This is a genomic window from Mycoplasmopsis anatis (assembly GCF_900660655.1).
GTDB lineage: Bacteria > Bacillota_I > Bacilli_A > Mycoplasmatales > Metamycoplasmataceae > Mycoplasmopsis > Mycoplasmopsis anatis.
Map to the genome: position 1 here is coordinate 1 of NZ_LR215035.1, position 57,671 is coordinate 57,671.

At 26.0% G+C, this 57,671-nt stretch carries 54 protein-coding genes, 1 rRNA gene and 4 pseudogenes (1 of these 59 running past the window's edge); 36 read left to right on the plus strand and 23 right to left on the minus strand.

Going from position 1 to position 57,671, the window contains the following annotated elements:
* Nucleotides 1–547 precede the first annotated feature (547 nt).
* From EXC66_RS00010 to EXC66_RS00020, 3 genes are all read right to left on the minus strand, one after another.
* Nucleotides 548–769 (minus strand): DnaA ATPase domain-containing protein, encoded by a 222-nt coding sequence (locus tag EXC66_RS00010; protein ID WP_165166771.1) that lies wholly within the window; start codon nt 767–769, stop codon nt 548–550.
* Between the two features lie 168 nt (nt 770–937).
* On the minus strand, nt 938–1,210 hold the full coding sequence (locus EXC66_RS00015; RefSeq protein WP_129622415.1) for a DnaA ATPase domain-containing protein: 273 nt from the start codon (nt 1,208–1,210) through the stop codon (nt 938–940).
* A 16-nt stretch (nt 1,211–1,226) separates the two neighbouring features.
* Nucleotides 1,227–1,502, minus strand: coding sequence for a hypothetical protein (locus EXC66_RS00020; RefSeq protein ID WP_129622274.1), 276 nt, complete (start codon nt 1,500–1,502; stop codon nt 1,227–1,229).
* A gap of 316 nt (nt 1,503–1,818) precedes the next feature.
* Between EXC66_RS00020 and EXC66_RS04380 the strand changes: the two genes are divergently transcribed.
* The 8 genes from EXC66_RS04380 (at nt 1,819) to EXC66_RS00040 (ending at nt 4,435) form a co-directional block, all read left to right on the plus strand.
* The gene (locus EXC66_RS04380) at nt 1,819–2,454 is read left to right on the plus strand and encodes a P-loop NTPase family protein (protein ID WP_223213195.1); all 636 of its coding nucleotides are present in this window, start codon (nt 1,819–1,821) and stop codon (nt 2,452–2,454) included.
* A gap of 127 nt (nt 2,455–2,581) precedes the next feature.
* A complete protein-coding gene (locus EXC66_RS04385; protein ID WP_235666077.1) occupies nt 2,582–2,740 on the plus strand; it encodes a GTPase in 159 nt (52 codons plus the stop codon).
* Between the two features lie 135 nt (nt 2,741–2,875).
* Nucleotides 2,876–3,022: a hypothetical protein gene (locus EXC66_RS04390; protein WP_223213196.1), complete on the plus strand. Its 147-nt coding sequence runs from the start codon at nt 2,876–2,878 to the stop codon at nt 3,020–3,022.
* Between the two features lie 53 nt (nt 3,023–3,075).
* Nucleotides 3,076–3,201, plus strand: a complete 126-nt coding sequence (locus EXC66_RS04455; RefSeq protein WP_268812168.1) for a hypothetical protein — start codon at nt 3,076–3,078, stop codon at nt 3,199–3,201.
* A gap of 210 nt (nt 3,202–3,411) precedes the next feature.
* Nucleotides 3,412–3,639: a hypothetical protein gene (locus tag EXC66_RS00030; protein WP_129622276.1), complete on the plus strand. Its 228-nt coding sequence runs from the start codon at nt 3,412–3,414 to the stop codon at nt 3,637–3,639.
* A gap of 47 nt (nt 3,640–3,686) precedes the next feature.
* Nucleotides 3,687–3,836, plus strand: a complete 150-nt coding sequence (locus EXC66_RS04275) for a hypothetical protein (RefSeq protein ID WP_165166773.1) — start codon at nt 3,687–3,689, stop codon at nt 3,834–3,836.
* A gap of 76 nt (nt 3,837–3,912) precedes the next feature.
* Entirely contained in the window at nt 3,913–4,224 is a 312-nt protein-coding gene (locus tag EXC66_RS00035; RefSeq protein ID WP_129622278.1) for a methyltransferase domain-containing protein, read from the plus strand.
* Nucleotides 4,225–4,231: 7 nt separating this feature from the next.
* Nucleotides 4,232–4,435: a hypothetical protein gene (locus tag EXC66_RS00040; protein ID WP_129622280.1), complete on the plus strand. Its 204-nt coding sequence runs from the start codon at nt 4,232–4,234 to the stop codon at nt 4,433–4,435.
* A gap of 15 nt (nt 4,436–4,450) precedes the next feature.
* Here the strand turns inward: EXC66_RS00040 and EXC66_RS04395 are convergent, their stop codons facing one another.
* The 5 genes and pseudogenes from EXC66_RS04395 to EXC66_RS04520 form a co-directional block, all read right to left on the minus strand.
* A complete protein-coding gene (locus EXC66_RS04395) occupies nt 4,451–4,630 on the minus strand; it encodes a hypothetical protein (RefSeq protein ID WP_223213197.1) in 180 nt (59 codons plus the stop codon).
* A complete protein-coding gene (locus EXC66_RS04400; protein WP_223213198.1) occupies nt 4,611–4,775 on the minus strand; it encodes a hypothetical protein in 165 nt (54 codons plus the stop codon). Before EXC66_RS04400 ends, EXC66_RS04395 begins: the two co-directional genes overlap by 20 nt.
* Nucleotides 4,769–5,663 (minus strand): annotated as a pseudogene (locus EXC66_RS00050) (UTP--glucose-1-phosphate uridylyltransferase). The gene EXC66_RS04400 and the pseudogene EXC66_RS00050 overlap by 7 nt, the downstream one beginning before the upstream one ends.
* A gap of 409 nt (nt 5,664–6,072) precedes the next feature.
* On the minus strand, nt 6,073–6,756 hold the full coding sequence (locus tag EXC66_RS00055) for a Fic family protein (protein WP_197722259.1): 684 nt from the start codon (nt 6,754–6,756) through the stop codon (nt 6,073–6,075).
* Nucleotides 6,757–6,855: 99 nt separating this feature from the next.
* Nucleotides 6,856–6,930, minus strand: a pseudogene (locus tag EXC66_RS04520) (hypothetical protein); the annotation flags it as partial.
* A gap of 301 nt (nt 6,931–7,231) precedes the next feature.
* Here EXC66_RS04520 and serS point away from each other — a divergent pair.
* From serS to yidC, 4 genes and pseudogenes are all read left to right on the plus strand, one after another.
* Nucleotides 7,232–8,499: pseudogene (gene serS, locus EXC66_RS00060) on the plus strand (serine--tRNA ligase).
* 175 nt (nt 8,500–8,674) lie between these two features.
* Nucleotides 8,675–8,821, plus strand: coding sequence for a 50S ribosomal protein L34 (gene rpmH, locus EXC66_RS00065; RefSeq protein WP_006886182.1), 147 nt, complete (start codon nt 8,675–8,677; stop codon nt 8,819–8,821).
* A 10-nt stretch (nt 8,822–8,831) separates the two neighbouring features.
* Nucleotides 8,832–9,164, plus strand: coding sequence for a ribonuclease P protein component (gene rnpA / locus EXC66_RS00070; RefSeq protein ID WP_006886183.1), 333 nt, complete (start codon nt 8,832–8,834; stop codon nt 9,162–9,164).
* The gene (yidC, locus tag EXC66_RS00075; protein WP_006886184.1) at nt 9,151–11,136 is read left to right on the plus strand and encodes a membrane protein insertase YidC; all 1,986 of its coding nucleotides are present in this window, start codon (nt 9,151–9,153) and stop codon (nt 11,134–11,136) included. The genes rnpA and yidC overlap by 14 nt, the downstream gene beginning before the upstream one ends.
* 76 nt (nt 11,137–11,212) lie before the next feature.
* Here the strand turns inward: yidC and rrf are convergent.
* Together rrf and EXC66_RS00085 are read right to left on the minus strand one after the other, a co-directional pair.
* A 5S ribosomal RNA gene (rrf, locus tag EXC66_RS00080) occupies nt 11,213–11,318 on the minus strand.
* A 40-nt stretch (nt 11,319–11,358) separates the two neighbouring features.
* Nucleotides 11,359–11,910: a hypothetical protein gene (locus EXC66_RS00085; RefSeq protein WP_112579204.1), complete on the minus strand. Its 552-nt coding sequence runs from the start codon at nt 11,908–11,910 to the stop codon at nt 11,359–11,361.
* Nucleotides 11,911–12,097: 187 nt separating this feature from the next.
* Here EXC66_RS00085 and EXC66_RS00090 point away from each other — a divergent pair, with 187 nt between their 5' ends.
* The 7 genes from EXC66_RS00090 (at nt 12,098) to EXC66_RS00120 (ending at nt 17,957) form a co-directional block, all read left to right on the plus strand.
* Nucleotides 12,098–14,281, plus strand: a complete 2,184-nt coding sequence (locus EXC66_RS00090; RefSeq protein WP_006886186.1) for a HinT-interacting membrane complex protein P80 — start codon at nt 12,098–12,100, stop codon at nt 14,279–14,281.
* Nucleotides 14,281–15,528 (plus strand): HinT-interacting membrane complex lipoprotein P60, encoded by a 1,248-nt coding sequence (locus EXC66_RS00095; RefSeq protein WP_006886187.1) that lies wholly within the window; start codon nt 14,281–14,283, stop codon nt 15,526–15,528. The genes EXC66_RS00090 and EXC66_RS00095 overlap by 1 nt, the downstream gene beginning before the upstream one ends.
* A 5-nt stretch (nt 15,529–15,533) precedes the next feature.
* Complete coding sequence (gene hinT / locus EXC66_RS00100) at nt 15,534–15,848, plus strand: histidine triad protein HinT (protein ID WP_006886188.1); 315 nt, start codon at nt 15,534–15,536, stop codon at nt 15,846–15,848.
* A gap of 128 nt (nt 15,849–15,976) precedes the next feature.
* A complete protein-coding gene (locus EXC66_RS00105; RefSeq protein WP_006886189.1) occupies nt 15,977–16,279 on the plus strand; it encodes a thioredoxin family protein in 303 nt (100 codons plus the stop codon).
* Nucleotides 16,280–16,630: 351 nt separating this feature from the next.
* Nucleotides 16,631–17,104 (plus strand): hypothetical protein, encoded by a 474-nt coding sequence (locus EXC66_RS00110; protein WP_006886190.1) that lies wholly within the window; start codon nt 16,631–16,633, stop codon nt 17,102–17,104.
* Nucleotides 17,104–17,586 (plus strand): DUF4231 domain-containing protein, encoded by a 483-nt coding sequence (locus tag EXC66_RS00115; RefSeq protein WP_006886191.1) that lies wholly within the window; start codon nt 17,104–17,106, stop codon nt 17,584–17,586. Before EXC66_RS00110 ends, EXC66_RS00115 begins: the two co-directional genes overlap by 1 nt.
* The gene (locus EXC66_RS00120) at nt 17,568–17,957 is read left to right on the plus strand and encodes a hypothetical protein (RefSeq protein WP_112579202.1); all 390 of its coding nucleotides are present in this window, start codon (nt 17,568–17,570) and stop codon (nt 17,955–17,957) included. Before EXC66_RS00115 ends, EXC66_RS00120 begins: the two co-directional genes overlap by 19 nt.
* A 54-nt stretch (nt 17,958–18,011) precedes the next feature.
* On the opposite strand, the gene EXC66_RS00125 is transcribed toward EXC66_RS00120, so the two are convergent.
* The 4 genes from EXC66_RS00125 to EXC66_RS00140 all read right to left on the minus strand — a co-directional run bounded on the left by EXC66_RS00125 (nt 18,012) and on the right by EXC66_RS00140 (nt 24,721).
* A complete protein-coding gene (locus tag EXC66_RS00125) occupies nt 18,012–21,650 on the minus strand; it encodes an MIP family Ig-specific serine endopeptidase (RefSeq protein WP_006886193.1) in 3,639 nt (1,212 codons plus the stop codon).
* A gap of 66 nt (nt 21,651–21,716) precedes the next feature.
* Nucleotides 21,717–23,033 (minus strand): C1 family peptidase, encoded by a 1,317-nt coding sequence (locus EXC66_RS00130; RefSeq protein ID WP_006886195.1) that lies wholly within the window; start codon nt 23,031–23,033, stop codon nt 21,717–21,719.
* Between the two features lie 16 nt (nt 23,034–23,049).
* Nucleotides 23,050–24,390 (minus strand): signal recognition particle protein, encoded by a 1,341-nt coding sequence (gene ffh / locus EXC66_RS00135; RefSeq protein ID WP_040544212.1) that lies wholly within the window; start codon nt 24,388–24,390, stop codon nt 23,050–23,052.
* A 97-nt stretch (nt 24,391–24,487) separates the two neighbouring features.
* On the minus strand, nt 24,488–24,721 hold the full coding sequence (locus EXC66_RS00140; protein ID WP_006886197.1) for a YdbC family protein: 234 nt from the start codon (nt 24,719–24,721) through the stop codon (nt 24,488–24,490).
* 266 nt (nt 24,722–24,987) lie between these two features.
* On the opposite strand from EXC66_RS00140, the gene EXC66_RS00145 reads away from it, so the two are divergent.
* Nucleotides 24,988–25,956, plus strand: coding sequence for a YwaF family protein (locus EXC66_RS00145; RefSeq protein WP_006886199.1), 969 nt, complete (start codon nt 24,988–24,990; stop codon nt 25,954–25,956).
* Between the two features lie 45 nt (nt 25,957–26,001).
* Here EXC66_RS00145 and EXC66_RS00150 read toward each other — a convergent pair whose 3' ends face one another.
* Complete coding sequence (locus tag EXC66_RS00150) at nt 26,002–27,216, minus strand: IS3 family transposase (protein ID WP_112579108.1); 1,215 nt, start codon at nt 27,214–27,216, stop codon at nt 26,002–26,004.
* Nucleotides 27,217–27,397: 181 nt separating this feature from the next.
* On the opposite strand from EXC66_RS00150, the gene dnaX reads away from it, so the two are divergent.
* The 6 genes from dnaX to rsmI are packed head-to-tail and all read left to right on the plus strand — an operon-like array spanning nt 27,398 to nt 32,785.
* Nucleotides 27,398–29,605: a DNA polymerase III subunit gamma/tau gene (gene dnaX, locus EXC66_RS00155; protein ID WP_006886330.1), complete on the plus strand. Its 2,208-nt coding sequence runs from the start codon at nt 27,398–27,400 to the stop codon at nt 29,603–29,605.
* 3 nt (nt 29,606–29,608) lie between these two features.
* On the plus strand, nt 29,609–29,896 hold the full coding sequence (locus tag EXC66_RS00160) for a YbaB/EbfC family nucleoid-associated protein (RefSeq protein ID WP_006886329.1): 288 nt from the start codon (nt 29,609–29,611) through the stop codon (nt 29,894–29,896).
* Nucleotides 29,897–29,905: 9 nt separating this feature from the next.
* Nucleotides 29,906–30,493 carry a toprim domain-containing protein gene (locus EXC66_RS00165; protein WP_006886328.1) on the plus strand — a complete coding sequence of 196 codons (588 nt, stop codon included), beginning with the start codon at nt 29,906–29,908 and terminating at the stop codon, nt 30,491–30,493.
* A gap of 16 nt (nt 30,494–30,509) precedes the next feature.
* Nucleotides 30,510–31,157, plus strand: coding sequence for a dTMP kinase (gene tmk, locus EXC66_RS00170; RefSeq protein ID WP_006886327.1), 648 nt, complete (start codon nt 30,510–30,512; stop codon nt 31,155–31,157).
* A complete protein-coding gene (locus EXC66_RS00175; protein ID WP_006886326.1) occupies nt 31,147–32,082 on the plus strand; it encodes a DNA polymerase III subunit delta' in 936 nt (311 codons plus the stop codon). Before tmk ends, EXC66_RS00175 begins: the two co-directional genes overlap by 11 nt.
* Complete coding sequence (gene rsmI, locus EXC66_RS00180; RefSeq protein WP_112579200.1) at nt 32,072–32,785, plus strand: 16S rRNA (cytidine(1402)-2'-O)-methyltransferase; 714 nt, start codon at nt 32,072–32,074, stop codon at nt 32,783–32,785. The genes EXC66_RS00175 and rsmI overlap by 11 nt, the downstream gene beginning before the upstream one ends.
* 35 nt (nt 32,786–32,820) lie before the next feature.
* Here the strand turns inward: rsmI and adhP are convergent.
* A pseudogene (gene adhP, locus EXC66_RS00185) lies at nt 32,821–33,860 on the minus strand (alcohol dehydrogenase AdhP).
* A 268-nt stretch (nt 33,861–34,128) separates the two neighbouring features.
* Here adhP and EXC66_RS00190 point away from each other — a divergent pair.
* A complete protein-coding gene (locus EXC66_RS00190; RefSeq protein WP_112579108.1) occupies nt 34,129–35,343 on the plus strand; it encodes an IS3 family transposase in 1,215 nt (404 codons plus the stop codon).
* Nucleotides 35,344–35,397: 54 nt separating this feature from the next.
* Here EXC66_RS00190 and EXC66_RS00195 read toward each other — a convergent pair whose 3' ends face one another.
* The 5 genes from EXC66_RS00195 to tapR form a co-directional block, all read right to left on the minus strand.
* A complete protein-coding gene (locus EXC66_RS00195; protein ID WP_006886691.1) occupies nt 35,398–36,003 on the minus strand; it encodes an NAD(P)H-dependent oxidoreductase in 606 nt (201 codons plus the stop codon).
* A 164-nt stretch (nt 36,004–36,167) separates the two neighbouring features.
* A complete protein-coding gene (locus EXC66_RS00200; RefSeq protein WP_006886692.1) occupies nt 36,168–36,725 on the minus strand; it encodes a DJ-1/PfpI family protein in 558 nt (185 codons plus the stop codon).
* Between the two features lie 4 nt (nt 36,726–36,729).
* Complete coding sequence (locus EXC66_RS00205) at nt 36,730–37,641, minus strand: MSC_0882 family membrane protein (protein WP_006886693.1); 912 nt, start codon at nt 37,639–37,641, stop codon at nt 36,730–36,732.
* Between the two features lie 21 nt (nt 37,642–37,662).
* Nucleotides 37,663–38,892 (minus strand): tyrosine--tRNA ligase, encoded by a 1,230-nt coding sequence (tyrS, locus tag EXC66_RS00210; protein WP_006886694.1) that lies wholly within the window; start codon nt 38,890–38,892, stop codon nt 37,663–37,665.
* 1 nt (nt 38,893) lies between these two features.
* On the minus strand, nt 38,894–39,487 hold the full coding sequence (gene tapR / locus EXC66_RS00215; RefSeq protein ID WP_006886695.1) for a TyrS-associated PheT N-terminal domain-related protein TapR: 594 nt from the start codon (nt 39,485–39,487) through the stop codon (nt 38,894–38,896).
* Nucleotides 39,488–39,532: 45 nt separating this feature from the next.
* On the opposite strand from tapR, the gene EXC66_RS00220 reads away from it, so the two are divergent.
* On the plus strand, nt 39,533–40,390 hold the full coding sequence (locus tag EXC66_RS00220) for a DegV family protein (RefSeq protein ID WP_006886696.1): 858 nt from the start codon (nt 39,533–39,535) through the stop codon (nt 40,388–40,390).
* A gap of 236 nt (nt 40,391–40,626) precedes the next feature.
* Here EXC66_RS00220 and pip read toward each other — a convergent pair whose 3' ends face one another.
* Nucleotides 40,627–41,556 carry a prolyl aminopeptidase gene (gene pip, locus EXC66_RS00225; RefSeq protein WP_006886697.1) on the minus strand — a complete coding sequence of 310 codons (930 nt, stop codon included), beginning with the start codon at nt 41,554–41,556 and terminating at the stop codon, nt 40,627–40,629.
* 1 nt (nt 41,557) lies between these two features.
* Entirely contained in the window at nt 41,558–44,722 is a 3,165-nt protein-coding gene (locus EXC66_RS00230) for an MnuA family membrane nuclease (protein ID WP_040544467.1), read from the minus strand.
* Nucleotides 44,723–44,930: 208 nt separating this feature from the next.
* Between EXC66_RS00230 and EXC66_RS00235 the strand changes: the two genes are divergently transcribed.
* The 8 genes from EXC66_RS00235 to EXC66_RS00270 form a co-directional block, all read left to right on the plus strand.
* Nucleotides 44,931–46,547, plus strand: a complete 1,617-nt coding sequence (locus EXC66_RS00235; RefSeq protein ID WP_006886699.1) for an ABC-F family ATP-binding cassette domain-containing protein — start codon at nt 44,931–44,933, stop codon at nt 46,545–46,547.
* A gap of 82 nt (nt 46,548–46,629) precedes the next feature.
* Entirely contained in the window at nt 46,630–47,844 is a 1,215-nt protein-coding gene (locus EXC66_RS00240) for an IS3 family transposase (protein WP_112579108.1), read from the plus strand.
* Nucleotides 47,845–49,202: 1,358 nt separating this feature from the next.
* Entirely contained in the window at nt 49,203–50,852 is a 1,650-nt protein-coding gene (locus EXC66_RS00245; RefSeq protein ID WP_006886348.1) for an MBL fold metallo-hydrolase RNA specificity domain-containing protein, read from the plus strand.
* Between the two features lie 71 nt (nt 50,853–50,923).
* Nucleotides 50,924–52,387: an oligosaccharide repeat unit polymerase gene (locus EXC66_RS00250; protein WP_006886347.1), complete on the plus strand. Its 1,464-nt coding sequence runs from the start codon at nt 50,924–50,926 to the stop codon at nt 52,385–52,387.
* A 2-nt stretch (nt 52,388–52,389) separates the two neighbouring features.
* Entirely contained in the window at nt 52,390–52,740 is a 351-nt protein-coding gene (locus tag EXC66_RS00255) for a thioredoxin family protein (RefSeq protein WP_006886346.1), read from the plus strand.
* A 212-nt stretch (nt 52,741–52,952) separates the two neighbouring features.
* On the plus strand, nt 52,953–55,241 hold the full coding sequence (locus tag EXC66_RS00260; protein ID WP_112579198.1) for a P68 family surface lipoprotein: 2,289 nt from the start codon (nt 52,953–52,955) through the stop codon (nt 55,239–55,241).
* 64 nt (nt 55,242–55,305) lie between these two features.
* On the plus strand, nt 55,306–56,682 hold the full coding sequence (locus EXC66_RS00265; protein WP_006886344.1) for a thermonuclease family protein: 1,377 nt from the start codon (nt 55,306–55,308) through the stop codon (nt 56,680–56,682).
* Nucleotides 56,683–56,684: 2 nt separating this feature from the next.
* Nucleotides 56,685–57,671, plus strand: the start of a protein-coding gene (locus EXC66_RS00270) for an ATP-binding cassette domain-containing protein (protein WP_006886343.1). The gene runs 1,098 nt beyond the window's last position; 987 of the gene's 2,085 nt are visible here — the first part of the coding sequence; it begins with the start codon at nt 56,685–56,687; its stop codon lies beyond the right edge, outside the window.

The window sequence follows — 57,671 nt, forward strand, 5'->3', positions numbered from 1 at the left end:
AAAAACATTAATAGGATCAACGTACTTACTTATGAATTCTATGTTTGGTCAAGTATATTTTTTTAATTGTAATTTCATTCCATTCTCCTAAATAATATTAATATTGCATATCAATCTGTGATAACTTTTAAAAATCATTTTTTATATAATAAATCAGCTAAAAATTATTTTTTATAATAAAAATGATGTTGATAAAGTTGTTATTTTTTTGTAAAGTTCGTTATTTAATAGTTGTATGCCATTTTAAAATGTTTGAATTTTCTTCGTCTTTTTCTTTAAGGCATTAGTTACTGTGAATGATCCCTACTAAAATATGATCCAATTCTTCTAAAGAATTTTTAAATTATCTCTTATCAAACACATAGCAATATGTCTGGCGGTTACAATATTTTTATTTCTTCTTTTACCTATTATTCTTTTTGATATTTATAGTATTTACATACTTCTTCTATAATTAACTCAGGATTATATTTTCCTTATTTTTTATAACTTCTTTAAATATTGATGCAACAACAGGATAAATATAATTCGAATTTAATATATCGCTTTATAAAATTTTGATTCTATTAACAGCACCCTCTAAAGACCTTATAGAAGCTTGAAAGTTTTTTATTATAAAATTTCTAGTTTTATCATCAAATTTAGTTTTATCGAATTCATTTTTTTCAAGTAAAGCATCCAATAAAGTATTTAAATCATTATCTGTTGGAATTTTGATTTGACTCTGAAAACCCGATGCTAATCTTGTTATTATTCTGTTATCAAACAATCCCTTTAATTTTCTAATGGATATTCACTAGCAATTATTGTCGGTTTTTCATATTGTATTCTGTAATCAATTATTTGGAAATAAAATTAATTGTAGCTTTTTTGTTTCCCTCTCCAAAAATTTGAAAATCATCAAATAAAATTAAGTCACATTCAGAATAAAAACTGATTAATTTTGAAATTTTCAATTGATTATTTTCAGCCAAATAGGTTGAAATATTTCTTGTAAATTCCACTGGATTGACATATATTGTTTTTTCTTTTCTTTTTCAAATTCTAATTGAACACCTTTTAATAAATGTGTTTTTCCTAAACCTGATAAGGAAGAAATATAAATTGGATTAAATTCGCTGCTACCGTTAATAGCAAACATGCAAGCTTTAATTGCTTCTTTATTAAAATCGCTCTCAATGTAATTAGATAAAGAATATTTTTCGTTTATAGTATCATTTTTAAATCTACTTTAATATTTTTAATAAATTCATCTTCTTTATCTTTTTTATTTTTTCCACCCTAGGAGTACTTTTTTTATCTTTTTTGTTATTTTTATATTCTTCATTTGTGATTAGCTTAAAAACACAACCATATCCAAATAACTCAGAAACTATTTCAGTTATTTCATTACTATAGTGTTCATTAAAAATTTTCAACATCTCAGAATCAATGAATAAAACAATACCTAAAACAGAATTGTTCAATTCAACTAAATCTAAATTATCCAGAAAAGTTTTCAAATCATTCTGTCATTAATTTTTTCTTTAGCTAAATTTATAAATTTTTTCTTGTTTACTTCTATATTTAAACTTAATTTATTTTCCATTATTATTTAATTTTAAAATAAATAATTAAAATTCATAAAATATTGTTAATAAATGTTTTATTAAACTAATTTTACCAAACTTATTCACAGACTTTAAATCTATAAAATAAGTTAAAAGTAAGTTATCAACAGTATAATTCAATTTATTATATTTTTGTTATAAGTATGTTGTTAAAACCTGGAAAAAATAAAAATTTAATATAATTATATTTATAAAACCAAGGAGTAATATGTTTGATACAATAGCTGCTATAAGTTCAGGAAATAAAGTTAATCAACCCATTTCAATTATTAGAATTAGCGGTCCAAATACTCTAGAAATAATGAATAGAATTTTTAAAGGAAAAGTTGGAAAGGATCATGAAATAACCTATGGTCATATTATTGATGAGAACAAAAGCATAATAGATGAAGTTTTAGTAATGTGATTTGTTGGAAAAATGAACAATGATAATACTATGGTATTCAATAATTATGTAGGTGATATTTTAGTAGAAATAAATTGTCACGGTGGTATTTTGGTTACTAATCTAATCTTGGAATTAATTTTGAGTAATGGTGCTAGGCTAGCCTTACCAGGTGAATTTACTCGAAGAGCATTTTTAAATGGGAAAATGGATTTAGTTAAAGCTGAAGCTATACATGATTTAATTATGGCTAAAACAAAAAAACAAGCTAGTGCCGCAATAAAAAAATTCGATGGTAAAACATCAAATTTAATTAACGCTTTAATTAAAGAAATTGAGTATTTGATTGGTTTATGTGAAGTGAATATTGACTACCCAGAATACGACGACATTGAAAAAATCAACGATGAAATAATGAAAGAGAAGTTAACTATACTTATAAAAAAATTAATGAAATAGTAAAGCTAAGTCAAAGTTCTAGGTTGATATTTGAAGGTGTGAAAGTTGCAATTTTAGGTAAACCAAATGTAGGAAAAGTAGTTTATTAAACGCTTTACTTAATGAAGAAAAAGCGATCGTAACTGATATAGCCGGTACTACTAGAGATATAATTGAAGAAAATATTCAACTTGATGGAATTTTGTTTAAATTAATTGACACAGCTGGATTGCGTCAAACAGAAGAAAAAATTGAAAGTATTGGAATTAAAAATCTCTTGAACAAATTGAACGTGCTGACCTATTAATTCATGTTTTAGATCCTAAACAAAAAATGATCGTTTTGATTTTTTAATAAAAGAAAAGCAAATGAATTAAATAAAATTTACATTCCTGTAGCCAATAAAAAAGATATATGTAGTGATGAAGAAATAAAAAGAAGTTTGTTTGATTTAAAAATAGATAAGATTAGTTTTATTTCAGCATTAAATGGTGATATTGATGAATTAAAGACTGAAATGATTAGATTATTTAAAGACATAGATATTGAAAATGATATAATTGTGACAAACACAAGGCAGCTTTCTTAGTTCAAATAGCATTTAAAAGCCTAGTTGATGCACTTAACAGTTTAAATAATGATATGACATTTGATGTAATTATTATCGATATAACTAAAGCGTGAGAATCTCTAAAAGAGATAACCGGTGTTGCTGATAAAGAAGATTTATTGGATGCTATGTTTTCAAACTTCTGTCTTGGTAAATAAAGGAGAAAATATGAAAAATTTAAAAGTTTTAGAAGCTAGTTTTGCTACTTTAGCTTTAAAAGTGAAAAATTTACATTGGAATGTTAGCGAAGAGTTTTTACATTACACAAACAATTAGACAAATTATATGATGACGTAAATGAATTTACAGATAAATACGCAGAAAAATTAGTTATTTTAGATCATCTTGCATTAGGCTCATTTGAAGAAATGAAGGAATTCAGTTTAATCAAAGAAGTTAAATCTAAATGATTTAATGCTAAGGAAGTTAAAGAATCAGTTGTTAATGATTTAACATTAATTATTGATTATGTTCTAGCTCACAGGGATGAAGAAGAAACATGTTTAATTGATCCGTTGTATGATGAAACTTTAGAAAATTATTATTTTGACGTTGAAATTTCAAAAAAGCTTAATAGTAAATTACCTACATGTTAGGTTTTTTATTTCAATTTTTAACATTGTTAGTCTGATAAAATTAGTTTATGTCAAAAGATTTAAATAAAATATTTAATAAAGTTTACGATACTGAAGAAGCTATTGAAATTTACGCAAATTCCTTACCTAGAGTTGGTTTGTGAAATTCTGAAAGGATTTTAATTAATAAATATAAAGAAGGTAAAAAGTCTTTTTAGATCTGGGCACGGGTATTGGTAGAATTCCTTTCAATTTAGAGAATTTTGGATTTGAAAAAATCTATGCAAATGATTTATGTGAGAAATTTATTTTTATAGCCGAGTTAATAAACAGACAAGAAAAAAGGGATGATATAACCTTTTACATTTAGATTCAGCAAAGCTAACTACTGAAATTAAAGAAGGATCAGTTGATTTTGCTTTTTATAGTTTTAACGGGATAATGTGCGTCCCAACAGAAGAAAAAAGAATTAAAATATTAAGAGAAATTTATAAGGTTTTAAGTCCGAATGGTATCGCAATCATAACAGCAGCAAACAGGGATAGTAGTGAAAAATTAAAAATTCTTTATTGAAGAGCAAGCGAAATGAAACAACAATCAAAATAATAGAACTTTGGAAAAATTCGGTGATACAACATATAAATTTGATAATGTAGACGGTTTTATTAGATATACATCAATTAGTGAAATGAAACAATTTATTAGTAACACGGATTTTAAAATAATTGAATATATTTCAAGAGATGAACTTGCTGATGAAGATGAAGTTGTGAAGGAATTCGGAAATAACACAACTTTTTGGGTTTTAAAAAAATAAAATCACCAAAGGTGATTAATCAATAATATAAACATCAAAACTTGTTACTTTTTCTTTAAAAAAAGCACCAAGTTTTTTTATTTCATCTTCTGTTAATTTTAAATTTTTACAATTGTGTAAATTTATAACTCCAATATCTCATCTTAATTGATATTTATTTGATAATAAAAATCTATTAAATCTTCCATAAATCATTCACAATATTTTCATTAAATTGTAAATTTCTAAAAATTCCACCGATATTAATTTCAAAAATTCTGTCATTAAACTTTAAAATATTAAAATCAAATGATAGATCTAAGTCTTTTGCTGTTTTATAAATTTTTATTTCATCTAACATTGTTTATCCTCCAAAACTTTATTGATATGATTATAAATTTCATCAGAAATTTCTTTATTTTTAATGCATAATCTATATTGGCTTTAATAAAACCAGAAATACTTCCTAAATCATAACGAGTACCCTTAAATTCGAAAGCATAAATTTTTTCATACTTCATAACTCTTTTGAAAGCATCAACAACTTGTATTTCTCCATTTACACTGGGTTTTGTATTTTTTAAATAATCTAAAATTCTAGGGTTAAATACATAACGTCCTAAAATAGCTTTATTTGATGGTGCTTCGTGAAGATGAGGTTTTTCTACCGCATCTTTTATTTCAAAATAATTATTATCTCTTTCACTATTATTTTTAGGTACGACAATTCCATATTTATTAACATCTTTATCTGGAACTGATTGAACTCCTAAAATATTTGCTCCATTAGTTTCATAATAAAAATCGATTAATTGTTTAATTGCAGGTTTTTCTGAATAGATTAAATCATCTCCGAGTATTACGGCAAAAGGTTCATCATCAATGTAATCATAAGCACATGCCAAAGCATGTCCTAAACCAAGTTGTTCTTCTTGTATAACAACCGAAATTACAGCTTCCTTATTTGTTTCTTTAACTACCTTTAACAATTCTTTTTTGCATTTGACTCTTAATTCATTTTGTAAGTCTTGATCTACAGAAAAATATTTAACTATATCTTTTTTCTGAAACTTGTAATCAAAATAATTTCTTCAATATCAGACTGAATAGCCTCGTCAACAAGATAATCAAGTGCGGGTTTATTTAAGATAGGAAGCAATTCTTTAGGAGTACTTTTTGTATAGGGTAAAAATCTTGTTCCTCAACCAGCACAAGGAATAATGACTTTTTTAATTTTTTTAATTTCCATAAAATTATTATACTAATTTAGTTATTTTTAAATAATGAGAAAATTTTATACAACTTAATTATTTAATTATTAATTTGTATATTTTAATAAGCAATCGCATATAAAATCAATTATTTATATTCTTATTTTTAATTAAATTTCATTTTAACGCTCAATATAGCAAGAAGAATAAGTAATGTCATCGTGTGCTTTATAATAATTTAATTACTTTATCTAAAAAGGTTCTAATATTTTTTATTTCAAAGATTGTGTTTTTTCATAAAATTGTGAAAAACAATATTATTTTCAAATACATCAAACTCAGTAAAAAATTATCCATTTTGTATTTTTGATATCACATCTTCTTACATTTTAAATTTATCATATATAAATTAATATATTAAGAATGTGAATTTAAATGAATTTAACATTAATATTTAATATTAAAATATTTTAATCACTCCTTGATTGTGTCTTGACCATCATGACAAGTTTCGATTAAATAAGTTTTATGATTTTCGTATTCCTGTAGTCCACGGTAATAAAAGTATTTTTTTGTGCCTTCAATAATAAAAGGAACAATATTATTTTTTAAACATTCCTTAAATGCAATTAATCTACCTACTCTACCATTGCCATCTTGAAAAGGGTGAATTATTTCAAATTTATAATGAAAATCAACAATATCTTCTAATGTTATAGTTTTAATACTGTTATATTTTTTTAAAAGATTTTTGATATCTTTTTGGACATTTTGTGGATCAGAAGTTTCTATGTCGCCTATTATGTTAGGTCTAGTTTTATAATCTCCTATTTTAATTCAAGGTATATTTTCTGCTTTAGTAGCTCTTTTGATCAAGTAATGCAATGTTTTTATAAATTCTTCAGTTAAATCATTTTCAGCATTTTGAATGCAAAAATCTATCGCTTTAAAATGATTTGTTGTTTCGATAATATCATCAATATTTCATGAATTTTCACTAGTCAGTGTTCTTGTTTCGTATATTAGTTTTGTTTGCTCTTCATTTAATGTACTACCTTCAATATGATTAGAGTTATAGGTCAGTAAAATTTGCAATTTATGATACAATCCACCCTTGATTTTAGATTTCATTTCCTCATTTAAAATGTTTAATATTTTATTGGTTGATATAACTCTACAAATTTCATTTTCATTGCAACAAAAATAATCGCATAATTTTTTAATAACAGATTTAGCAATTTTTTCATTTTTTGAAATTTTAGCGATTGTTTTAGATGAAATATTTAGTGTTTTACTAAATCTGATTTATTTATATTTTTATTTGATATTAATTTTAATAATCCGAAATAATCATATATCTTGTTCATTTCTTTACTTATTTTATTAAATTTTCCCCAAAAGTAAAGATTTATTGATTTAATCGCATAATTTAGTAAAGATCTGAATAAAATTTATTAATTAACATCAAGATTTTATGACACAAACTTAGTTTTTATACTCAAATAATCTATCTAAATAGAAATAAAATAACCAGTTTTACAAAACTCATTTTTTTATTAAAAAAATTCTTAATAGTATAATTAATACTAATTAAGGTAGGAGTAATATGTTAAACATTAAATTCATTCTTGAAAACGAAGAAAAAGTTAGAAGTGGTTTATTAAAAAGAGGGTTTGAAATTGAGATTTTTGACGAAGCAATTTCTTTAGCTAAAGATCGTGGTCAAACAATGTTTGCTAGTCAACAAAAGAAAGCTGAATTAAGTAAATTTTCACAACAATTTTCCGAATTTAAATCTGATAAAGAAAAATTAAACAATTGCAAGAAGAAGTTAAGAAAATTAAAGAAGAACAACTTAATCTTGAAGAAAAAACAAAAAATCTTAACGAAAGATTAAATGAATTATTATTAAAAATTCCTAATCTTCCTCTAGATGAAGTGCCTGAAGGTGTTGATGAAACAACAAATGTTGTCTTAAGAACAAGAGATAAAATAGGACGTGGTTTGGTTTCTGGTGTATTACCACATTATGAAATAGCCGAAAAATTAAAATTATTTGATTTAGAAAGAGGCGCTAAATTAAGCGGTTCAAGATTTGTTTTATATACAAATTATGGTGCAAAATTATGTCGTGCTTTAATGAACTTTATGTTAGATTTACATGAAACTAAAGGTTATACTGAAATTTTACCACCGGTATTAGTTAAATCAGAAATGTTGTATGGTACAGGACAGTTACCAAAATTTAAAGAAGACTTATTTAGTATTAATGATTGAAACTTATACTTAATTCCAACTGCTGAAGTTCCTCTAACAAATATCCACAATAACGAAATTATCGACTTAACAACACCAATTAGAGTTACTGGTTTTACTGAATGTTTTAGAAGTGAGTCAGGAAGTTCAGGTAAAGATACGAAAGGAATTATTAGACAACACCAATTCAAAAAAGTTGAATTAGTTAAAATAACTTCTGAAAAAGATGGTATTAAAGAGTTTGAAATGATGCTTGAAGATGCAAAAGATGTTCTTGAAAAACTAGAAATACCATATAGAGAGTTATTATTATGTACAGGTGATTTAGGGTTCTCATCAAGAAAAACAATAGATTTAGAATTGTGACTACCTAGTGAAATGAGATTTAGAGAAGTTTCAAGTGTAAGTTACATGGGTGATTTTCAAGCAAGAAGAGCCATGATTAGATATAGAGATGAAAATAATGAAACTCAATATGCGCACACAATGAATGGTTCAGGTTTAGCAATTGATAGAATTTTAGCTGCTATTTTAGAAAATTATCAAAATCCTGATGGAAGCCTAACAATTCCAAAAGTATTGGTTCCATATATGAATGGGTTAGAAATTATTAAATAGTATGAAATGCACTAAGGTGCGTTTTTTATTACCTTTAACTACTTTCTATAGTATAATAATTTTAAATATTTAAAAGATTTTTTGATGTCTTTTTTATATTTAATATTTAATTTAATAAAATTTATTTTGTTTTATAATTTATAAGCTTATTTTAGAAATTTTTAAGGAGATAAACATGAGTAAAAGAACTTATCAACCTAACAAACGTAAACACGCAAAAGTTCACGGTTTTAGAGCTAGAATGAAAACTTCAAATGGTAGAAAAGTTTTAGCAGCAAGAAGAGCTAAAGGTAGAAAATACTTAACTGTTTCTGACAAATAGTTAGTTTAAAATGAAGAGAAAATATCGGCTAAAGAAGAATTGAGAATTTGAAAGTGTAATACTTTCTAAATTACAAATTTCTAATAAAATGGCTGTTATTCACTACGTTCAACATTCAAATGTTAAAATTGGGATTACAGTTCCAAAAAAATTTGAGAAAGCAGTTGGACGAAATTTTTATAAAAGACAAATGCGTGCCATTTTACAAAGCTTTAATATAAATGATTTGAAATATAAAATTGTAATAATTGTGAGAAAAAATTTTATAACTGAAGAAAATTTTGAATTAAAGCAAAAAATGGTGCATAAATTATTGGAACAATTGTTAAATGAGCAAAATTAAAAGTCATTTAAGATCAGAAAAGTTTAATTATTTTACCGAAGGTCAAGACCCAAAAGAAAAACGTAAATCAAAATTAAAGAAAATATGACGTTGAACAAAGATTCTATTGTATGTTCTTATTTTTGGTATTACTTTAACAGGGTGTGTGCAATCCTTTGTTATACCTTCAAGTACAACTACAGGTAACGCAATTGAAATTTATCTAGATAAAGATAAAGTTGCCCCCCATGTTACAACATTAAAAGTTGATAAAGAAAATGTCTCTTCAACAACTGGTGAAGGCGAAAATAAAACTACTACTAATTTAAGTTTTGAAGTTATTAAAATTGATGACTTGATTAACAGACACATAACAGACAAAGAAGTAATAAGTGAATTAAGAGATAAAACAAATAAAGAAAAAGGTGAATATGGAAAATATGATACATATTCATCAGCTATAAGTATTTACACAAATAGCGATAAACAATATTTAGGTGAAAAACCTGAAAGTTATTTATATTCTAAAAATGGAAATTACTTATTTATGAGTGAAACATCTAAAGAATATAATCCAATCAATACTTTCACAAATATTTATCTTGTAGCTCAAGCTGGTGTTATTGACGAAAAAACTAAACAATTAAAACCAGCAGGTGCATCAAATATTCTTTTAGAATTTGGTGATCATGGAAGAGTTATTGGTTTTACAGGGCTAGCACAAGTTTCAAACGATTTTATTGGTGCTAAAGATAAATTCGCAAGAGATGTTTTACAAACATTCTATAATGAAACTATTGCAAAATGAAATTTTGGTGAATATTTAAATGGTTTAACACCATCCGAGTTTATTAAAATTGAAATTTATGACAAAATTGCTAATGGTGAAATTCCAGAATTATCAAAAATTCAATATGATATTCTAAATAAATATAATTCAGTTATTAGTTCATACTTATCTGCTGCCAATATCGGTTATAACAATGAACAATTAATAACATTTAGTTCATTTGTAGTTAAAAAAGATAATGATAAGGACAAAGATAAAGAATCCTCAACAACATCTGCACCTTCAATTGAAAACAAAACATTAGAATTATCAATAAATAGAACTGAATGAGAAAATAATAATAAATTTAAAGTTTATGACGCTATAAAATCTTCAGCTCTAACTTACTCAGGTGATAGACCTCAAAAAGTTCTTACAACATGATCAGATTCTTGAGCTTTAGGTCCTTTTTATGGATTATTTGTTTATCCATTAGCAGCTTTAATGCAAAGTATGTCGATAATAACCCCTGTCTGAGCAGGTTGAGGAACAATTTGAATTATTGTTTTTGCTGTTGTTGTCACAAAATCAATTGCATTAGCTATTTCATTCAAATCTAGATTTTCACAATCTATCCAAGATGATTTAAGAATTAAAAAAGCAGCTATCGAAGCTAAATATAAAGGTTTTGAAAATAATAAACAAATGAAAATACGTAAGAGCCAAGAACTTAGCGCGTTATATAGCAAAAATAATATTAACCCTATGGATTCTATGGCTAACATGATAATTACGATGCCAATATTTTTAGCTATTTGAAGAGCTTTACAAATTACACCAGAAATTAAATCTACCATTTGATTAACAATTAACTTCGCTTCTACCTCGTGACAAAAATTGTTTGAAGGTTACTGACCTTACTTAATTCTTATTGTTACAGCGGTTGCTGTTCAAGTAATATCTCAAGTTTTACCTAGAATTCTTAATAGAAAGAAAGAAAACCAAAGATTGACAGCAGATCAAAAAGAAGCAATTAAAAAATCAGAAAAAACTCAAAGAATCACAATGATAGTCTTCTTATTCTTTACAGTAGCGTTCACGGCTGGAGTTCAAATATACTGAATCGCTTCAGGAATTTGAACAATCCTTGAAACAATAGCTATTCACTGATTGAAAAAGACGAAGTGATACAGATTGTCATATTCTAAGAAATTTAAAAAATAACAGCAAGTTTATACTTGCTGTTTTTTTATCATTAAAAATCAAGAATTTAATTATTACCATTTTTTAAAAATAAAAAAAACAGCGGCGCCCTATTTTCACCTTTCGGCTATCGTCGGCACTAAGAGGCTTAACTACTGAGTTCGGAATGGTATCAGGTGATCCCTCTTGCTATAACCACTGATAATATGATAACATGTTTTATAATTTTTCCAAGTATTTTTTTTATTTTTTTAGAATATTTTTTGAATAAGGAATTTTTACACCCTCAAAGTCGAAAAACTCAATATTTTCTTTATTAAAAGCTTCAATTACTTTCAATTCAGGTTCTTCATCATCTATTAAAATTCATATAGAGCCATTCTCTTTGTATATTTCATCTACCAAAAAACCAATTTCGTTAAAATTATCAAAATGCTTATTTTCAAATCTTGTCTTAAAAAGTTGTTTCACAAAACTTCTTTTAATTTTTTTAACAATCTCTCTTTCACTTTTAACTAATAATTGTATATATATTTTATCATTTCCAATCTTAAAAAATGGTAGTATGCTATCTGATATAACATCACGTCTTAAAGAGATTTCTCCTTTATTTTCATTTAATAAAGAGATAAAGTCTATCCAATTCATCGATAATTTTAATGGATATAGGTTTTCTAACTCTTGATTAAAAAACTTTTTCTCTAAGAGAACACCAGAAATAGAATATAGCACATTTCTCTCATTTAAATATTGTGCAATAGCTTTAATGCTTTGTACAGGATTCTTTTGATTCATATTAAAATTTTAATCTATTATTTTATGATTGTAAATTAAATATTATTATTAGTTTAATAATAATTAACCTTTTTTACAAAATAATTAACTTAAATGTAAAATCAACCATTATTTTTTTAATTTTGTAGATAAAATTAATACTATATAATTTTAAAAATATATTTTAAATATTAGATTTGAGGTGAAAATGGCAAAAAAACAAAAATCATTTTTTGAGAAATTAGCTGAAAAAAATGATAAACATTTAGAAAGAACTAAACCAAAAATTATTAAAAAAAGAAATACTAAAGCATATGTAATATTAGGTCTTTTAGGTGTTGTTGTAGCTACTTCTATTGCAGTCCCAGTGACTGTTAATACAGTAAAGGTAAATTACACACCAGCATTAAAAGATACAGATAAGGTTCTTGAATTTATTAAACCTGATAATTCAAAAACACCAATTAACGTTAAAGACATTATTGGCAAATTAGAAGCGAATAAAAATATAAATAGTGAGAATACAGAAAAAATATATAAAGAAGCAATTTTTTATCTATATGAACAAGAAGTTAAAGCATCTAAAGAATTTCAACGTTTATGAAACGAATCCCTTTATCCTGGGGACACCGAGAGAACTGATATTGCACTAAAGACCCTAGATGAAGTTAGAAAAGAACAAGAAAATAAAATTAAAGATCTAAAAAGACAAATTCAAGCAGGATATGGTTTTGATAATTGAGAAAAACAATTTAATTCAGTTATAACAAGTGAACAATATGGTAATTCTTCAACTGAACAAGAAGCGGTTGATTATTTGATTATTAAAAGCATTGAAAAAGACGCCTTAAGAAAATTTACTATTGAATCTTCAAATAATTCACTATTTAAAAGCCAAAAAGACGTTAATAGAGTTGCGATGCGTGATATTTATTATGTTGATCAAAACAATAATAATGTTGTTGATGAAACTACTGGAAAACCTAAAGTTATGTTCCATAAAGGTGACAAAGTATTTACTCAATTTGTTGAAGGCAAGAATTATTTTGTTGACCAGAATTCAAATAAAATTACATTATTAAAGTCAAGTAGCTTTGTTTTTGAAAATTGAAATACAATTTTAGATTATTTCAAAGAATTTAATAAATTAAACAAGAATTTTGTTGTAAGTACATTTACAATTCCTGGTGTTTTAGAAAATTCTGTTACAGGCTCATTCAAAGTTGATAAAAATCAATATCTTCAATTTTTAATTAATTCTTTAATAGAGGATGAATTAGTACCTAATTACACATTAATTCAAAAGTTTGAAAAATTAGAATATTATTTATTGGAAAATGATCTAATTTCTAACAAAGCCAAAAGTAATTATGAAAATTATCTAAAACTTCTTTCTATTGATAGTTCTGAAGTGAAAGAAAATTTAGGTTCATTAGGTATTCAAAATTATTTAACTTTGGCTAAAAATAAAGATATGGCATATGCATTGAGTACAATGACAAATATTTTTGAAAACAAAGAACATAAACTGCCAAGTATAGAATTAAATAAATTATTTAACTTTAAGTTTGCTGAAAAAACAGAAATTAGAATTCAATCTCTTAAAGATGAAATTCAATCACTAAAAGAATCTGATTCATATAAAAATGGTTCTAGAGAAGAAAAAATCGCTGTTAAAAATAAAATTATCGATAAAGCTTCTGAAATAATCAGCATCATGGAAGGTGAAATAACTTCGATGACTGATTTGGAATTTAGTCAAAAAATATCTGAAATTTATAACAATGCATTATCATTGAATGTAAATGGAAAAAACTTCTATTCTATAGTTTATTCAATAGAAGGAATGAATAATGCAAAATTAATACCAACCTCCACAGGTTTAACAATATTTAAGTTTGATGAAGTGACAGATTATGAAAAATTAATGAAATTGGTTAAATACGATTTAAATGCTGTCGCTAATGATAAAACACCATACTTCAATTCACTTGATGTTATCAACGATGAATTAAAAAACAAAAATATTATTTTAGAAAAAATGTTGAAAGACAAAGATTTTAATGAATACCTTAAATCAAATAATAAGTTATCTTCAACCAAAAATTCATTCACTGACGAAGATATTCAAAATACAATTATTTCAAATGAAGTATTAATTAATGGAAACAAACAAACTGAAGTTATAAATATATATTCAAAAGCAAATGACTGAATTAAAGAGCTGGTAAATAAAGGGTCAATTTACAATATTTCTCTTATAAATGGTAAAGTATATATTGATTATGATAAAAAATCAGAAACAACTAACTTATCAGAAAAAGAGTTTGGTGAAATTTTATATCACCAATTAAATGAGTATTTAAATGTAGATAAAGGAGAAGAAAAATAATGAATAAGGCGAAATATTTATTATCATCTGTTCTTTTAACCCTACCTGCCTTAGCAGTTGTTTCTTGTGGTAGAGTAGAAAATTCAATTGAAAAAACAAAACAAGACGAGCAATTCAAAAGTAATGAGATTAAAACTATTGCCGAAAATTTATGAACTGAAAGAGTATTATTAGATTTATATAAAGATGAGAATAATGATGTTAAATCATTGTCTGAATATTTAAATAATAAATCTTCAAAATTCTATAAAGATGCTCTCTTAGCCTTTAATATATATGCTTCATCTAATTTATCAAAAGATCCAAATTTCTTTGTTAAGTTGTATGCAGAATGAAATAAAAAAGGATGATTAACCAAAGAAGAACAAAAAGTTATATCACCTTATAACATTCCCACAGTAAAACCTGGTGAACAAGTATTTGAGTTGATTTATAAAAATGGTAAAACAGAGGTTAATAAAACCATCAACAATTCTCTTTTAATATTAAAATACTTTTCAATAAATAACGAAGATATGCTTAAAAAACTCGATTCTAATTATGAATCTAATAAAAATAAGTATGATTTAAATTATTTCAATTTAATTAGTTACATTTTAGATAGTAAACCATACCAAGTTTGAGAATATGAAGAAACAAACAAAACAAACATTTATGTAGCTAGACAAAAAATAATTGCTTCAACCAAAGATTTTCTTGAGTTGCTATCCGATAAATATGATTTAAATTATAAAGCAACAGAAAACGAAAAACTTTTACCAGCAAGAGAATTTTTAACAGATTTTGGTGGTTATAAGGGTATTGTAGTTAACGATGCGTCAAAATACAATTTAGATTATTCATATTCAAAATTAATCAATAAAAATGCTAATGCTGTTATTGATGGATTTTACTCAAACGACTCAAACAAGAAAATTGTTCCTGTCAATGAAGATGGTAAATTAAGCACAACCATACCTCTTTATAATGATGATTCTAAAAAACTTAAAGCATCATATGTTGTACAAATTGTACCTACTGTAAAAGAAATTTCAAAAGAAGAAAATGGTTCAAGCAAAACTGAAAAGATATTATCATTTGAAAATTCAATTTTTGAAAATAAACTTACTGAATTAATGATTGTACTAAGCTTTAGCGACAGTTCATTAATCAACAAAGCAATAAGTTCATTTAAAAAGATTGGTTATAAATTGGAACCAATCTATGAAATTCTAGTAGAAACTCTTAAAGGAAGCGATTTTATTTAGTATTTATGGATGTATTTAAAAAAATTATTGATAGAGAAATTCCGGCAACAATTATATATGAAGATGATATTGTCATTGCATTTCTTGATGCATATCCAGAAAAGCCTGGGCATTTCTTAGTTGTGCCTAAAAGTGAATCAAAGAATATTATCGAGAATACAGATGAAGAATTTATGCATGCAATGAAAGTGGTCAGAAAGCTTATAAATGAAAGACTTATAAAAAATGGTATTTCAGATTTTAAGATCCAAGTTAATACAGGTTCTAAGGCTGGACAAACCGTTTTCCACACTCATATTCATGTTGTTCCATTCAAATAGTCTTGTGACTATTTTTTTTATAAAAATTTTCTTAAAAAAAATTTTTTAGTATAATAAAAAGGTAAAAAATAACATTTATAATGTTTTTTACTATTAAAAATTAACTTTTTTTATTCAGAGAGGTAACAATGCTAAAAGAAACAACAAAACAAGAATTGGGTAATGAATTAAAAAGTGGGACAAAATTATTAGTATTCCACGCTACTTGATGTGCTCCATGTAGAATGTATAAAAATTCGCTAATTGAATTAAGTGAAAAAAACGGAATTGAAGTTTACAGAGTAGACATTGATAAAGATAAAGATTTTGCACTTGATATGGGTGTTCAATCAATCCCAGCAACTTTTGTATATAAAGATGGTGAAAGAGTTAAAAACTTCTTAGGATACAGACCATACGAACAATTAGTTGAAGAACTCAAAACATTATAATAAGCTATAGGAAACTATAGTTTCTTTTTTAAAGAAAGTAAAAAGAAAAGCAACCTCAGTTGCTTTCCGATATTATTTAATAAATATATATGAGAGTAAACTATGGATTTACTATGCTATACACAATAATTATAAATAATAGACATGAAATATATAAATAATTTTGAATTGAATAAAAAGTTTTTATACTAAAGAAAAAAATATATAAATAATGTTTTTTTGTATTATGAACAATAAACAATGGTTAATTGGAATAATTTAAGCGAAATTTGCTGCATACTGCATTCCAAACAATATGCAATAAAATTATACTACAATTTTAATTTATAAAAAATTTAATAAAATAATGATATGCAAAATATTCTAAATGCTATAAACGATAAAATTGTAAAAGATCGTAAAAAACTCAAAAAATACAAATTGGTTGATAAACTCATAAGTTTAAGTATAGCTATATTAAACATCACAGCAGTTGTGTTAGCATTTATAGCTTTAATTAAAATATTAAATATTATTAAGCTAGAAAACTCTTATGAGTGATATCAAAAGACTTCATTGGTTTTAATTCTTTGTTTAGTTATTATGATTATTTTTGGTTTTGTTTTAACAATCATTATAGAAATATATAAATATAACGCTAGAACAAATGAATATAAGAAATATTTAGAGACCATCAAAGATTTATATGTTAAACACTCATCAGGAATTATTGGTGACGAAGAATTAAATGAATTTATTGATCTTCTATGAAAAAACGCAAATCAAAAACATAAAATTATTGTTGCTAACGTAGTTAAAGAACAATTAAAGAAAGGTAATAAATAATGTTCGATGCATTAAGAGAATCGAAAAAAACTATATCTAAAACCAAAAAACAAATTTTCATTTATGGTTTCTTTTATTACATGTTGAATTTTATAACTATAATATCAACCTTTATTGTTGGCACAATTGCAATCATATTTTTAGCTGGTGCATCTAAGTATTATGGTGATTCAATAAACCCTTACAAAAGCTGATTGAATTTAGATTCAAACTATGTTCTAACCACTACAATAATCAATGCTATTCTTAGTTTATTCTCAGGTATAATTTCATTTTTCTTAGTAAATACTAAATTTATAGAAAAGAAATCATTGTTAAATAAATTGAATATGGAAATGATGATTTATGAAGAAAAGAAATTCTACTATGGTAATAAAAAACGTGCAGATAGAGACTATATATTGTATAAAAGAGTCTTTTATTTAGCTAATAAGGAAAAATTTGACAGAGAGGAGATGATTGAATGAGAAAAGCAAAATTAAAAGCTAAATCTGCATCATTAAGTAATGAGAAAAAATATAAATCTGTATTAAAAAAATATTTGGTAAGTAAATTTTTCTTTATTTTTTTAAGTGTTTTAACATTAGTTGTATCTTCGGCCATAATCATTTTGAACTTATATTCAATTAGATTCAACGAATATCCATTACAAACTATGATATATTTTGTAAGTATACCTTTTATATCAGTTGTTGTAACTTTATTAATTTCAATCCAATCATTTTTTAATGTCACTGATAAAATTTCAGTATTGGAAGAAAATATAAATACAAATATTAAAAGAATAGAGAAATACAAAGAAAACAATGAAATAACTAGAGAAGATATTGACGAGCTAATGAAAACTTTTTAATAACAAATTGACAAAAGTCAATTTTTTTATATTTAAAAAATCACAGTAATGTGATTAATTAAATAATTCAGTTTTGTAGTTTGAACCATATATTTGTTTAAGCTTTTCTTTAAATGACATCTTTTGATGTGGATATCTACTTTTATCACTTCCATCAATTAAGTTAAATGGGTATCCTTGAATACCATTAATTTCATTGAAAAAACTTCTTTCAATACTGAACGGAACAATTGAATGTTCATAAAGAGTTATATTTTCACCTTTTTTATTCATTCATATTATACTTCTATTACCACTACCGAAATATACTCCTATTGGTAAACCTTCTTGGTTAATTACTAATGAACCCGAAGTACCACCCACAGTCCTATAATCAGTGTAATAGATATATCATGGACCATATTGTTTAGGAATTGTGTTATTAAACTTAATGGTTGAGTTACCGATAGTACCGTGATATTGGTGGTCTATCAAGAAAATATTATTAGGTGCACCTTTATAATTAGACTCTGCACTATATTCTTGGCCACTAGGAACAGTTGAATAAACCTTTGTGTCAAGGGTATTTCAATTTGTTAGCCCATAGCCTGCAAAATGAATAAAATCAGGTTTACTTTGGTATTTTTTATCATTTGTTAAATGTCAATCTTTTAGATATTCAGACAAGTTTTCAATATTGTTTATTGTTCAATTCGTTTTACCTTCATTGTCTACTGGTTTATTTAAGTTATTTATTAAATTATTATTAGCTCACAATGTTGTATAGTAGTCAATATTAGCATAAGGAAGATTTCAATCTTTGTTTAAATAGTTTCCCGAACTAAATCTTTGTTTGCTCTCGTTAAAGGTTTGAATGGTTTTATTTACTGACATTGCTAAAAATTCAGATCTTTGTTTTTCTTTTTTAATTGACTCAGGAGTTGTGGCAATTTCAGGATTATATCAGTTCATAAATTCATCCAAATCAATATCTCATTCTACGACTGCAAAGTCTGTAAAATAAAACTCATTATTTGGTAATCCATATCCTTCATTCATAAAATTATGGGCTAATCAGAATATTTTTGGTCAAAACTTCTCTGGTAAGAAAGTTGACACGTGTTTATAAGTGTAACCATTGTCATCAAGAATTAATCTATTAACTGAGATTAATAGTGAATTTATTGTGCTATTTTTTAATGGTTGCTTATATTCTTCGGGGTTAGATGGATTAAGTAAATTTGTTGCAACGTGATAGTTTGTTCCTAAAAATAGTTTATATTTATTGTTTTCAATTCTTTTATAATCAAGAAGTCAAAACGTACCACCACCAATTGTATTGATTTCATTAGATGGCTGTGATTCATCAATTTTTTTAAAGTTTCATAAAAATGAAAGTGATCTACGTAATATGAGTTTTAAGTAGTCAATATTTGAATTAAATTTATTCTCAGGTTGTGTTGTAGCCGAATTAAATTTATTAATTCGAGGGTTATCTCTATAATACTTTTCGACTTCTGCTAAGCTCAATGGTGCATTTTTATCATTAGTTATTTCATGACTGTTTTCATCTGCAACCTCAGTCTTAAATTTATTGATTTCAGATTCGATTTGGCTTAAATTGTGAGTATTGATAAATGAACTTATACCATCATTGTCAACGTAAGTTTTTTTTGAAATATTGAATGAAGTATATGAATTAATTAAACTTTCGATAGATGCAACCAATTCTTGTTTTTTAGCATTATTATTTGTTTGGATTGCTTTAACATCATTCAAGTAATTGTTAAGTTGTGCAATATTTGAGTTAAATGAATTTTTTAACTGCTCAAAATAATCTCTTTTTTGTTTATTTTGATTATGTTCAGTTTGTAACGAAATAAAATAGTCATTTAATTCCTTATATTTGTTAGTTAGAGATGATTTAAGTTCCCTTATTTCACGCAATTCATTAAGGATTTTATTCGTGGTATTTATTAAATTTCTTAAATTATTCAATAGATTTTTAAATGATTCAGCTTTAATTACCCAGTTACTTAAGGAATCATTGGATATAATCATGTCTTTAACTTGGGTGTCATAACTTGCAATTTTTAAGGAGTATTGGTTTAATTCGTTTAATATTTTGTTAATTTCGTTTTGTCTTAATAACAATTCCTTATCTTTTAATTCGTTAAACTTGTTAGTTAGTGAATTAATGTTTTCTAATATTGATTTGTAATTGAAATTTTCTGAATTAATAGAATTTTCAATATCAAATAAATTTTCTTGTGTAAAAGGTTTTTCAAATTCAAATTCAAAAGACATGTTTAGTTTTTTTAATTTATTTAATTTTGAGAGTAAATCTTCTTTTTGCTCATTATTACTGTTATTAGAAGAGTTATTTTTAATATTTAAATATTCGTTATAGATTAATTTGTATTTTTGCTCTAGTGAAGTTAAAACATCAAGATTTTGTTCAGAAATCAAGAAAGGATTTATTGCAGAAATAAAGGATTGCAATTCGTTATTCAATTCATTTAATTTATTTAGTAATGAATTTTGTTCTGAAGCTTCAAGTGAATTAATAAGTTCTTTTAATTCATTGAATTTGCTTTTTAATGAATCGATATTTGTAGTTATAGCGCTATATTTAGCTAGTTTTTCACTTTTTTCATTTTCAAAAAGATTACCCAAGTTTTGTAAACTTTCTTCATACCCTTTTAATGTTTTGAATGATTCAAATGTGTAACTTTCTAAATTATTGACTGAATCTAATAAGTTTGAAAAAGATTCTTTATCACTAAAATACGCATAAAAATCTTGATTTACATATGTATTGATTTTTTCTAATAATTTAATTTTTAACGCATCTATTGAGTTTTGTAATTTTTCCTTATTGTTTTTAATTTCTTTCTCAACCTTAGTTAGAAAGTCATTAATTTTGACAACTAGTTTAGTTTCAAGTTCATTTTTATATATATTTAATTGGATTAATGTTGAATTAATATCCGAATAACTTGATTCACTTAAGTTAGAAATATTATTAGAAAGTGCATTAAGTTCATTAATTAAATTTACTATCTCAGTTTTATATTCTGTGGAATCGATAGCAGACAATTTATTTAAATTCAATGTTATTGATTGTATTAAATTGTTTTTTGTTTTTGATATTATTTGTTTTTTAACTTTACTAAAAATTATTTCTAAATTTTCATGTGCATTATCATAGTGAATTTTATTCATTGCCGCATTGATACTCAAGTGAAATACTTCTATATTAGCAATATTGTTAAGATCCTCTAAAGTTTTGTTTATTAAACTATCTAAGTCTGAATAATTATAGATTTTCAACTGCTGATTTAATGTGGTTAATTCAGTTAAAGAATTATTTTTAAAATTTTGGTAAAAGTCATTAAGTTTAGCATCAATTTCACTTACTATGTCTTTAATTTGAATTGAACTTTTTTGTATATCATCTATAGTGATTTCGGATTTTAAGTTAATAAAAGCTTCATTAATTTTATTTTTTATTTCATCCTCAACTATTGGTTGATTTACATAACTTTCTTTTACTTGTTCTAATAAGCTATTAAAAAAAGCAGCATCTTTGTATAAATTATTTTTGTTATTCTTTCTACTCTTGACAGATAAATATATTGATGTAGGTATAGCAACCGCAGGTATAATCATAGCAGTTGAAGTTAATAATACAATTTTTGTTTTTTTCTTCATATAACCTCTACTTTAATTTTATTAAAAAGTACATTTTCAATAAAAAAAAGAACTCAAAAAGTTCTTCTAATTAAATTTACATAAAACATCTCAAGGTTCAATTTCAACAATTTCTGATTCAGCAGTCTTTAAGTATTTCTCATCAATGTATTTTTTATCTACTATTACGGAATAATTAAACTCATCAAATCATTTATCGGACATTGAAAAAATACCTTTTTTACCTGAGTCACTTCCTCAAGAGTTTTCTACCATTCAATTTGTAACTTTATGTTTTTTATCAATGTTAACACCAACAAATGACATAGCATGAGAAAGACCGCTTTCACGATATTGTAATCTATCTGCTTTAGTAAAATCTGATGTATCAGAGAAGATATCGTTATAGTTAAATAATTCTGTGTCCATAATACCTAATTTAGAGTTAGAATATTTTCCCACATCACATCCAAATCACACAGGATTACCATCTTCCAAAGACTTAATGGTAGCATTTTTTAACTCTTGTAGTGGAACATTAATCATTTTAACTTCATTTTTGTTTAAAACACTATATGCATATTTTAATACAAATGCACTACCGTGTTTATAAATATCTCTTGGGTCGTGAATTATGTCTACCTTATCGACAAATTCTTTACCTATAAATTTTTCAAAAAATTCAACAGGACTAATATTGTTAATTCTTTCGTATTTATTGTCTTTATCTTTATATTCAAATGAGAATTTTTGAGGTGGAACACCAAGTGATTTGCAAAGAATATCATAAATTTCACTCAAACAAGTTTCTTTTAATTTATCTATTTCAGATTTTGAACTTGATTCTCTTATTAATTTAGCATATTTTCTTAATCTTAAAGAAATTTGATCATTTAATTCGTATGTTCTTTCAGATTGAAAAGTTTCGGGCATAACTTCCTTAGGTACCACACCATATTTTAAAACCAAACTTTGAAAGTATTCTCAATAACCGCCGTCAGGGCATGGAGATGTTAAAAATTGTTGTACTAAGTGGTTTGAAACTTCTAAATGTTTTGTTAATTCTATATTGTGTAAAAAGGTATTAGCTTTTTCTAATTTATCATAGAAAGCAAGATAATTCTGAGATAGTTCGATATTTGAAACATTTAACTTTTTCATTACAATAATTCTTGCCATGTTTAATGATGCAAAAATTCAACATCTGCCACTATTTTTTTGGTTTGTTATCTCACCTTTTGCAGTTTCAACATTAAAAACAAAATTATGTTTTTTAATTGTTTCATGATTTATTGACGAAGCGTCAATTCCGTTTTTGACAATTGTATTTTCAATAATTTTACTATTCTTATTTTTGTTATATTTATTCTTAAATTGTTTTAATAATTCTTGTGTTATTTCCATTTTTCCTTCTTAACCATTAAAATAATCCACCGAAAGGATTACCACCTTTGCCGATTGTTTTACCTAATTCACTCATTTTCTTAACCATCATGTCATATTCATTCATTAATTTGTTGAATTCTTGAGCACTTCTTCCACTTCCTTTAATAACTCTTTCTTTTCTAGAGGCTTGCTTTAGAAGTTTAGGATTTTTTCTTTCTACTTTAGTCATTGAATTTATTAAAATTTCGTAAATTCTCATTTTTTCTTCAGCTTTATCTAATTCTTCTTCATTGATTTTGTTACTTAAATTACCCGGTAACATCTTCAATAATTTAGAAAATTTTCCAAGTTTTTTCATTTGATTTAACTGGTCTAATAAATCATCTAGAGTGAAATTACCAGAAAACATTTTGTTAACCATTTTAGCTGCTTTTTTCTCATCTATAACATCACTAGCCTTTTCAATAAGTGACATTACATCACCCATACCTAGTATTCTATCAGCCATTCTTTCTGGATAAAATAGATCAAGATTACCTACTTTTTCACCTGTACCAATAAAACGAATTGGTAAATTAAGTAATTGTCTAATGCTTAAAGCAGCCCCTCCTCTGGCGTCAGAGTCTAACTTAGTAATGATAGTACCAGTAAGTTTTAGTTTTTCATGAAAGGTTTGAGCAACATTGATAATATCTTGTCCAGACATTGAGTCCGCAACAAAGAAAATTTCATCAGGATTGGCAATTTTCTTTATTTCTAAAAGCTCATTCATTAAATTCTCATCAATTGAAAGACGTCCTGCTGTATCGATAATAACTAAGTCATTTTTGTTCTCTTTTGCCTTAATTAAGGCATTTTTTACAATATTTATGGGACTATTTTTTACACCTTCCTCATAAAAGTCCATTTGAATAGATTTTGATAAAGTCACCAATTGATCAACAGCGGCTGGACGATAAACGTCTGCTGCTATTAATAAAGGATTTTCGACATATTTTTTCTTTCTAAAAAAATAAGAAATTTTAGCTGTTGCAGTTGTTTTACCACTTCCCTGAAGTCCAACCATCATGATAATATAAGGTTTCTTAGATATTTGAGGTTCAATAACTTTGCCACCTAGGATTTTAACTAATTCCTCATGAACAATTTTAATCATTTGTTGTGATGGATTCAATTTACCGATTAGATTTGATTCAATAGTCTTTTGTTTGACATTATTGATAAATTCTTTGACAATTTTTAAATTAACATCAGCTTCTAAAAGAGACATTTTAATATCTCTAGTAATTTCTACTAAATCATCTTCCGTAATGGTCGTCTTTTTTGACATTTTTTGTAATGCTTTTTGCATTCTATCTTCTAAAAAATTAAACATAGTTAAATTATAAAAGAAAATCACAAGAAACATTAAAAAGTAATAATTAAATTTAAAAATAAAATCAAAAGATATACTTTTGACTTATTAAATTAAACTATTTTATCTTTTCTAACACTTTAAATAAAGATTTAACTTCTTCATCAGATAAGGTAATGCCTTTACCCATTTTTGAACGATCAGAATTTCAGTCTCTGATATCGTATTTAGCTTTATTACCGTTTCATTCAACTAAATTAACTTCTTTTTTTCAACCACTACTTGATTCTGATAAAACAGCAATATTCTTAATGATTTTATAGCTAATTTCAGGACTTGTTTGCTTTGCCATTTTTCTCCTTAATTCTTATTGACTTTCCTAATAATTATAAACTATATTAAATATTTTTATTTTATATATTTTATAGTAAAATTTCCTATATAAAACACTAATAGGAGGAAAAGATGCGTAAAGAAATTAGAGAAAGAAATAAAGCACGTGCAATTAAAAGATCTCACAAATTAGCTAAAGAAGCAGCAAGAGCTAAAAGAAGAGCAGAAAGAGAAGCTGCAGCAAAATAGCATTAATTTTAGTTAATTAATGCTTTCTTTTTATTTATGTTAGAAAAAGAATATTGATATTTAGAAAATAGTTTTTTCTCTTGAACAGGCTTTAAGCTAACTGGTGATACTTTTGGTGGAATCAGTAAAATTATTTTTTATTTAATTGCGACCATAATTTTTCTTACAATGTTTTTATTATGACTTTTTAGAGATCGAATAAGAAAACATTATAATCGTGATGATGTTAATCTTAAGAGTAGAAATATACTAATAAGACTAACGGGATTACTCACAATTATATTTATGGTTGCTAGAACAGTTGTTTTAGCAGTGTATCACTTCCCTAAAAGTTGAGAAATATTACCATTACATTTTTGTAGATTAATGTGCTTGTTTGTAGGATTAATCTTACTTTTTAATAGAATTAAATACTTTAGATATATTGCGTTTTTTTCAATTTTTGGAGCTGTTTTAGCATTGAGCTTGCCTGATTTGGTAAATAAATATCAAGCTGATTTTAGTGGAACAGTATTTGGAAAAGAATATATCGAAGGTCAAATTTACGGTTTTGCGATATATATAGACAGTTATAATTATTGAGATTATATTTTTATTCACAGTTATTTAATCCTTATCTCATCTACGTTAATGGTTTTATATCCTTTTAAATATAAGATTAAAGAATTTGTTACAACAGTGATTTTCTTTAGTATGCTTTGTTTATTATTCTTTGTTATAAATTCTATTACAGGTAATTTAGCACCATTTAGATGAAAAAGTAACTACTTCTACACTGGAGTAGATGAAGTTAATGCATTTTCAAAATTATTGCCACCATTAACTAAATGACCGTTAATGTTTATAACTGAAGTTGTTTTTGGTTTTGTTTTTGTTGTGCTTGCAACATTGTTACATATTGCCCTAGCTAATGTAAAAGTTAGATTTAATAATGGTATAAAAATATTTTCTATCGAGAAGGAATTCTCAATAAAAGAGTTTTTTGGTAAACACCCAAAAAAATAAATTAGCACTGTAAACTAGGACAACGAAAGTTGACAAAAAAATATTTTAAGACATCATTGCAAATTGCTTTGGTGTTTTTCAATTTAAATTTGATTGTATTCTTTCATTATTATAATAATTTATGAATTTTTTTATTTCATCATTTAACATTTTTAACGTTAAATTTCTTACATTCAAATCTCTAATGAATTCAGTTTTCAACACCGAGAACCAATATTCTGCTTCTCTATTATCCAGACTATTACCAATTCTTGAGTATGAAGTTCTTCCATTCAATGATTTGACTTTATCTATAAATCTTTCGTTTGTATATTGAAATCCATGGTCCGAATGAACTATAAAAGTTTTATTATTGAAATTATTTTTATTTAAATTATCCATAACTAAGTCAAGATCATTGTAAAAAGATAGTTGAAATGATTCAACTAATTTAGATCTATGATCAATAATCACAGAAAGATAAACGTGGTTTTGGATTGCATCTTTTGTAGCAGGTAAGTATGTTATATCAGTACACTTAATATTGAGATTTTGAGAATCGTTATAATCTCTTTTAACTAAGTCTTCTCCTATGTAATTAATATCTTTTATTTCTTTTGTTCTTCTACGTTTTCTTATTTCTGAATTTAAGTTGTTTTTGCTAAGAAATCTCCCTAAAGTTCTTTCATTTAATACTATATTAAAGTCATTTTGCATGATTTTTGATAATTTAGTTCTGCCTGCATTTTTATGTTTTCTTCTAGCTTCTAAAATCTCTTCTCTATATTTTTCAGGTATTGTAGAATTTCATTTTTTAGTTGAACAATCTCTTTTTCTTGTATTATAAATAGATTGTCTTGAAATCTTCAATAATTTAGAAATTTTAGTAATTGATGTTTCAGTTAATGCTTTTGATTCTTTTGTTTTTTCTCTTTTAGGCATGTCTTTAGTTATCTCAACATATCTTTTAGCAATTTCTATCAATTCTTCTCTCTTAAAATCACTTCAATCAATTTCTTGATCTTTATTTTCTTTTCTGGGTCTTCCACGTTTCTTCATCTCACTAGGATGTTTTTTGCTTGTTAAAATGTATTCCATTCCTTTATTATAAACTTTTGCTCTATATTTTAATGTTCTAAAAAAAGTTCTTATCCCGTTGGCTTTTAACTTTCAGTGCCCAGAAAAATTAATATATTTTTCAAGGATTATCTTTCTAGATAATCCATTATTCCAATCATTGATGAGTTCGAATCAATGATTGGAAGATAAATGTTTTCCCATATTTCCTCCAATAAAAAAAGTTGACATTTATTTGTCAACTTTTTGTGTCCTAGTTTACTGTGTGCTTTTTTATTCGAATTTTATTTAAATATGAAAAATTTTTTATATATTTTATTTATTTTATCTTTATTTAAATTTTAATTTTTTATAAATTATAATATTAAAATAACAAGGAGAAATTGTGAGCTATAAATCATTGTATAGAAAATATAGACCTGTAAATTTTGATGAAGTAAAAGGGCAAGAACATGTTGTTAAAACATTAAAAAACATCGTTTTAAGTAGAAAAATAACACACGCTTACATATTTAGTGGACCAAGAGGAACTGGTAAAACTTCAGTTGCTAAGATTTTTGCTAATGTTTTAAATTGTATGCATGATGAAGATATTACTAAGATTTGTAATATTTGTGCTAAAAATTCTAACACTTCTTTAGATGTTATAGAGATGGATGCTGCATCAAATAATGGTGTTGATGAAATAAGAGACTTAAAAAATAAAGTTGAATTACTACCAGTACAAGGAAGATACAAAATTTATATAATAGATGAAGTTCATATGTTATCTAAAAGTGCTTTTAACGCACTTCTAAAGACACTTGAAGAACCTCCTAAACATGTTATTTTTATTTTAGCAACAACTGACCCGCAAAAAATACCTGCCACAATTCTTTCGAGAGCACAAAGATTTAATTTCAAAAGAATTTCTACAAGTGAAATTTATACACAAGTTTGTTATATTGCTAACCAAGAAGGAATTTCATATGAAGAACAAGCTTTGAGGTTAATTGCAAGATTAGCAAATGGAGGATTAAGAGATGCTCTTTCATTGCTAGATCAAGTTGCAGCTTATAGTGATGGAAATATTAAGCAAAAAGATGTTTTGATTTCATTTGGACTAATTTCAAATAGAAATGCAATCCAATTACTAAATTCTATTTCTAGAGGTAATATTACAACCTCTATTGATATTTTTAATTCACTAAGAGATGCAGGTATGGAAGCTAATTCTCTTATTGATACATTGTTTAGTATCACTAAAGACTGAATTATTTTCAGAAGAACCAGAGATCAGTCTGTTTTAGAATTACTTTCAGCAGACGAAGTTGAATTGTTGAAATTACAAGAAATTTTTGCATTTGAATTTTTAGATCAAATTAATGAATGAATGCCCAAAATTAAAAATTCTGAAGTTCCTTTCCAAGTTTGTGAGATCTTCATTTTACAAACATGTGGAATTAGACAAAAATTAAATAAAGAAACTATTACAACAAATATGGGTGGAACTTACGATGTTGAAATACTTTCAAGAGTTGAACAAATGATTAATCAAGCAATGCAACATCAAAATGAAAAAATTAATGAACTTAAATACACTCATGATAGATTTGATTTTAATGATGAAGAAAGTTCAATGTTTGAAAAAGGGCTAAAATTTGAAAACAATTCATTAAAAGATAAAATTGAATCAAAAATTGAAGAGTTTAAAAAACAAGAAGCTGAGGAAAGTTTTAGTGATTCTGATTTTGAAGATGAATTCGGCAGTTCAGAAGACTTTTCTCTTGAAAACTTTATAGAATCTCAAAAAAATATTAATAACCAAGTTAATGACTTAAATAATATTCTGAACAAAAATGTTGACGATTTAGAATCAACTTTAAGCACTGAAATAAATAAAACAACTGAATTATTCTATGAATACAATGAAAATGAAGCAAATTTAAATGACATTCAAAACGTAGTCATTCAAGAGAATGAATCAAACAATGATAAATTAATTACTACTCAAGAAATATCTTTATATAGTGAAATTTTAGATACAAATAATGCTGATAATGATAAAACATTAATATTAGATATAAGTAAAATAAAAAATACAAATCGTGAAATTGATAAGTTAAATAGTCAAGACGAGCGTAAAAAAGTTATTTTAAGTTGTATTTCACAAGCATCTGAGAAATATGTTCTTGATTATAGAAAAAGACAAAGAAAAATCAATGAGCTTAAAAATGAGTATAGAGAATTTAGTGAGCAGATAAACTTATTTTTAAATGCTAAAATAGGTGCTGGAAATAAAAATTATATTTGTTTAGTTACTAGTGATCCTTACACGTTTAAAATGCTAGAAAGAGAAAAGCACGGCAAATGATTCCAAAGTTTTGTAAATAAATTTTTTAGTAGAAATTTAAGAATTATTGTTGTTCTTAGACCTGAGTGAGATAATTTAGTACAACAATTTAAATTAATGAGTAATGCTGAAATAAATTTCTATCAAAATAGACAAATTGAGTCACTCGAATTTGATGAACTTCATGACAATGACTATGCTGAGAAAAATGTAACAGGAATTTTTGGAACAGGAATTAAAATTATTAAAGAAAAGAGGTAGTTTATGAATCCAGAAATGTTAAAAAGATTAAGAAAAATGCAATCTGAATTAGAAAAAAAACAAAAAGAATTTAATGAAAAAGAATTTATAGTAGAAAAACAAGGTGTTAAAATCGTTGCTTTCGGAAACAAAAAAATTAAATCAATTAGCATTGATGAAATGTTGATTGACCCAGAAGATAAAGAATTAATTGAAGATTTAATTGTTGTTGCTTGAAATGAATTGATTGATGAAATAGAGGAAGCTGAAGAAGAATTAGCTCCTGCTATGCCTAATGGTTTACCATTTTAATAAATAAATATGTCTATTAAAATTAGAGCTGTTGAAGAAGCAATCGATAAAATAAGAAAAATTAATAATTTAACTACTAAACAAGCTGAAAAAATAGTTAATTGAATTATTGAAACAGATGAGAAGTATGTACTTGAAGTTTCTAATGCTTTCATGGAATTAAAAAGAAAAATCAAGTATTGCATACTATGTGGTTATCAAACAGAAGAACAAAAATGTTCAATATGTAACGATAATTTAAGAAGTAATATTCTATTTATTGTCGAAAATTCTAAAGTCATAGATAAAATGGAAAAAGCTAACATTTATGATGGCAAATATTTTATCTTTAACAAAACTATTACAGATGAGAGAATTTTAGAAGAATCAAGTGAATTAATTGAAAAATTAATTTATTATGCAAAAGATTTTGAAGAAGTTATTATAGGAATAAGTCCGACTTTAGGTGGGGAATTAACTAGCCAAGTTTTAAAAAAACAATTAAAAGATAATAATATAAAAGTTTCTCAATTGGCCATTGGTTTACCGGTTGGATCAAGTGTTGATTATATTGACACAATCACTTTAGAACAATCAATAAGAAATAGAACAAAATAACATCGGAGGGTTAATTATGTTCATTACATTCGAAGGTTTAGATGGGTCTGGTAAAACAACATTAATTAATATGTTGGTTGAATATATAAAGAAAAATCATTCTAAAATTCATTATATTTTAACAAGAGAACCAGGTGGGAAAGACATTAAAATGGCTGAAAAAATCAGACAGCTTATTTTAAGTAAAGAATCTGAACTTAGTCCTAAATCTGAAGCTTTACTTTATTCTGCAAGCCGTAGAATACATTTAGAAAAGGTAATTTGGCCAGCGTTAGACAAAAAAGAATTGGTTTTATGCGACCGTTACATCGATAGTTTTTATGCTTACCAAGGTTTCGGCAGAGATTTAGGAATTCAATATGTCGAAGAAATTACTGAACTGATAATTGAAAAAACTTATCCTGATATTACTATATTTTTCGATATAAATCCCGAAGAGTCTAAAAAAAGACGTGTTGCTAATCGTTTATTTGATGATCGTATGGAAGATGAGTCCGATGAATTCCACAAGAAAATTTATTTTGGATACAAATATCTAATAAATCGTGATCCAGAAAGATTCATAGTTGTTGATGCTACAAGATGTATTGAAGATGTATTTAATCAAATGATTGAACAATTATTAAATAATTCAAAATTTAGGAATTTTATTAATGTTAAATAAACAAACAAAAAAAATCATTGACAATATTTTTAGCTCACAGAGGGTTTCGCATTGTTTCCTAATCAATTCTCAAAGAGGATATGATAATGATAAAGTAATAATTTATTTACTAAATAAGATAAATAATTCAAGTATTAAATCATTAAATAATATTAGTGAGAGATATAACAATATCTTTGTTATAGAACAAAATGAAAACAACAATATTTCAAAAAACGAATTAATTGAAGCATTTGATAAACTTAATTATACTTCTGCAGTTCAAAATCAAGAAAAAATATTAGTTATTAAAAATATTGAATGTGCCAGTGTCAATGCAATAAATGCTGTGCTAAAAAGAATAGAAGATCCTAATAATAAAACAAAAATAATTTTATCAACTAATAAATTCTATTCAGTGATAGAAACAGTAAGATCAAGATCTCAAATTATTAATGTAAAAATTGATTCGAGAAATAACCTTTTAGAAATGCTAAGAGATATTGATGTAGTTAAATGGGTTGCTGTTATTTATTCTAATATTTTCAATGATTATGATGTATCTAAAAAATATATTGATGATGAATGATATCAATTAATTGAAGAAGTTTATGAAAATCTTCTAAAATCTTTAGACAATCCCTCAACATTATATGTTTACTTATCTGGTATGTTAATTAAAAAAGATGTTGAAAAAAACATTTTTATTCTAAAGATTTTAATATTCTTTATTTCGGCAGTAGCAAATGCAAATATCACCAAATCATCTGACCCTCTATATGCAAAAACAATGAATTTAAGTAACAAAATGAGAAACAAAGGCATTAAATTATCTAAATTTATCGTCATTGGAAGCGAGTTTATTAATAAATTGACTAGTTCATTAAATTTTGACATTCAAAAAGAGAAAATGTTAGTTGAATTAATGGAGTTATATGACAAATAAAATTTATATAGTTGGTACTCCAATCGGAAACATGGAGGACATCACTTTAAGAGCTCTTAGAACACTGAAGGAAGTGGATGTTATTGCCTGTGAAGATGTTAGAGTAACAAAGAAATTATTAGATAGATATGAAATTAATGATAAAAAATTGGTAACTTATAATAATTTTAATGAAGAAACATCTAGCGATTATTTATTAAAATTATACGAAGAAGGTTCTAATATTGCTTTAGTTTCTGATGCTGGGATGCCGGTTATGTCTGATCCGGGATTTGAATTAATTAAACAGTGTTATGAAAATAACTTAAATATTGAAGTTATTCCTGGTGTCAACGCTGCTGTTACAGCTTTTGTAATGTCTAATTTAGATAATAATTTTACATTTAAAGGTTTCATTAAAGATAGAACTCAACAAAGAGTAAATCAATTGAAAGATTTAGATTATGGTACTTATATTTTTTATGTTTCACCTCACAAATTGGTCGATACATTAAAAGATATATATAAAGTATTCTCCGGTCAAGAGAGATTATTTTTAGCTAAAGAATTAACTAAAATACACCAAGAATTTTTTAGAGGTAATGCTTTAGATATTATTGATTTGATGTCTAAAAAAGAGACAATAAAAGGTGAATATACTTTGGTTATAAATATAAAAAAACCAAAAAAAGAGAAAATCAATAAATATGCTGATTTAAAATAAAAGAAAATCATGTTAACGCATGATTTTCTTTTTTGTTATTTTCTATAATCAATAACTGCACGACCGATAAATTCACCTTTTTGTAATTTATCAAAAATCTCTGCTACTTCCTCAAGTTTAACAACTTTTGTAACCTCAGATTTTACTTTACCTTCTGCTGCATACTGTAAAGCTTCTTTTAAATCCAGTCTTGTTCCAACAATTGAACCAACTAATTCTCTTTGGAATAAAACTGTTCAAAATACTGAAACTTTGACGTTGTCTTGACCTGATGCATCTTTTGATGGTAAACCTACAAGAACTTGACGACCACCACGACGTAATATTTCCATTCCTTGTTTGCAGCTTGTGTAGCGACTGATGTATTAATTACCGCATGAGCTCCACCACCAGTTACTTCAATTAGTTTTTTGATTCAATCTTGATCCTTTCTTGAATTGAATGCATATTCAGCACCAGATTTAAGTGCTAATTCACATTTTTCATCACTAAGATCAATACCAATTGGACGGTATCCCATAGCTTTAGCATATTGAATTGCTAATTGTCCTAATCCACCAACACCAATAACAGCCATTCAATATCCTGGACGAGCCTTAGCTCTTTTAATAGCTTTGTATGTTGTTACTCCAGCACATACAATAGGTGCACCTGTAATTAAATCTAGTCCTTCAGGCACTACAGCTACATAATCTTCATGACCAATTGCATATTCACCATATGATCCATCTTTAGTATATGCTGACATATTTTGATTAGGACACAATGTTTCTTCTCCTTGTAAACAGAATTCACATGCACCACAAGCATCATGTAATCATGCTAAACACACACGATCACCAATTTTTAGGTGTGTACATCCTTCTCCTAATTCAGTAACAATACCAATTCCTTCATGACCTGGGATTAATGGATATTTTGGTTCTACTAATCAATCGAAATTAGCAGCATGTAAATCTGTATGACAGATTCCTGATGTTTCCATCTTAATCAATACTTCTTTGTATTTTGGTTTTGGAATTTCCACTTCTTCCACAGCTCAATTTTTAGGTGAGCGAACTACAAAAGCTTTCATTTTTGCCATATTAAAAATCCTCCGAATTTAGTTTTATCATTTCTCATTTAAATTATACTAGTCCAATTTTTTAATTTCCATTACATCTCAAAAATAGACATATATTATGAAAACTATTCCAATAACCTATTATTTTTTTGCTACAAAAATAGAAATCAAATAAATAATTTAACAATTAATTTGAAAATTAAATAAAAAAACACCGATATATTAAACTAGGACACAAAAAGTTGACAAATAAATGTCAACTTTTTTTATTGGAGGAAATATGGGAAAACATTTATCTTCCAATCATTGATTCGAACTCATCAATGATTGGAATAATGGATTATCTAGAAAGATAATCCTTGAAAAATATATTAATTTTTCTGGGCACTGAAAGTTAAAAGCCAACGGGATAAGAACTTTTTTTAGAACATTAAAATATAGAGCAAAAGTTTATAATAAAGGTATGGAATACATTTTAACAAGCAAAAAACATCCTAGTGAGATGAAGAAACGTGGAAGACCCAGAAAAGAAAATAAAGATCAAGAAATTGATTGAAGTGATTTTAAGAGAGAAGAATTGATAGAAATTGCTAAAAGATATGTTGAGATAACTAAAGACATGCCTAAAAGAGAAAAAACAAAAGAATCAAAAGCATTAACTGAAACATCAATTACTAAAATTTCTAAATTATTGAAGATTTCAAGACAATCTATTTATAATACAAGAAAAAGAGATTGTTCAACTAAAAAATGAAATTCTACAATACCTGAAAAATATAGAGAAGAGATTTTAGAAGCTAGAAGAAAACATAAAAATGCAGGCAGAACTAAATTATCAAAAATCATGCAAAATGACTTTAATATAGTATTAAATGAAAGAACTTTAGGGAGATTTCTTAGCAAAAACAACTTAAATTCAGAAATAAGAAAACGTAGAAGAACAAAAGAAATAAAAGATATTAATTACATAGGAGAAGACTTAGTTAAAAGAGATTATAACGATTCTCAAAATCTCAATATTAAGTGTACTGATATAACATACTTACCTGCTACAAAAGATGCAATCCAAAACCACGTTTATCTTTCTGTGATTATTGATCATAGATCTAAATTAGTTGAATCATTTCAACTATCTTTTTACAATGATCTTGACTTAGTTATGGATAATTTAAATAAAAATAATTTCAATAATAAAACTTTTATAGTTCATTCGGACCATGGATTTCAATATACAAACGAAAGATTTATAGATAAAGTCAAATCATTGAATGGAAGAACTTCATACTCAAGAATTGGTAATAGTCTGGATAATAGAGAAGCAGAATATTGGTTCTCGGTGTTGAAAACTGAATTCATTAGAGATTTGAATGTAAGAAATTTAACGTTAAAAATGTTAAATGATGAAATAAAAAAATTCATAAATTATTATAATAATGAAAGAATACAATCAAATTTAAATTGAAAAACACCAAAGCAATTTGCAATGATGTCTTAAAATATTTTTTTGTCAACTTTCGTTGTCCTAGTTTATATATTGGTGTGTTTCAAATTATTTAATTTCTTCAATAATTTCTGATATAGGTAATCGTTTCTTTGGACTGATTGAAACTTGATTAAAATCATTTTTATCTCTATATCCTAAAGCCAGTGCCAATACAGGCATATATCCCTCAAGGTTTAAAATTTCTTTGTATTTTTGTGGTTCGATACCTTCCATTGGTGTTGAGTCAATTTCCATAGTTCCTAATGCTGCTAAAATAAATCCCATAGCAAGATAAACTTGGTTTTTATACCAATTCTTAGCTGTTTCATCTGAAACCTTAATAACTTGTTCATAGTATGGAATAACTCTAGGATCTAAGTTTTTATGCATGTGTTTATCGTAAATAGATAAATCATCAATTCTGCTTAACACCAATAAATGGCTGCAATTTTTAACACGTTCAGCATTGCTCATAGATGCTAGAGATAATTTATCTTTTATTTCTTTATTTGAAATAATTGTAAATTTTCAAGGTTGTCCATTGATAGATGAAGGAGATAATCTTAAAATTTCTTTAATGTTATCAATATCATCATCCGAAATTTTTCTAGTTGAATCATACATTTTTGTTGCATATCTATTTTGAGCAACTTTTAAAAAATCATATTTCATATATTTATATCCCTTTCTTTAGTTCAGTAAAAATTTATTTTTTTACATGAATATTAGTTATTTTTTAACTTTTTAAAATTTTAGTTGCTTAAGAATTATATTGAAATATTTATTTTTTTGTATAAATTTGATAAAAAAATAGCAGACCATAATTAGGAGTGCTATTATTTTGCTTTCATTCCATATGAAACAAACTCAGATAATTCTTCACCAAAATTATGTTTGATAATTTCTAAACCTAAATCTATAGCTGCAGAAGCACAACGACCAGTGATTAGATGGTTATTAGAGTTTGTTACAAGATTATCATTTCTATTTTTTCCTGTATTTAATTTTAACTCAATTGGGTCTTGATACATAGGAAACGAACTATATGATTCTTCAGGATCAATAATTCCTGTTTCATATAAGGCGTTTGGGGCATCACAAATTGCATAGATGTCCTTATTTAGATTTTTAAACTCTCTAATAACATTAAGAGCTTTTTGATTTGTTCTTAGAGCTATAGCTGCAGGACCGCCAGGAATAAAAACCGCATCAAATTCACTAAAATTCACATCTGTTTTTGCATTGATTTCATATGTACCATATTGACTTAAAACATGACTTTTTTCTGGATTATAGTATGTAAAATTAACTTTTCTACTACGTGATAAACATGAAAGAACTCCTGTTAATTCCACATCATTAAATCCATCTAATGTAATAACTAATAAATTCATATAATTAACCCTTTCTTCTTATAACTTTTCTTCAAATTAATATTAGTATGATTAAAAATGGTAGTAAATATATTAAAAAGAAAGAAACAATAAACACTTTTAATCATAATTTATGTTCTTTTGATTTTGCTTCTAGAACACTACTGGTTATTTGTGAATAATCATCACCTAGTAAACTAGAAATCTCCATTAATCTTTTTTTATCAAATGTAAAGAATATAAAGTAAATTACAATAACTGCACAAAGGAAAATTAAACTAAGAACTAAAAATATTTCAACGTTATTATTATATCAACGACTTAGCATTAATTTAATATCCCAATTTACCGTTATATTTAAGAAGTTAATTTCCAATACAGCATTATTATTTTTAACAATAAAATAATTGTAAAGTAAAAATGTTATTAGAGTAAATAGACCATAAAATACTTCAATAAATATAACGGCTCATAAAATTCTGACTGAACGAATGCTAATATTTCTAAAAGTTGTGTGGAACAAAACCTTAGCAGCTGAGTCGCCATTAGCATAGCTTTCACGCATTCTTGCTACTGCTGTTTTTCAACCCACATACTCGATAATTGCCTTGGTAGTATAAAATAGAGATAAAATTAATGTAATACCGAATAAAACATAATACCCTATAAAACTTGTAACTAATGTTTGTTGAATAATATTTCTTTGGGATAGAGCTAAAAAGGTAATTACAAGGATTGATAAAATCAAAATAAGAGATCAAAAGAACATAGAAAAGAACTTAAATTTCTTTTCTTTAGTAATAATTCTATAAGTACGTGAATTTAGAACTCCTTCAGGATCTTTTTTAAGATAAGAGGTAGAAAGAACTTGATTGTTTATGTTGTTGTTTTCAATTATTCTAATATCACTTGTATCTTCAAGAGGTTTTCTTTCCATATATACTCCATTTAAATTATATTAAACAATTTTTAAGATAAATATCTGTTTTTTTCCTTTGTTTACTATTGCATATTTGCCATCAAAAAGATCAGATATTACTTTAGTGTTTTCATCAACAGAATGGAAATTTAACTTGAGAGATTTATTTTGTATAAACTCTCTAAGTTCTCTTTTTGAACTAAAAACATTATTTTTCATTAATTCATCTATTAAAACAGAATTTTGTGGAATTTCTAAAATTCTAAAATGATCAATCATGTTTTCAAATTCACTTAAATTTAAAGAATTAATATCAAATTTAGGATTATAAATAAATTGTGATAGATTAAATGACTTTTGTGCTTCATCAATACCATGAATGTCTTTTACAACTTCAAAAGCAAGAATTCTTTGTGCATCTTGTAAAGAGGGAGATTCAAAATGTTTCTTGATTATTGACTTAATTTCATTTATCTCTAACGAAGTCAATCAAAGAAGAAGTTTTTCTATTTGGGAATCAGGCTGATTAAATAAGAATTGATATAAATTATATGGTGAATTCATTTCTTTATCCAATCATAAACTACCACCACCTGTAGATTTACCAAATTTATTACCGTTTTCATCTGTTAATAAGTTAAGTGTTATTCCTACCGCATCTGGATTTTTGCACTTTTTACTTATTATTTCTAAGCCGGTAGTAATATTACCTCATTGGTCTGAACCACCAATTTGAACTTTGGTATTGTGTAATTTATAAAGTTGATAAAAATCTCACCCTTGAATTAATTGATATGAAAATTCAGTAAAACTTATTCCGTTTTCTAATCTTGAAGATACAACATCTTTAGATAACATGTAATTAATGCTAATTAATTTACCAACTTCTCTTAAAAAATACAATATGTTCATATCTTTATAGAAGTCATAGTTGTCCACAACATCAATATCAAATTTAGATAATTGTTGTCTAATTTTATTTTTATTACTTTCCAATGTTTGTGTGTCTAATAAATTTCTTTCAGAATTTCTCCCAGAAGGATCACCAATCATTCCGGTTGCCCCACCAACAACCATAATTGGTGTAAAACCAGCTTGTTTAAATCTTTGTAAGGTTTTAATTTGAATGTAATTCCCCAAATGTAAACTTTGTGCAGTGGGATCAAAACCAATATATACTTTTGTGCCTTTTTCAAGTGAATTAAATTTTTCTTCACTTGAAATATTTTTTAATATTCCACGCTCTTTTAATTCATTTAAAATATTCATATTAAAAACTTAATTCCTCTCCTATTTTTAGATTTTTGTCTTGAACAAGACCATCACCATATTCATTTTCTAAACCTAGTGATTTATAACTAAGAAGCATACCAGGACTATCAACACCCATAACTTGACCATTAACAATTTCTGTACCATCAAAAATTATTGAACCTGGCATTATAAAAAATATTTCACCGCCTATGATTACCTCTGTTGAATTTGTAACAATTTTTCTTGTTTTTTCACTTCCGTATTCCAATTCAATTACATAAAGTTTGTCACTTTTAGGGTGATTTTGTTTATCTAAAATTTTAGCTTTAACAAACTTTTTAAAGTTATCATATTCAAAGTTATTTTCACTAAATATATGTGTTAATTCAGGTAAATGAACTAAATCTAAACTAAAAAAATTACGCTTTTGGCTATAGTTATCAATGTATTTATTTGCATTTTTTAATATTGCTGAATGTACCTTATTTTTAGAGTCTAGATTTATAATAAAATCGCTGCTAATAAACGACTTTTCTACCTTTAATTCAGTGTTAAAAGTAATTATTGCTTTGTTGTTGAAATTTTCTTCTAATTTGTGTACTAAAACCATAACATTATTATTATAATTAAATCTAAAATTTATTATAATACTTTTATGGAAAAAATAGCTATCGTAGTAGATTCATCATCAGGATTAACCAAAAAACAAGCTGAAGAAAAGGGTTGATTTTTTATACCTCTTCACATTGAAATTGATGATAAATTATATGATGATGGAATAAACATAAGTAATGACACATTGTTCAATGTATTTAATGCTAATTCGAAAATGGCCAAAACTTCTTCTACCAAATTAGGAGAAGTGATTGAACTAATAGAGAAATTAAATCAAAGCTATGACAAAATATTAATTTATCCTATTAGTAAATTTTTATCAGGACAATATCAAAGTATCAAAATGCTTGAATCTGATTATCCAAAGTTAAGAGTTGTGGAATCAACTAATATTGCAGCTCCTACAGTTCTTGATTTAATAAACTTCGAAGAAAATATTAAAAATGGGATTAGCTTTGAGGATGCATTTGAACAGTTCAAAGTTAATAAAAATTCAATCTCATTGATGCCTAAATACAATGACTTTTTAGTAAAAGGTGGTAGGCTTTCACCCGCTGCAGCAACTTTGGCTAGATTATTAAAAATCGTTCCAATTATTAGCTTTTCAGAAGGTCAATTACTTAAAGAAGGTAAAGGCAGAGTGTTTGCTAAAACTGTTTTTAATGTAATCGAAGATAAGGCTAAAAAATATAATTCAGATTCTGAATTAATAATATTACATTCAAACAATAGCGAAATTCAAGATTACATTAATTTTGCTAAGGAAAAAATTAACGGTCAAATTTATGTTGGATCGATTCCTTCTGTTGTAGCAATTCACACTGGTCCTGAAGCGGTTGTTGTAATTTTATATCCTAAAAAAATAAATGATAATATTATTGGATTAACTAAAGTATAAATAAGTTAACTTAAATTCTTAAAAGAAAGGGTATAAAGTGTAATTAAGCACTAGATTATGCACTTTTTTTTAATTAGTTTATTTATACTAGTAAATCATGAGAAAAACTGTCTAATAGGTAGTGCATAATTTTTTATTTAAATGTTAGGTTTTAGATAAATATAACATTAATAAAATAAAAGTAACTAGTTTAAACTAATTACGTCTTATTGAATTTTCGTCTATATTAGTAATTATTATAATTTTATTTTTAATTCTTCCATAATACTAAATAATTTTTCTTTAGTCTCTTCTTCAAATAATGAATGTCCAGCTAAATTAGTGTAATATAGTTGTGAATTTTTTAATTTTTTATGTAAATCATATGCTGATGAAGGACGACAAACCATGTCATATCTACCATGAACTATGTAAGTAGGAATATTTTCTATTTTATTTGTATTTTCTAAAATATAGTTATCCGAAGGCAAAAATGAATCATTAACAAAATAATGTGCCTCTAGAGTTGCTATTTCCAAAATATGTTTATCATCTGAATTAGGTTCAACAGTTTTGATTGTTGAAGTAATTGACTCTAAATTAGCGAATTTAGTTGCTGCTTGAAGTGCAACTGTTCTATCTGAAGAAGTCATTCGATTGTAATATGAAGTTAAAGCGTCTTTTCTTTCTTCTGCAGAAAGGTAATTCATGTAATCTTCAAAATATTCTGGGAAGAATTGTTCAACACCATTTTGATAAAGTCAATCAATATCTGACTTTCTACATAAAAAGATTCCGCGTAGCACTAATGATAAAACTCTTTCTGGATTTCTAATAGCATAAATTAGAGCTAAAGTGCTTCCTCATGAACCACCAAAAAGTATAAATTTATCAATGTCAAGCATTTTTGTTAAATTATTAATATCTTGAATTAAATAGTCAGTTGTATTATTTATAAGCGAACAACTTGGTGTGCTTTTTCCGCATCCTCTTTGGTCAAAAATTATTATTTTATAGTACTTAGGATCAAAGAATTCTCTGTGTTTTTCTGAAGAAGAACCACCTGGTCCACCATGAAGAAATATTACAGGAACACCTTCTTGGTTACCTGAAACTTCGTAATAAATTTTATGTTCAGATTCAGTATTTAAGAATCCACTTTTATAAGGTATTATATTTTTATACATTTTAATTTTCTCAATCTACTCATGTTAAAGTATGGTCTGAAATAGAGTTTGCTTTAGATGATATATCACCATCATTATTTTTAAATTCAGTAATTATTTTAGCATTTATCGCAGCATATATATCGTATTTAAATTGAATTTCAGGATTTTCTTGTTCTGTGATAAAGTTAGTTGATTGTGCTTCTTTTATAAAAATTTTGTCATATGGTTGTGATCACAAATTACTTCTACCTAAACTTGTTTTGTGTTTTTCCTCTGAATCCCCATAAACTGATAAATATCCATTATCAAACATCGGTTTAAATACTTGAATGTTGTTTAATTTTATATTTGTATCGCCACCAAAAAGAAGACTAGATTCACCATCTATTTGGTCAAAATAGTTCATAACATTAATTAAACCATATGCTTCTGTAAGCTCAAAACTTCCTTGAGAATCACCCTTTACTAATTTTTTTGGATCTTTTGTTTTGCTAACACTAATTTCTCCAGCTTTTGTTTTTGCGCCAGGACTATCTAAATGATTATAAACCACTGTGATATTTTTATTAGTTAATTTATTTAAAAATTTCATTCCATATGGTGTTCTAACATAGTGTTGTTTGATTGAGGGATCAATATAGTTTTCAACCTCAGGATTAAAGGAATCTCCAATTTTTCCATTTGAGAAACTAGTAGGTTCGAAAATTGATGATTTGTATATAATAGCAATTTGTTCTACTTGAGTTGGTTGACTATTTAATGAAGCTTCTTCAATAGGTTGAACGTAAAATTTATAAGCAGCCCCTGTATTGATTTCATTTAATTTATCAACAATGAAATTAACTGAACTTTCTCTATTAGCATTAATTTCAGTTAAACCGACAATATCCATATTTGCATGACTGATTATTTTTGCAATACCATCAGATTTAAAGTTTGCTTGGTCTATTCCATAATTTAAAACGTTTCAATGTCCAATTCTAAAAGTGTTATTTGTTCTTTCTTCAGTTGTTGATTTAGAATCTAAAGATTCATCATTATTTTTCTCAAGGGTGGTTTCGGTGCTATTATTGTTTGTTGAGTCATCGGTAGGATTATTATTCAAATTTAAAATAACTTCGATAGTATCACTACTTTGAACAATTTTATTGTCTTTTACTAAACAAAATTTACCTACAAATTTAACTGTTTGTTCACTTGTATTTACTTCAAAATTAAAGAATGTTCCACCACTATAGGCACCACGGTTTTCAATTTGGTCCACATTTGAAAACACAATATATTCATTTTGTTCATTAGCTAAATTTTTGCTGATGAAATCTTTAATTTGATTGTTGAATTTTACTGAGCTAGTTTGACCTATAGTCTTAGTAAAACCAAAAACATCAATATCTTTATAATACATTCTTCTATATGTTTCGGTTTTTCCACCTGCATATCTTTTTGAAAATTGTTCATAATCCTGCTCGCTTAAGGTTGGTTCAAAAATCTTAAAGTTTTCTTGTTTAATTAATTCTAAAAGTTTATTATATTTTTGGTCAATTGTTTGAGTTTGTTCAACATTTTCGTTATTGTCAATTTTTGAGTCTCCACCTGTATTATCTACATTTTCTATAGACTTTGTAGCTATTTTGAATCTAAATAGATCGCTTTGTTTAGTTATATTATTATTTTGAATTAATGTAAATTTTCCAATAATATCTATAGTTCTGTTTTCTTTGTCTAATTCAAAATTGAAAAATGTTCCACCTTTATAAGTTCCAGATTTTTCGATTTTGTCCACATTCGAAAACACAATATATTCTTCTTCATCGTCATTACCTAGGTTGAAATTAATCATTTCTGATATTTCAGGATTAAAATTAAAACTTGTCAATCAACCAAGAGTTTTAGTAAAACCGAATGTATTTATATCTTTGTAAATCATTTTTCTGTAGGTGTCGGTGGTATTGGTTTCATATCTACTTACAATTGAATCAAAATCTTCAGAAGTTAACGTACTATTAATTACTAATTCAGGCGAATTTTTTGCAAAATTTACTATAGTTTCAAATTCTTCTTCTACATGGGAAGGAGTATTATCTTCCTCACCATTGTTTTCATCAACTTCATCAACAGCGTTTCCATCATCTGTCTCATCAATTGAATTATTTTCTTCAGAAATTAATGATAATTGAATTCTGTTTTTTTCTCCAAAATTGATTATCGTGTCCTTATTGACTAATTCGTACTTTTTAGGAATGAAACCTTTGAAGTCAAAAGTTTCAGAACCATATGTTATTTTTTCAATTGTAGTAATAACTTTATTATTTTGGTCAATGAAAGTTAAAATGGTAATTTTTTCCTTAGGTGTGATTCTAAATTTATTATCAGATATTTTTATAACATCGTAATTATTAGGAGTTAAGTTGTTTTCATTCATGAAAATACTTATTTTGTCTTGAATTATTCCATCTTTATTTTCAACATTATTAATTAGATGATTAACGTCGTTATAAACAATTGTTATGTCAACAAAAGTTTTTGACTTAACGTTAATAATATTATCTTTATTTAGGGTTAATTCTAAATTTGTTGATACTAAGTCAAAATTATTTGGTATGAATTTCTTAATATCGATATTACTTAAATCTGAATTCACTAGTTTAATACTAAATAAATCATTATTTGTATCAATATCTCTTAAGGTTAAATACGTGTTTTGATCAACTTTTCTTTCAATAATATAATTATTTTCTTCTTGCATATTTATTGAGAAATTTGAATCAATATTATGTTCTAGCTTGAATTTTTGTAATTGATTTTGTATTTCTATTAAGTCATTTTTTACACTATATTTATAAACTTTTCCATTAAATGTAATTTTTAATTCAGTTTTGTTGATTTTCTTAAGGTAAAAAACGATTGATTTTTCATTAAAATTAATTTTATTTGCTGATTCGTAGTTGTTGTTATTAAAATATTCAATTAAATTTTTATTTTCTAAATCAGTTTTATTAATTTGTTTGTTTAAAATAACTTCGTTGTTATCAATATTTTTAAATATCAAATTAATTGTTGAAATTGTTTCTTTCTCGACTTTATTTTTATCACTTTCTCTTGAAGCAGTTTGATTACATGAACTCGCTAAAGAAAAAATGCTTAAACCACTTGCTAAAATCACTAATTTATTAATCTTCTTCATATTTTAATTAAAAACAAAAAATTAGATTTAATAAGCTGAAACTTAATATAGTTTTGTGTAATGACAAAAAGTTGAAAAAATCGGTCAAATTTATTAAATAATGAATTTTTCCAAAAAACAATACTGGAAAATGTCTCACACTCCCAAAAGCAATCATTGAAACATAAATTTTAAATACATTATAATTAATATTAATTATGGAGGGTTCATGATAGAAGTACAAAATTTATCTAAAATTTTTAGTGATAAAAAATTATTCGAGAATGTAAATATAAAATTTTTAGAAGGTAACACTTATGGAATCATCGGTGCTAACGGAGCAGGTAAGAGTACTTTTCTTAAAATTTTATCAGGTGAAATTGAGGCAAGTGCAGGACAAATCATTATAGAAAAAAATAGAAGAATTTCTGTACTATCGCAAAATCATAATGCTTACGATGAAATGGATGTTACAGAAGTAGTTATTACTGGAAATAATGAGCTTTATGCAATTAAGGAACGTAAGGATGCGATTTATAACAATCCTGAAGCTACTATGGAAGATTATACTTTAGCTGGTGAGCTTGAAGAGAAGTTTGGTGAACTAGGTGGTTGAACTGCTGAGAATGATGCTCAAGAACTTCTTGCAAATCTTTCAATCCCTTCTGAAAAATGACATGTAAAAATGAAAGAATTAACGGCCAACCAAAAAATTAAAGTACTACTTGCTAAAGCATTATTCGGCAGTCCAGATATTTTAATCATGGACGAACCAACTAACCACCTTGATCTTAAAAGTATTAAATGATTAGAAAACTTTCTAATTGATTATCCTAATGTTGTTATTGTTGTATCTCATGACTCAGATTTCCTTGATGCAATTTGTACACATATTGTTGACATTGATTATAACGAAGCTAAAATGTATACAGGAAACTATACATTCTGAAAACAAAGTAGTGAATTAGCTAGAGAGATGTTAAAACAGTCAAACGTTAAAAAAGAAGCACAAATTGAAAAACTTAAAGAATTTATTGCCCGTTTTAGTGCTAATGCTTCTAAATCCAAGCAAGCTACAAGCAGAAAAAAACTTCTTGAGAAAATCACACTAGATGAGATTAAACCTTCAAACAGAAAATATCCTTATATTAAATGAGATATGAATAGAGACCATGGTAAACAAATTTTAACTGTTGAAAATTTAACTTATGTCAATGACAAAGGTGAAACTTTATTTGAAAACGTATCTTTCTCATTAAATCCTGGTGAAAAAATGGTTGTCATTGGTGAAGATGATATTGCAAAAACAAGATTGTTACAAATTCTTGTTGGTGAATTAAAACCAACTTCAGGGACTGTAAGTTGAGGTCAAACAATTAAACATAGCTACTTTCCTAATGAGAATAGTAAATACTTCGAAAATGATGAAACTATTTTAGAGTGAATTAGTAAGTGACCAATAGAAAATTCAACTCAAGAAACTAAAGATAATAGTGATTCAAGAATGAGAGGATTCTTAGGAAGAATGCTTTTCTCAAATGATACTGTATTCAAGAAAGTTAAAGTAACTAGTGGTGGTGAAAAAGCTAGATTAATGTTTAGCAGAATGATGTTACTTGAAAGTAACTTTATCATTTTAGATCAACCACTTGATCACTTAGATGCTGAAAGTATTGACTCGGTAATTGAAGGTGTTCAAAGTTATCGTGGTGGTGCAATTTTTACAACATATAACAGAGCTTTTGTTAATCAATGTGCTAATGTAATTTTAGAATTACAAAGTCCTAAAAAAAGTTTCTTATTCAGAGGAACTCTTGAAGAATATGATGAAGCTATGGGATACTAATTTTATATAAACACAAGTCACACACTAAACTAGGACACAAAAAGTTGACAAATAAATGTCAACTTTTTTTATTGGAGGAAATATGGGAAAACATTTATCTTCCAATCATTGATTCGAACTCATCAATGATTGGAATAATGGATTATCTAGAAAGATAATCCTTGAAAAATATATTAATTTTTCTGGGCACTGAAAGTTAAAAGCCAACGGGATAAGAACTTTTTTTAGAACATTAAAATATAGAGCAAAAGTTTATAATAAAGGTATGGAATACATTTTAACAAGCAAAAAACATCCTAGTGAGATGAAGAAACGTGGAAGACCCAGAAAAGAAAATAAAGATCAAGAAATTGATTGAAGTGATTTTAAGAGAGAAGAATTGATAGAAATTGCTAAAAGATATGTTGAGATAACTAAAGACATGCCTAAAAGAGAAAAAACAAAAGAATCAAAAGCATTAACTGAAACATCAATTACTAAAATTTCTAAATTATTGAAGATTTCAAGACAATCTATTTATAATACAAGAAAAAGAGATTGTTCAACTAAAAAATGAAATTCTACAATACCTGAAAAATATAGAGAAGAGATTTTAGAAGCTAGAAGAAAACATAAAAATGCAGGCAGAACTAAATTATCAAAAATCATGCAAAATGACTTTAATATAGTATTAAATGAAAGAACTTTAGGGAGATTTCTTAGCAAAAACAACTTAAATTCAGAAATAAGAAAACGTAGAAGAACAAAAGAAATAAAAGATATTAATTACATAGGAGAAGACTTAGTTAAAAGAGATTATAACGATTCTCAAAATCTCAATATTAAGTGTACTGATATAACATACTTACCTGCTACAAAAGATGCAATCCAAAACCACGTTTATCTTTCTGTGATTATTGATCATAGATCTAAATTAGTTGAATCATTTCAACTATCTTTTTACAATGATCTTGACTTAGTTATGGATAATTTAAATAAAAATAATTTCAATAATAAAACTTTTATAGTTCATTCGGACCATGGATTTCAATATACAAACGAAAGATTTATAGATAAAGTCAAATCATTGAATGGAAGAACTTCATACTCAAGAATTGGTAATAGTCTGGATAATAGAGAAGCAGAATATTGGTTCTCGGTGTTGAAAACTGAATTCATTAGAGATTTGAATGTAAGAAATTTAACGTTAAAAATGTTAAATGATGAAATAAAAAAATTCATAAATTATTATAATAATGAAAGAATACAATCAAATTTAAATTGAAAAACACCAAAGCAATTTGCAATGATGTCTTAAAATATTTTTTTGTCAACTTTCGTTGTCCTAGTTTACTATTTTCGTTTAATGCTTTATCGATTAAATTTTCTAAACGGTCAGCTAAAATTTCAGATGTGTTTGCATCAATGTTTTCAAGTTTACTAATTTTGTTTAGTAGTCCCTCAATTTGACTTTTTAGATCTTCTGAAATTTTAAAATTAGGATCTTTTAATAATCCATTTGCATTAATTACAGCTTTGTCAAGTCTTGAATTAATTAAAGTTTGTTCATTATAAAGATCTTTTAATGTATTTTCTAATTGATCGACAAGAGCTAATTTATCTTCTTTGCTTTTAGCTTGTTTAATTCTTTGATCATAGTCTTGAATTATTGATGAAGCTCTATTTCTTATTGCATCATCTTTAAATAGTTTCTTTAAGTCGTTTATTGATTGCTCAGGATCTTGTTCATTTTTAATGGTAACTCTAATTTTTGCAAAAGCTAGTAAATACCCCGAATCATTTAACATTTTTAAAATTTGATCAGCAGATAATGATGAATTTTTGTCAATAACTGAATTAAATTCATTAAGTTTTTTAAATAACTCATCCGAAACATTTTCTGACCCATTTTCTGTAATAAATTTCAATATTTCATCACGTTTATTTTTTAATTCGTCAATTGGGTTATTAAATTTAATATCACTTTTTTCAGAATTTTTAACTCTTAACAATGCTGTAAAAACACCTGTACCAATCGCAACTCCGGTCGCAACTCCAGCAGTAGCAGATAATGTTACTATAGCAATTTTTTTATTCTTTTTGTTTTTAATTTCCTTCATAATATTAACCTTTCAGAAGTAAAAAATTTTTTTCTTCCTTATATATATTTACTTTTATATAATATATAGTTATATATACCAATATTATACTTTTAAAATTCAAAAAAATTCAATTCTTGAAAATATTATGGAAGTCTTTTTAATAGGGATTTAACGAAAAATTAATAGAAAATTTTTTAGAAAAAACTTAAAAAATCTATAAATTTTTACCAAATTTTAAATTTTTGTTTTTTTAACTGCTGAATGAATGTTTTTATTTGTTAATTATTGAAGATTAAAATCAAATTTATATAAATTAAAAAAAATTTTAATCATTTAAACTTGATTAAATTTAATGAGTTATTTTGAAATAAACTACAATTTTAGTAATTGATTATCGTTAAAATACTAATTTTTAATGTATTTACTACAAAAATATTTGTAAGTTTGGTTGCTATATTTTTGATAATTATCACTTATTTTATTTATCCTTAATTCCCTTATGTGCTATAATAAAAAAGTTAATTTCAATACTTTGTTCAATTTAAATAATTAAGTAAAAATGTAAAGGAATAATATGAATCATTTAAATATTTTTGCATTAGGTGGTTTGGACGAAAATGGGAAAAACTGCTACATTTTAGAGTTCAATGATGAAATATATGTTATTAATTCAGGAGCTAAAATTCCAATTAATTCATCTAATGGAGTTGATACTTTGATTGCCGACTTTACTTATTTAGAAAAAAACAAACACAAAATTAAGGGTGTTTTTATTTCTGATGTTAAAAATGACAGTTTTAGTGCTTTACCTTGATTAGCAATGAAATTGTCTAAAATTAAGATCTATTCAAGTCCGTTTAACAAAATAATGATTTTAGAAAGATTAAGTAAATACTCAATTGATTTAGAAAATATTGAGGTTATTTCATTTAATAAAGAAGAGAAAGTTGGAAGTTTAGTCGTAAGACCAATAATTATTGCAGGTAGTTTACCAGGCTCAATTGGATTTGATTTTATTACCCCTGATGGTGATGTTTTATTCCTATTCAATTATGTTAAAGGGGATTTGGGAATTTATGGTAATACCAATTATGATGAAATAAAGTCAAATTTAAATAACAGAAGTGTTATTGCAATAGTATCAGATGCCGGCCGTTCAAATCATAAAGGTTACGCAATAGAAAAGATTAAACTACCAAAGAATTTAATCGAAGATTTTGAAAAAACAAATGAAAATCAAAGAATTATTGTTGGTGCATATGATGAAGAAATGGTATCGCTACATCAAATTCTTGATTTAGCAAAAGCGCATAATCGTCCAGTTATTCCATATGGAAAAACCTATGGTCAACTTTTATATCTAATTAAACAAGTAAAACCTGATTTGGAATTACCAACAATTTTAGATTATCGTTCATTGAATAAATATGATAATGCAGTTATTTTAATCACCGGTGCAGTTGAACGTCTTTATAATCGTTTTTTAAGAATCACCGATAATAAAGATGTTTTATTAAAACTTAAATCAACTGATAAAATCATTATGATGGCTCCACCAGTTAATGGGCTTGAATCATTACAAGCTATATGCCTTGATGAAATTGCTAGAATTACACCTCAAATTACCGATGCTTCAGATAAAGATTATTTCTTTCATAGACCAATCCAGAATGATATTATTGACTTAGTAGAAAAATTAAATCCTAAGTATATAATTCCAGTTCAGGGTTTATATAGACATCTAGTCGATATTTCAAATGCTTTATTGGAAAACAAAAATACTAAGAAAGTGAAATCATTGATTTTGCAAAACGGTAAAGTTGCACACTTTATTGATGGAGTATTATTTAGTCAAAACGGTAAAATTAAAAATGTTGGTGATACTATTATTGACGGATTTGATGTTGGTAATATTTCAAGTGAGGTAATCAACGAAAGAGAGCTTTTAGGTCGCGATGGACTTATTTTAGTAGCATTACATTTTAATTCAAGAACTAAAGAAATTAGTAATGATATGAAAATTGAATTTGTCGGTGTTATAGGTAAAGACGAAAAAGTTGAGACTACTAATTTTGTTAAAGAAATTATTGCTGAAGTAGTTGAAAATGAAGTGTTTAAAGGAATTAAAGATTTACAAGAAAGACTAAGAAAAGTTATACGTAAAAAAATCTTTAAGTTAACTGACAAAGAACCATTAATTGCAGTTTCATTTACAATTTTATAATCAAGAGTAGTGAAAGCTACTTTTTATTATCAAATAATGTCTATTAAAATAAATTTGTTTATAATTTAGTCATGATTAAAAATAAAAGAAAATTTGAAAATTATTCATATTTGGAAGAACAACGAAGAACTAAATTAACTTCACTTTTTAAATTATTTAAAAATAGACAAGTTTTCAACGAATTAAAAATTCCTTACGTTGAACAATTGAATGAAAATAATAAAATTCTAACTAAAAAACTTAATTTAAAATGACATATTTTAAGTTTAGTTATTATCTTTTTAGTCTTAGCTTATTCTTTAATTGCTTCAATTGTTGAAGGATGATTCTTCCTAGATCTTTATAAATATTCAATTGGAATGTACTTTGGAAATTCATTTGTAATATTTTTAATATTAGCAGCAACTTGAATAATTATAAAATTAGTGTTAAAAAATAAAAGCGAAAAAGCCTTTACTCTATTTTCTCGGATTAGAAAAGTTAATGTAATAACTCTTCAGAATGTAATTAAAAAAATATTAATTTTATTGTTTTTCATTATCACTTTAGGCGAACACATTGTCTTACATTTTATCTTTAATGCAAATTTTGAATTTAATGTAACAGCCGTAAATTTATATAAACATGGTTGATATTATATTTCAGGTTCTAATGTAAATTACCCAAATTCACTCAATAATGTTGGAATGTTGCTAGATTCAATTTACAATATTTTCTACTATATTTCTCTTTCAAGCGTTCTTCCAATTCTTATTTGACTTTTCTTACTAGCATTTCTATTTATTAATGCAATTCTAGTTGAACCAAGAAAAGTGTGAAAAGTTTATATGAGCAAAGGTAATTCGCTTGATAGTGTTAAAGAATACATGAATAGCCGTCAAAGCGTATTTGTTGTTACTAAAGGTGTACAAATGTACTTTTATACTATGATGATTATCAAAGGTTTAATTACCGATAAATTAGATACAATAAATTTTGCAGAACTTAAAATTCGCTTGATAGAAAAAACTATTAACACTAAAAAAACTAAAGCAACAATTGATCTTAAAAGTATAAGAGCTAAATTTATTAGTTTAGAAAATGAAAAAAAGAGTGATATTGACCAAATTATTATTAAAGAAAATGAATTCACTGTAAATCAAGCTATAAAGGATACAATATCTAAACAAACTAAAGAAAATAGCGAAGAAAAAGAATTTACTAATATAACCAGTGCAAAACAAGCAGCTGCACCAGTAAAAGTTAATAATTATAACAACGAAGAAGTTATCCATCAAGAAAACATGTTTGAAGATATTTATGAAGAACCAGTAAATTATAATTCTACTTACGAAGATGCATATGTAATTAAACAAGAGCAAAATAGATATAAACCTTCTTCTAGCACAAGCCAAAGTGATTCTTATGTTATAAAGCAAGAAGTAAATAATAAAAATAATTTAGCTATTGAAGATGAAGATGAATTAGAAAGAGAGAAATTATTCAAAGAACTTGATGAGTATCTAGAATCAGTTGCACCAAAAGATAAGAGGTAATTATGTTTAAGGAATTAATGTGAAATGAAGCAGAAAGCAAAATTGCTAACACTAAAGATGTAGTATTTTTTGTCGAATTTACAACAAAATGATGTAATGATTGTAAAATTATGAAACCAATAGTTAATTCACTTGCTGAACAATATAGTGAAGATTCGAATATACAATTTATTAAAATTGACGCTGAAGATTCAGAACTTTTTAGAAATTACACTAATAAATTGCAAATCTTAAAAGTTCCTACACATATGATTTTTCTAAATAATGAAATTATTAATAAAGGTTATGAATATTGGCCAAAAGAGATATTAAATTCATGAATTGAAAAGGCACTATCACTTATTGAAAAATAGATATTAATATTTATATTTTATAAAAATATTGATTTTTTCACCATTTGCTGGTGAATTTTTTTATTCTTTTAATATATAAATTGAATGCTTTAAGTACTAGATAAACCATGAAAATACATTTGACTACTCAAAAGTGAAAATTTATTTCATACTTCTTAATATTATAAAAATAAAATATAATATATAAGAATATATTTAGGAGGAATTATTTTATGAAAAATAAATTAATATTAGGAGTTTCAGGAGCATTAACAATGACTTCATTCATTGCTTTCTCTGCTGCATGTGATAACTCTAGAAAAGATGATAAAAAAGGTAGTGTATCAGTTTTTGATGTTGATTATGATATTGATGATCCATTTGTTCCGATTGCCAATAAAAATAATTCAGCTATTTCTGGTTCATATGAACAAAATACAGATCAAATTAAAATTGGTTTAACATGATCAAAAAGTGGTAACCAATACAAAATATTAGATAGTTTGGTTAAATATTACAATGCAAGTGTTAAAGAAAAAACAGATAAAGAAGTTGTAATTCACAGTTTAGGTTCTTCTTATGGAGAAGGTGGTACTAAGTTAGATCAGTTCCTTAGTGGAAAAGATAAAACAGGTTCATACAACTTAATTTTTAACTATTCACCTAATGCTGGTAAATTAGCTGAAAGAGGTATGTTACTTAACTTTAGAGATAAAGATAGCTCTGTAGATTTAGATAAATCTAATTTTGATAAAAACTTTACTGAAATTAGTAATAATGTTGAACACATTCAATACTCTAACGGGTTCTGAGTTGTACCTGGATTCAAAAGTACAAACACTTTATCAGTTAACCAACCAGTATTAGCATACATTCTTAAGAATATGGTTGCTAAAGGTGCTACTGTAGATCCAGATTTCCAAGAATTATACGATAAAATTCTTAAAGCTGGTTCATCTGATGAAGCTGGAGTTGCTGATATTTGAGGTCAACCAGTTGAAAATGCTTCAGAAATTGTAAAAGGTTATGTAATTAAATCTTCATTCTTAACACAATACCAACAAATGTTGAAATTTGCAGAAATTGCACAAAAATTATTTACAAATTCAGTTAAAGCAAACACAAGTCTTCATGTAATGGGAATTGACGATGCTGCTGGTGTGTTTAATCAATCAGTTTATTCACACAACTACGTAGCAAACATAAAAGAAGATGGATTACACAAAGTAGCAAAAGTTGATGGAATTACTCAAGTAAGTTTTGATAATATTAGTAAAAATGATGCTACAAGAAGAGCTGCTGAAGAAATATTTAACTCAGTTAAATCAGCTTTAGAGTCTAGTGGATTAAAACTTTATGGTGATGGAGCATATTCTTCAAATGACCAAGTATACCACAAGATGGCATTCTCAATTGGTTCAAGTGCCGGATATGCACACAATTATAATAATGCTACAAAACAAATTAATTTCAAAGCAAAATTAAGTACAGGTGATTCAATTGAGATACCACTTACTAAGTACAATGTATACCAATTATCAAATGAAGTATCTGCTGAGCACCAATCACAAGGTGTAAAAACATACATTTCATCATATAAAAATTTAGTTTTTGGATTTGGAGCTGACACTTCAAAAGGTACAGGATACGATTATAAATTCGCTACAAAAGAAGATAATGATTTATTCACAAAAAATCAACAATTAATTAATGCTAACAGAATTTTATTAATCACTGAAGATAATGCTACAAAAGCAAAAGAACTTGAAAAACTACTTAAATCATTCAATACTGTTGAAGGAAATAAAGCTGCATATTTAGGAAAAGTAGAAAATGTTAAAACAGCAGGTAAATTTGCGTTCTTTGTTGGATTTAACGGTGTTAATAAGAGCAAAGATGGTAACTTAACAGCGGAAGAAATTAGTGCACTTAACTCTTTAGCATCTGACGAATCTGTAAAAATTGAAGAAACATCAGGATCAAAAATTTTAAGTCAATCAGAATTATTAGTTATGCCAACACCACTAAAATGAAATGATTTATCATCTAGATCAATTGTTTATACACAAGGTCCATCAATCATTGGAATTCGTTCAACTGAAAGCGATGATAAACAAACTAAAAAATTCGTTAAATGACTTTTAACTTCTACTGATAAAATTAAATTAGAAAATAATGATTTTAGAGGTATATCTGCAGAATTCTTAGCTGCTACACATACTCCAGTTGAATTTATTCAATATGTAGCAAACTACTTTATTCCTACAAATAACTTTACTAAATTAGCTGATGATACTTTTGGAAGTAATGCTGCGTTAAATGTGTCATTACAAATGTTTAAGAAAGCTTCTCAAAATGAAGATGTATTCATTTTTGAAGAACCATGTGCAACATTATCAGATAAATTCTGATCTCAAATTGTTTCACAATTCAAAACTGTTCAAAACAAAATTGAACAAGGTAAATCAAATGAAATTAACTTTGTTAATGATTTCGTAAATCAATTAAACCCAAGACAATAAAACGTATAAAAATATAATTTCTAAGGAAATTGTATTTTTATAAAGCTAAGAAAATTTATTAATTATGATTTTTAATAAAAAAAGTAAATTGTTATTTTTAACATCAAGCTTACCTTTATCACTATCTTTTATTGCTTTATCCGCATCTTGTGATTCAGAAAGTGATGTGATAAAACCAGCAAAAGTTGTGTTAAATACTGATAGAACTGGCACATTAGCTACATTGAGGGATGAAAATAACAAAAGATTCACTAAGCAAGAAATTCAAAATTTAATTGATAAGAAATTAAGAAATATCGTTGAAAAACACGTTAAAAACATACAAAGTAATAAAATATTTGACTCATCAAGCTCATTTGATTTCAAAGATAAATTAGGTTATCCATTAAAAGAGATATGACCAAATATCCAATTCGAATTTTCTGGGTTAGACCTTAAATTAAGTCAACCTGGAGAACTATATTTAGTTGTCTCAAGCGAAATGAGTTATCCGGATACTGAAACAATCGAAAACTTCAATAAAAATACCAAAGAATTAAAGAATGTTAAACAATTATTAAACTTGCAAATCGTCTTTAGAAGTGGACAAAAAGTTGTGACCATCGAAAATACTGATTTTACAGTTGAAATTTCAAGGGATAAATCATTTAATTCAATTGCTGAATTAGAACAAACTGCTTTAGGTCAAGAAAAGTTCAAACCAGTTAATATAAATTGAGAAAGCGAAACATTCAAACCATTAATCATGAAAGGTACAATTGTGGCTATTTCCGATGGAGATACAGCTACAATCAGGCTAACAGAAATACCTGAAAAGTTTCAAGAACAATATTCAGTTGGTTCTGAATATAGAGTTAGAATTGCCGCTATAGACACACCTGAAAAAGCTATAGGTTCAGGAGGCAATTCAATTAAATCAAAACCTTTTGAATATACTTTTGCTGAATGATCAACTAAATTTGCCGAAGAAAACTTAATGGGACAAGAAGTAATTTTCTGATCTAACGGTGAAGAAGATGCATACAAAAGACTTGTAGGAGACTTCTTTATCAATAAAAAAAGTGAACCCAATGGTAATTACCAATATTCTTACTCAGCAGAGATTGTAAGAGCTGGATTAACATTACCATATGATATAAACACAATTTTATTCAAATCAATATATCAAAGTGATAAAACCTCATATAAAACTAACATTTATCCAATAATTGCTGAAGCTGCTGAAGAAGCATATATAAATCAAAATGGTTTCTATAAATTGGTTGAATCACCTTTTGGAATACAAAAAACTATATATAAAAATAAAGAAAATTCAGGTTGAGAGTTATTCTTCCGTCGTTCAGTTTACACTAATCGTGGAGATCTATATAAAATCAACCCGACATTAACATTTAGCATCCTAGATTGAATTAAAGAATTAGAAAATAATAAGGAAAATTAATAATGGAAAAACAAAATAACATAAAAAATAAGTACTCAATGACACTTTTAACAGAAGAACAAATTAAAATTATTGAGGAACTTTCTAATGAATCAGATAATAGAGATCAAAGTGAAATTCCTGCAATAGAACTTAAAAACTTATATATAGATTTTGGTGAAACATTGGCTGTTGATGATGTTAGTTTTAAAATTCCTGAAGGTAAGTTAGTAACTCTTCTTGGACCATCTGGTTCTGGTAAATCAACAACATTGAATGCCATAGCTGGACTTCTTACACCAACATCGGGTAAAATTTTATTCAGAGGTAAAGATGTAACGAGTTTTTCACCTCAAAAAAGAAAACTTGGATTTGTGTTCCAAAACTATGCTCTTTATCCACACATGTCAGTTTATGCAAATATCGCTTTTCCTTTAAAGAATGATGCTGCTTGAAAAAATAACGTAATATTCAAAAAGAATTTAGCTAAAAATAGAATTATGGAAATTTATCTTAGAAAACTTGGTGCAACTAATGAAGAAATTGAAGAACTTCACGTTGCACACAAATGAACTAAGACAATTTCTGAAGAACTTACATTTAGATTGAATAATATTAACGCTAAATTATCAAGTGATGTTGAGGTTGCTCAAAGTAGATATAAATTAGTATCAGTTCATGAAAATTCTGAGCTATCAAAATTAGCTAAAGATATTCTTAAAAATCAATCATTAACTAAAAAAGAAACTAAACAAAAAATTAGATTAGTAAAAGAAAAATTCAAAGAAAATAAAAATTCTGGTCTAGTTCAATCTAATTTAACTCATTCTGAGGTTTTACAAAGTATTGATAAAGAATTATTCAAATTTAATCCAACCAAAAATATCGAAGAAATTCAAGATCAAATTGCCAAAATTCAGTCAGCAATATTATCACTTACATCAGTTCAATTTGATGATTTACTTCTTTCAGAGAGAATTAAAGTTATCAAAGCTGAAGATAAGCTTATT